This is a genomic window from Bacteroides sp. LFL-34 (assembly GCF_027257075.1).
Taxonomy (GTDB): Bacteria; Bacteroidota; Bacteroidia; order Bacteroidales; family Bacteroidaceae; genus Bacteroides; species Bacteroides ovatus.
Window position 1 is genome coordinate 1 of the sequence record NZ_JAPQKZ010000016.1, and the last position, 57,671, is coordinate 57,671.

The following is a 57,671-nucleotide window of genomic DNA, read 5'->3' on the forward strand; positions in this document are numbered from 1 at the left end:
TGTAGTGTCCCGCCTTAGAAACTCTCGTTTCCTGCCGTGGAAACTGTAATTTCTAATGCCGGAAACGACAGTTCCCCGCCTGGAAACGGGAAGTTAATGTATACAATAAACTTTTGCACTCATGGAGAATTAGTTTATGTAAGGTTTATACTGTGTTGCAGATACTTTATCTGCAACCTATCTGTCGCAGGTATCTGCCACGTTCTAACTACTTATTAACTACTGTATTACATGCGTTTGGTTGCAGGTGGCAGATGTTTTCATGTTTTTTCAACTTTATAGAGGAGGATTACGCATTAAAATTAGGGTCACAACCGTAAGTCATAAAACAAATTCACCTCTGTGTCCTCCGTGTCCTCTGTGGTGAAAACCGTGCAAGAATGAGCTAAATGATAATTTTCCAGTTAAACAAAATTATAACGCCCGTTCTTTGAGATATTGAAAACGAAATATTACGAAAATAATGATTATCTTTGAACCACTAAAAGGAAAATAACAATGAATGACCTGCTTCGTAAACTCCCTATCGGGATACAGACCTTTGAGAAACTTCGTAAGGGCGATTATCTATATGTAGATAAAACAGAGCTTGTATGGAAAATAGCTTATACATCTACTCCATACTTCCTGAGTCGTCCACGCCGTTTTGGTAAAAGTCTTCTTCTCTCTACCTTTGAAGCCTACTTTGAAGGAAAGAAAGAACTCTTCGAAGGGCTTGCCATTGAAAAACTGGAAACGAAATGGGAAAAGCATCCTGTGCTGCATCTGGATTTAAATGCCGAGAAGTACGATTCCCCAGAAAGACTTTATGATATCCTCAGCCGTCAACTCACCTTATGGGAAATCCAATATGGCAAAGGAATAGACGAGAACACTCTTTCCGGTCGTTTCTCCGGCGTCATCCGTCGTGCCTACGAACAAACCGGTAGCAGCGTCGTAGTTCTGGTAGACGAATACGACAAACCTCTATTGCAAGCTTTAGGTAATGATGTCTTACTGGATGAATACCGTAAAACTCTGAAAGCCTTTTACGGAGTATTGAAAAGTGCCGACCGCTACCTACGTTTCGTCTTCCTCACAGGAGTAACGAAATTCTCACAAGTAAGTGTATTCAGTGACCTCAACCAATTGCAGGACATCACTTTATGGCCCGATTACGGAACCCTTTGCGGCATCACTCTTCAAGAATTATTGGATACCTTCCAGCCGGAAATCAAGATACTGGCAGCCAATAATTCCATTTCTTATGATGACGCGGTACAACGAATGACACGTCTCTACGATGGCTATCATTTTTGCATTAATTCAGTAGGTATCTTCAACCCGTTCAGTGTACTGAATGTCCTGAAATCAAAAGTGTTCGACAATTACTGGTTCCAGACCGGCACACCGACTTTCCTCGTCGAGATGCTGCAAGAAACCGAATACGACCTGCGTACTTTGCTTGACGGGATCGAAGCACCGTCTTCCATGTTCTCCGAATATCGTGTAGATTCCAATAACCCGATTCCGTTGATTTACCAAAGTGGATATCTGACGATAAAAGCTTATGATGAACGTTTCCGCAACTACCTGTTGGAATTTCCCAACGATGAGGTGCGTTACGGTTTCATGGATTTCCTGGTACCGTTCTATACTGGAGTGAAGAATAATGATCAAGGGTTTTACATCGGCAAGTTCGTCAATGAATTGGAGAGTGGAGACTACGATGCCTTTCTTACCCGTCTGCAAGCCTTCTTTGCCGATTTCAACTACGAATTGAACGAGCAGACAGAGCGTCACTACCAAGTAGTTTTCTATATTGTTTTCAAACTTATGGGACAGTTCACCGATGCCGAAGTACGCAGCGCCCGCGGTCGTGCAGATGCCGTAGTGAAAACACCTAAATATATCTATGTCTTCGAATTCAAGCTGCATGACACAGCAGAAGCGGCATTGAAGCAGATCGACGATAAAGGCTATCTGATACCGTATCAGGCAGACGGACGTGAAGTGATAAAGATCGGGGTAGAGTTCAGTGCGGAAAAACGCAATATCAGTCGCTGGCTGGTGTGAACAGATAAAGTTAAATATTATCAGGAGTTACCCATATCCACGCCCGATAACAACTTCTCCTATGAACATGAACCAAAGGTAAATAACCGGAGTACACTCTACCTTCCCTGATTTCCAACGGATAAGTTGCGGACATTCGTTCATGTTCCTGCAAGGCTTCACCTTCCGAAGGATGATAATCAATCACAAAACGCCCTGTTGAATCAGAACGTACATAACGGTCATATAAAAAACGCGCAACAACTCCCATATTCATGCGCAGATTAATTTCCACACAGGGATGAATCCGAAAAAACGGCTTTTCATTTTCCGGAAACCGACAAATCATCATATCAACTCCAAGATAACCTTTATAAACGGTTCCTACCAACGCAGAAAGTCTGTATTTCAAACAGTTTTCCAAATCCGTCAGAACCTTTGAAGGGACATATTGCGAAAGTTGTTTCCAGATTGCCTCATTAGAAAGCAAACGATTCCCTTCATACATTCCACTCTTTCCGGTATGGAAGAGGGAATATCCCATAAATGTCACTTCACCTGTACCATCGGAATAAAACTCCATGGCAAAGTCCTCTACCTTATTATATATAGGTTCCGCAATGATTCCACCCTGCGAAGCAGCCACACGCGTACACCAACCGGATATAAAAGGAGTAAATATGCCTTTACACCAGTTCAAGCCTTTACCGCTTCCCGAAAGCGGAGCTTTCAACAGGCAGCATTCCCGTTCTTCCACAAAGGTTTTCCATTCTTCTTGTGTCTTCAAATAATAAGATTCTCCGCAGAAATATTCATTCAGTTGTAATTCCGGAAGCAATGAGACGGCTTTAGAACGATGGGAGTATTCCCGCAAACCGTCTAATTGCTCCATAGAAGGAAGCAGGGCTTCATCCATGCCCAGCCCTGAAAGCCGTTTCCGCAAAGCTACATCCCATCCCCAAGGACGAATATCCAAATTCGGTTCAATAGCAAGTTCCGGCTCTGTCATCAAATCAACCGAAAGTCCTAATAATTCCTGTATCTTCTTCACATAGCCGAGATTATAAGCGGAAGGAGCTAATACAGCACTCCCCTCCTCTGCATACCACATCGGAAGCAAAGCCAACTCGGAAGCCATACGTCTGGCAGAAGCCGGAGCCATATAATTTGTTTCACCGCTAGCCAACGCCAAGTCATGTTCCGGATTGAATATATAAAGAGCCTTTTTTGTCATTTCAAATGAATTCAAAACTTTATTCTGCAAATATATACAGGAAATAGTCAGGAATGACTACAATAAACAGAAAGTTGGAATTAAACACACAATTTTGCCATCTCTACTTTGCAAATCCTAAAAAAAGCAGTATATTTGCCACCCGAAAAACAAAGAACTGAAATGGAATCATTCTACCGCACACACGCCTACCTCGTTGAGCACACCAATGCCCCCGTTCGCCGCGATCTTATGGACGAGATCGACTGGAGCGACCGCCTGATTGGTATCAAAGGGACACGTGGCGTAGGAAAAACCACTTTCCTTCTCCAATACGCCAAAGAGAAATTCGGGAACGACCGTTCCTGTCTGTTCATCAACATGAACAACTTCTATTTCTCGGGCCACAGCATTGTAGACTTCGCCAACGAATTTCAGAAACGTGGCGGAAAAGTATTGTTGATCGACCAGGTGTTCAAACATCCTGAATGGAGCAAAGAGTTACGCATGTGTTACGACCGTTTTCCTAACCTGAAAATTGTCTTCACCGGCTCGTCCGTGATGCGACTGAAAGAAGAAAATCTTGAATTACGTGATATCGCCAAGAGCTATAACCTGCGTGGATTCTCTTTCCGTGAATTCTTAAACTTGCAAACAGGCATGAAATTCAGGGCATATAGCCTCGAAGAAATTCTTAGCACTCACGAACAGATTGCCAAAGGAGTACTCTCCAAAGTTCGTCCGTTGGACTATTTTCAGGATTACCTGCACCACGGATTCTATCCGTTCTTCCTTGAAAAACGTAACTTTTCGGAGAATCTGCTGAAAACGATGAACATGATGGTGGAAGTAGATATACTTCTCATCAAACAAATTGAACTGAAATATCTTTCAAAGATAAAAAAATTGCTATATTTGCTCGCTGTCGATGGGCCGAAGGCTCCAAATGTGAGCCAACTGGCAAGCGACATACAGACATCTCGCGCCACGGTGATGAACTATATCAAGTATCTGGCAGATGCGCGACTCATTAATCTGGTTTATCCGAAAGGGGAAGAATTCCCTAAAAAACCTTCGAAGATAATGATGCACAACTCCAACCTGATGTATTCCATCTATCCGGTGAAAGTGGAAGAGCAAGATGTGCTCGACACATTCTTTGCAAATTCTTTATGGAAAGACCATAAGGTACATAAAGGAGATAAAAACGTCTCTTTTATGGTAGACGAAGTAATGCCGTTCAAAATTTGCCAGGAAGGCGCAAAGATCAAGAACAATCCGAATGTAACGTACGCGTTGCATAAGGCTGAAATAGGTCGGGGCAACCAGATACCTCTCTGGATGTTCGGCTTTTTATATTAAAAGATTTATTTACTTAAATATTTAATTTAGTTATGACTAAACAGAAGAAATTCATCACTTGTGATGGTAACCAGGCTGCAGCGCATATCTCGTATATGTTCTCTGAAGTAGCAGCTATCTACCCCATCACTCCTTCTTCGACTATGGCTGAGTACGTAGACGAATGGGCTGCCGCAGGACGTAAGAACATCTTCGGCGAAACAGTATTAGTACAGGAAATGCAATCTGAAGGTGGTGCTGCCGGTGCAGTTCACGGTTCTCTTCAGGCTGGTGCGTTGACTACTACTTACACTGCTTCCCAGGGGCTTCTCCTGATGATCCCTAACATGTACAAAATTGCCGGTGAGTTCTTGCCTTGCGTATTCCATGTATCTGCTCGTACATTGGCTTCTCACGCATTGTGTATCTTCGGTGACCACCAAGACGTAATGTCAGCTCGTCAGACTGGCTTTGCTATGTTGGCTGAAGGCTCTGTACAGGAAGTTATGGATTTGGCTGGTGTTGCTCACTTGGCTACCATCAAATCTCGCGTTCCGTTCATGAACTTCTTCGATGGTTTCCGTACATCTCACGAAATCCAAAAGATTGAAATGTTGGAAAATGATGATCTTGCTCCGCTGATCGACCAGAAAGCTTTGGCTGAATTCCGTGCCCGCGCACTGAACCCGATGAAACCGGTAGCTCGTGGTATGGCTGAAAATCCTGACCATTTCTTCCAACATCGTGAATCATGCAACAACTACTATGAAGCAGTTCCTGCTATCGTAGAAGAATACATGAATGAAATTTCTAAGATCACAGGTCGTAAATACGGTTTGTTCGATTACTATGGTGCAGAAGATGCAGAACGCGTAATTATCGCTATGGGTTCTGTAACAGAAGCTGCCCGCGAAGCTATCGACTACCTGGTAGCAAACGGCGAAAAAGTGGGTATGGTTGCCGTACACCTGTATCGTCCGTTCTCTGCTAAACACTTCTTGGCTGCTGTACCTAAGACTGCTAAAACTATCGCAGTTCTTGACCGTACTAAAGAACCGGGTGCTAACGGCGAACCTCTTTACCTTGACGTTAAAGACTGCTTCTACGGTGCAGAAAATGCTCCGGTTATCGTTGGCGGTCGCTACGGTTTGGGTTCAAAAGATACTACTCCTGCTCAAATCCTTTCAGTATTCGAAAACTTGGCTATGCCAATGCCGAAGAACCACTTCACTATCGGTATCGTAGACGACGTTACTTTCACTTCTCTTCCTCAAAAAGAAGAAATCGCTTTAGGCGGCGAAGGTATGTTCGAAGCTAAATTCTACGGTTTGGGTGCTGACGGTACAGTAGGTGCTAACAAGAACTCTGTAAAGATTATCGGTGATAACACTGACAAACACTGCCAGGCTTACTTCTCTTATGACTCTAAGAAGTCAGGTGGCTTCACTTGTTCTCACTTGCGTTTCGGTGATAATCCGATCCGTTCTACTTATTTGGTAAACACTCCGAACTTCGTTGCTTGTCACGTTCAGGCTTACCTGCACATGTACGATGTAACTCGTGGTTTGCGTAAGAACGGTTCTTTCTTGCTGAACACAATCTGGGAAGGTGAAGAACTGGCTAAGAACCTGCCTAACAAGGTTAAGAAATATTTTGCACAGAACAACATTTCTGTATACTATATCAACGCAACACAGATTGCACTGGAAATTGGTTTGGGTAACCGTACCAACACAATCCTTCAATCTGCATTCTTCCGTATCACAGGCGTTATTCCTGTAGAACAAGCTGTTGAGCAGATGAAGAAATTCATCGTTAAGTCTTACGGCAAGAAGGGTGAAGACGTTGTTAACAAGAACTATGCTGCCGTTGACCGTGGTGGTGAATACAAGACTTTGGCTGTTGATCCTGCTTGGGCTAACCTTCCGGATGACGCAAAAGCTGAAAACAACGATCCTGCATTCATCAACGAAGTAGTTCGTCCGATCAATGCACAAGACGGTGACTTGTTGCCGGTATCTGCATTCAAGGGTATCGAAGACGGTACTTGGTATCAAGGTACTGCTAAATACGAAAAACGTGGTGTAGCTGCATTCGTTCCTGAATGGAATCCGGAAAACTGTATCCAGTGTAACAAGTGTGCATACGTTTGTCCTCACGCTTCTATCCGTCCGTTCGTACTCGACGCTGAAGAGCAGAAGGGTGCTAAGTTCGAACAACTGAAAGCTGTAGGTAAAGCATTCGACGGTATGACATTCCGTATCCAGGTGGACGTTCTCGACTGTCTGGGTTGCGGTAACTGTGCTGACATCTGTCCGGGTAATCCGAAGAAGGGTGGCAAAGCATTGACAATGAAACACCTCGAAAGCCAATTGGCTCAAGCTGAAAACTGGACTTACTGTGCTGAAAACGTGAAGACTAAACAACATCTTGTTGATATCAAGGCTAACGTGAAGAACTCACAGTTCGCTACTCCGTTGTTTGAGTTCTCCGGCGCTTGCTCTGGTTGTGGTGAAACTCCATACGTGAAATTGATTTCTCAATTGTTCGGTGACCGTGAAATGGTTGCTAACGCTACCGGATGTTCTTCTATCTACTCTGGTTCTGTTCCTTCTACTCCGTATACTACAAACGAAAACGGACACGGTCCTGCTTGGGCTAACTCACTGTTCGAAGACTTCTGTGAATTCGGTTTGGGTATGGAACTGGCTAACGAAAAGATGCGTGCTCGTCTCGTGAAAGTGATGAACGAGGCTATTGCTGCTGATTGCACTCCTGCTGAAGTAAAAGAACTGTTCGCTGAATGGATCAACAATATGCTGGATGCGGACAAGACTAAGGAATTGGCTGCTAAGATCATTCCGGTTGTTGAAGCTAACAAGGATAAATGTAACCACTGCAAACAAATCGCTGAACTGCAACAATATCTTGTAAAACGCAGCCAGTGGATCATTGGTGGTGACGGTGCTTCTTACGATATCGGTTACGGTGGTCTTGACCATGTAATCGCTTCCGGTAAGGACGTTAACATCCTCGTTCTGGATACTGAAGTTTACTCTAACACAGGTGGTCAGTCTTCTAAAGCTACTCCGGTAGGTGCTATCGCTAAGTTCGCTGCTGCTGGTAAGCGCGTACGTAAGAAAGACCTCGGTCTGATGGCTACTACTTACGGTTATGTATATGTTGCACAGATCGCTATGGGTGCTGACCAAGCTCAAACTCTGAAAGCTATCCGTGAAGCTGAAGCATATCCGGGACCATCTTTGATTATCGCTTACGCTCCATGTATCAACCACGGTCTGAAAGCAGGTATGGGTAAGAGCCAGGAAGAAGAAGAAAAAGCTGTTAAGTGCGGTTACTGGCACTTGTGGCGTTACAACCCGGCTTTGGAAGAAGAAGGCAAGAACCCATTCCAATTGGATAGCAAAGAACCGAACTGGGAAGATTTCCAAGGTTTCTTGAAGGGTGAAGTTCGTTACGCTTCTGTAATGAAACAATATCCTGCTGAAGCTGAAGAACTGTTTAAAGCTGCTGAAGAAAACGCTAAATGGCGTTACAACAGCTACAAACGTTTGGCTAGAGAAAACTGGGGTGCTGAATAATAGTAATACCCTATAAATATAAAACGGTAATCTTGTAGAAGATTACCGTTTTTTTTATTGTATGAACTCTGTCTAACATAAACAATACTCCCTTTTTCCCACTAGAGTTCATGTCTATTTTATATTTAAAATTAAGAATAACAATGCTCCAATCTATTTATTCTCAGACTTCGGAATCCAACTATCCACCAACTGCCGATGTTCATCCCTCCATTTGCGGGCTATTTCTTCTTCATCCATCCGGGCATCCTTCATAGCTGTCATAAAAGAGCTAAGTTCTTCTGTCGTTAGTTTAATGTTGCCAAAGAATTCGGCAGCAAACGGATCTTTCTCACTGAATCCTTTCCATGCAATAGCATGTATTTCTTCCAAGTCTCCATATACTTTCTTCGGATCATCCAAGAATTTCAAGTCAAACTGGTCGAACATCCAATGCGGTGTCCACCCCGTAATGACAATCCATTCTCCTTTGTCCATCGCTTTTTTCAAAGAAGCCAGCATGGTGGAACTACTTGAAGTCATGAGGGTATACCCATCAAGTCCGTAAGCAGCAATGGCCTTATCGGTCGTCTTCATTATCCCTGCTCCCGCATCAATTCCTACTATTTCAGAAGAGAAACGGTCTTTATTAGCTTCCAGCTCACTAATAGACTGGATCGTAACATATTGAGGAACAACCAGTCCTACACGGGCTTCTCCATATACCTCCCCCAAAAATTCGATGCTGTCTCCATACTGATCCATATAATCTTTCATCGTTATTGGTAACCATGCATCCAGAAAGACATCAGATTTCTTTCCTGACATAGATACAAAAATAGGGGCAAGATCAGCATTTTGCAATTCAACCTCATATCCATGCTCTTCCAATACCACCTTGGCCAAATGACTCATGGCAATACCTTCCAGCCAATTGGCATAGGCTATTTTTACTTTCTTTTTCTCTAAGCCTGAATTAGTACAGGAAGCTAGCAAAAGCATAGCTGACAATACTATTCCTACTATTTTATATATTCTCATACGTATTTTATCCTTTCCGTTTAGTTCTTATTTTTTCGTCCTGCCATTCCTTGTGTGATACGGTCTAAGATAATAGCTAAAATAACAACTGCTATACCACCTTCAAACCCAAGTCCGATTTTCATTTGGGTAATACCTTTCAATACAATTTCTCCCAGACCACCGGCAGCAATCATGGCAGCAATGACAACCATAGAAAGCGACATCATTATTGTCTGGTTGACACCAGTCAGGATAGTGGGCAACGCCAAAGGAAGCTGCACTTTATACAATAACTGCCAACGGGTAGCTCCGAACGAACGGGAAGCTTCCACTACATTTTTAGGAACTTGCCGTATTCCCAATCCGGTAAGGCGGACCACAGGAGGCATAGCAAAGATAATGGTGGCAAACACTCCTGGCACTGCTCCCAATCCGAAAAATAAAACGGCAGGAATCAGATAAACAAAAGCAGGCATCGTCTGCATCAAGTCGAGAACAGGACGAAGTATTTTCTCTGCACGCGGACTGTTTGCCGTCCACACTCCTAAAGGTACACCAACAATCAGGGCCAGACAGGTAGATGAAAAAACAAGAGCCAGGGTTTGCATAGTAGCCTCCCAAAATCCCATTCCATAAATCAGTAATAATCCCAATGCGGTGAAAATTGCCGTACCACGTCCTGCCTTCATCCATGCGAGTGCAGCAAGCACTAGAATGGTTATATAAAAAGGTATTCCAAAAAGTACGTGTTGGAATCCTATAATAAAACTACCGATGCCTGCATTTATGGCATCAAAGAAAGTGGAAAAATGTACCATCATCCAATTGATGACCGTCTCTATATATTGTCCTATATTTATCATAAATCTATTGCGTTTTGAATTATTTCGTTTATTTCTTCTTTATCTTTCCCCGTCACTTCGATGATTAAGGAGGAAAGCGGGATTGTTCCTAAAAACTCATGCGTCTCATCAATCACCCATACCGGCGAATTGCTCTTTGTCATTAAAGGAAGTATATCCTCCAACACTGTATCCTCCAATACAGAATGTACTTCGGTACGCACAATCGTTTCAATGGATTTTTCCTGTCTGCTACGTAACTTAAGCAGGTCGTTCAGACGTACTTCTCCGACCAGTTTATCATCGGCGTCTATGACAGGTAATACGGTGATATTCTTCGCACGCATCTTACGAATCAATACTTCAGGTCCCTCTTTCTTCAGACGGGCCACCAGTGGTTTGTCAATCATTAAAGAAGAAGCGGTAATAATTTTACTCCTGTCCACGTTTTCAACAAAACGGGCTACATAATCGTTAGCCGGTTCGGTCAGTATTTCTTCTGAAGTACCTACCTGCACCACCTCTCCGTCTTTCATAATAGCAATACGGTCGCCCAGTTTAATCGCTTCACTCAAGTCATGGGTAATAAAGACAATTGTTTTTTTCATCTTCGACTGCAAAGCCAGCAGTTCATCCTGCATTTGCACACGAATCAGAGGATCGAGCGCAGAGAAAGCCTCATCCATTAGAAGTACTTCGGGATTATTAGCCAGAGCGCGGGCCAGTCCGACACGCTGTTGCATTCCACCGGAAAGCTCGCCCACCATCTGATTTTCATATCCTTTCAATCCGACAAGCTTCATGCTTTCCATCGCTTTCTTCTCACGTTCCTCTTTCTTCACTCCCTGAAGTTCGAGGCCGAACGCGATATTGCTCAATACGGAACGGTGAGGTAACAGACCGAAATTCTGGAAAACCATCGCCAGCTCTTTCCGACGAACCTGCAATAATTCTTTTTCGGAAATTTTAGATATATCTACTCCGTTTACAAGCACTTGCCCGGTAGTAGGACGTATCAGACGATTGATACAACGCAGTAATGTCGATTTTCCACTTCCCGAGAGTCCCATTATCACGAAAAACTCTCCTTCATTAATTGAAAGATTGGCATCTTTCACTCCTACCGTACAACCGGTATCTTTCAGAATTTCCTCTTTACTCTTATCTTTTTTCAACATCTTGAGGGCTTTCTGCTTCTCGTTACCAAAGATAAGGTACAAATCCTTTATTTCTATTTTACTCATATAATATATTGGTTTAGATTATAATATTTGTTTTGTTTTCAACTGCCGCATTCCTTATTCTCACTTACGATAAACAAGTTGAATGTTCGCATGGTTCAGTCATGTCACATGATAACATGACGGTCCGACGTTTTTTAAATGGTTAAAAAAAAACAGACAGAGTAGTTTAAAAGGAATAGAATTTGATAAGATTATCCTCTTAATGAACAGTAGAAAACAGTATTTTCATAAATAAATAACAGTCTGTTCTTGCATATTGTTGGCACAAAGGTAAGGAAAATAGATTAAATATGCAAATTTCATTCAGGTACGGAGTAATTCCAAAGATGCTTTTTCAAGTCTACGCATCCATTTTGTTTGAAAGAGATCCCTTCTTCCAACAAGAGTTGTTTCTGCTCTGTCCAACCCGGAACAAGCCGTCCCGACGCATTGACAACCCGATGACAAGGCGCAGATAAATCATCCGGAATCTGTTTCAAAGCACGCCCCACCATACGGAAACATTGAGACATTCCCAATAATGCGGCAATTCCCCCATAGGTAGAAACTTTACCTACCGGAATTTCTCGGACAACCTGATACACCTCTTGACAAAAGGATGCGGAAAGGCTCGCCTTATCTACTTTATAATCTTTCATCACTCAAACATTACTTTATTTCAGTTCCAAAACTAGATAAAAAGAAAAGAATTTGCAAATAATAAAAGCATTTCAAATAAAATATGCAACTTTATTTGCTTTATTTACAAATAATCCCGACCTTTGTACCCATTAAAAGCAACCCTATTATTAACAAAACAAGCACTGCTGTTATGAAAAAGAAAACTATCCTGTTCGCTTCTTGTTTATTGGGAGCACTGGCTTTCAGCTCCTGTGAGAAGAACCTTTATGATGAAAGTAAACAACCCGAGAAAGAAAAGAAGATGACTGACTTGGAAGTACCTGCCGATTTCGACTGGAAAGGTTCTCAAAATGCCAAAGTGAAAATTGCCAGTCAATCAACTGCTACTATTTCTGTATTTCTAGAAGAAAATTGCAATGAAGAGGCTTTGATGCTTCGAATGGATGTCGATGCCAACACATCAAAATTGGAACTCCCAATTGAAATTCCTGCATATATAAAAAATGTGTATGTAAAATATGGTAATGGCTCTGAAATACAAACTGTTCCTGTTGAAAGTAATGGTACTATTTCCATAGTAGTACCTGCTAACGCTACGGCATTATCCAGAGTTACCACAAGAGCTAATAAAGAAGTTGAAACGAACAACATCTTCAATTATCCGGGATATGGCAACGGAACTATTATGTTCGAAGATATGTATCCAGCTTTAGGCGATTATGATTTTAATGATTTTGTTGCATGGTATAATTTCCAAATTGACGGTTTTTATTGGAGTCACAATCAATGTTATGCAGAATACTTAATGATAGGATTCCAAATCAGAGCTATAGGAGGTATATATGACTACAATCCTTATATCCGCTTGGCAGAAGTACAATATAATGAACTTGATTTAGAAGAAACTCAAATGTATCTTGAGCGTAACAATCCTGAAGAGGCTGAAAATATCAAAATCCTAAAAGGCCCAAAAGGGGAATTGATTATTTCACTAAAGAAACCGGCCATTCCTAACGGATACAAGTATTATAATACGGAGGTAAATGAAAAAACAAAGCCTAAAAAAATGATGGCCATTTACTTGGTGTTCAACTCACCTGTTAACGTTAAAAGCCTACAAGACAGTAAAATGGACTTTTATATTGCAAAAACTAATAAAGGACAAGAAATCCACTTAAAAGGTTATAGCCCGGTTTATTATAACAGCAACGAAAGTTATGTAAATGAAGACAACTTTATATGGGGATTAAAAGTACCTGCATCTTTACATCATGCCAGAGAAGAAGTAAACTTCTTGGAAGCATATCCAGACTTTGAACAATGGGTAACATCGGGAGGTCAAGAGAACCAAAGATGGTGGAATAAGCCAAAAACGAATAAGTTGATTATGAATTAATAAATATACAGTAAATCATATACTGAATTAAATAAGAGGTAAGGTATGTCAATAGATTTCCTTACCTCTTATTTTTATCATATGAATTCCATAGAAGTATAAACAGATAAATGCTCACCACCAAATTTTGCAGATTCTATCCTATCCTTTCCTCTTCAACAAATCTGTCGGACTCTCTCCAAACTGTTCTCTATAACATTTAGTAAAATAAGAAGGAGAACTAAAACCAACTTCATAACCGATCTCTGCCACTGTCATATCCGACGAGGCAAGCAGAGAAGCAGCTTTCTTCAAACGAGCTATACGAAGCAGTTCATTCGGAGAATAATTAGTCAGAGATTTAATCTTGCGGTAAAGTTGCACACGACTTAATCCCATATCCTTACCCAAATCTTCTACATTCAAATTTGAATCTCCCATCTTTGCCTCAATCAGAGCTTTGAATTTTTCCACAAAGTCTTTATCCATATCACAGACATCCTCTTTCGCCAACGTTTGTCCGTCACCAAAAAACTGTTTCAGGCGGCGGTGTGAATCTATCAGATTACGAACGCGTGCCAATAGTAATTGCGAACTGAAAGGCTTGGAGATATAAGAATCTGCACCACCATCATACCCTTGAATTCGTTGTTCATCCAAAGAACAAGCTGTCAATAGGATAACAGGAATATGACAGGTTTGTAATTCGCTTTTCAAGCGACGACAACATTCAATTCCATCCATTCCGGGCATCATTACATCGGAGATAATCAAGTCCGGGACATATTTCATAGCTTTACGAATACCTTCCGAGCCGTATGCAGCTTCTATAACAGTATAATCAGTGTGAAGCAATCCATGCACATATAAGCGAATATCAGCGTTATCATCAATAATCAGAACGCAAGGTTTGGAAGAGTCGTAACTTTTTTCCAATTCCTCTTCTTCGTAAGTTAAAGCATCATTCAAGCTCGAAGAACCGGAATAACCAGAAGTTGCAGGAGTTACGGGAGCCCCAGCAACGGCAGAGGTTGCAGCATCGGTGGAGGTTACAGAAGTAGCAGGGACAGAGAATGCCGGAGAGTTTTCAGAAACAACAGTCTCGCAAGTCTGTACAGGCAAATCAACGGTAAAGATAGTTCCTTGCTTTTCATCACTTTCCACTGTGATGGTACCTTTATGCAATTCCACAAAAGCCTTTACCAATGCCAGTCCAATACCCGAACCGGCATGGTGCATATCTATCTTATAGAAACGGTCGAAAATATTCCGGATATGCTCCGCAGAAATCATTGAGCCGGTATTGGCAACAGTAAAGCGAATCCAACAATGATCGTCTTTAGTCAGGGAAGATAAGCGTACAGTTACTTTTCCATTCTCCGGAGTAAATTTGAAAGCGTTGGAAAGGAGGTTGAAATAGATGCGTTCCAACTTTTCTACATCTGCCAATGTGCGGTAATCCGTATCCGGCATATAATCGAATGAGAAATGAATATGTTTCTTCCGGGCTGCTGCCATGAAAGACTCGTTCCATCCCTCAAAAGAAGAAAGAATGTCTAACGAAATAGGAGTATATTCCATTTTTCCATTCTCGTATTTACGAAAATCCAGAATCTGATTGACAAGACGCAAGAGGATATTCACGTTTCGCTGAACTAACAATAACATTCGGCGCTGATCTTCACTCAAAGACGAATCAGCCAGTAAATGCTCTACCGGGTCGGCAACTAATGTCAGTGGAGTACGAAAATCGTGAGATATATTTGTGAAGAAAACCAGCTTGGCATGAGTCGCTTCTTCCAGTTGATGAGAAAGCTGGATAAGCTGATCCCGCTGTTCTTCGAGTTTGTCACGCTGTTCTTCAAGAATATCCCGTTGCTCTTCGAGTTTATCGCGCTGTTGCTCTACTTGTTTCTTCTGTTCGGACAACTCTTTATTCAGGCGATTCTTGGAACGGAGGGATTTATAGACTACCAACAACAATCCCGCTACTAATAAAAGAATAACCAAGCCGCCATACATCACGACCTGCTGCGTAGCTACACGCGACAGATACCCACCGATACGTCCGTTCAATGTTTCAATCTTCTGATCCAGTTCCGAGATATGGGTAGTCTGAAGTTGCATAACGTGCGCGTTCGTGCGGTCTACAACGGCAGTATTCATGACCGTTTCGCGAGGATAAGACTTCTTCTCAAGAATATTCATGGCCAGTTGCATCACTTTGTCCCCATTAGTCGGATAAATAAAAGTTGCATCGAGCACATTGTCAAGCACCAATTCAAGCCCGTTTCCTTTGCCGGGCAGGGCATCAATGCCAACAAAAATCATTTCCTTTTCACGTCCGGCTTTCTTCGCAGCTTGATAGGCTCCCGGAGCGATACGGTCGTTATGTGCATATACCGCATCAATCTTCGGATGACGGCGAAGCATACTATCCATTTCCACTTCTGCCGGTTCACGTTCCCAGGCAGCATCCGCTTTATCAATCAGTTTGATATCCGGATAATTGCTGATAGCAGCCATAAATCCCTGATGGCGTTCCATGGCAGGGGTGGAACCACTCAGTCCGGTAAGCTCCACTACATTCCCTTTCCCTTTCAGACTTGATGCGATATAATTTCCTACCGCACGACCTATTTCATAATTATCGGCACCGATATAGGCAGTATATTTATCAGAAAGTATCTTCCGGTCTACAAGAATGACAGGTATTCCTTTCTGATAGGCCTCCTCCACAATTGGAGTCATGGGAGCCGCTTCATTGGCGGAAATTATCAGTAAATCAACTCCTTTATCTATAAAATAATGAACATCTTCCGCCTGCTTACGGTTATCATCCGCCGCCGAGCGGATTTCAACCGACACTCCATCATAAAACATCGCTTCGCGAAGAATCTCATCATTCATCTTGTGCCTCCAAGAGTCATCGCTACATTGGGCCACCCCAATACGGAAACGAGGCGCATCCTGCCGACAGGCCGCCAAGCCCAAAAGACAAAACAAGACTGTTATCCACTTCGTATATTTCATCGCTTCAATCATTCCCTTTCTTTCGTATATCTTTTGTATTTCTTTCTGTAATCCAAATTTCTCTCCCCGCATTATTTGCATTCACCACCGGGAAATACATCAGTTCCACTTTCACAGGGTTCAGCGTATATTTTCCAGTAAAGCGTGGAAGCAAAGGAACCGTAAACTGATAAGTACCTACCGGTAATTTTTCGCTAAAGATAACAGTTTTCTCTTTAAAATACTCACGATATACTTCAGAACGGGAGAAATTAACAGGTTTTGAGGCATAACTACAACCTGCCGGAACAGGAACTTCGAGCATCACATATTGCGCACCCTCCTGTTTCACCTGCAAGGTAACTGTCAATGTAACAGGTACACCCGCCACCAAAGAGTCTTTTTCCAAAGTCACCTCCACCTTGAAAGCATCACTCTGACGAGCATTCATCACACGCTTCATTGAATAGACACTATACAATAAAGGCTCTTTTCCCGTTTTTGAAATAAGCAGACTGTCGCCTGCTGTCAGCCGGGCATGATAAGGAAATTCCATAATTCGTTGATGATCCTTACCGCTCACAGACACCGACGTTCCTGACATCCCTCCGGAACCTGCCAGCAAATCGGTCAGAACAGTTGCCACAGCCGAAGAAGCCTGATACGTATTCCATCCGCGCTCCTTAGTCCGCAAAATATACAATTGCATATTTTCTTTCAACTTACACAGGGAAGGGTCATTTTTAATAATCCGGTAGGCTATCAATGTATTTATCATCTGATTTCCCTCCCAATAATAAGTACGCCGTCCGTCGTCACAGTAAACACCTTCCAGCATATCCTTTTTCAGATAAGGACGTACGCTATCACCCACATTCACCGAATCCACCTGTTGCTTGATTTCCCAGAGAAGCAGCTTCTCTTTCAAGTATGAAAGAGGACGATAATACTTGTTTCTATTTGCCAACGAGTCTTCTTTCTGTTCCAATTGCCGGACGAAAGGTTCCAATAATCTGATTGCCGAAGAATAATCCGCCTCTACTTTCCACTCATGCAGAGCATGAAGTATTTCTATATCTTCCAGTTTCATTCCTCGATAAGGACGCGTATGAGCATACTCCACTTTCAAACCATTCAGATTCAACTCCACAGGATAACCTGCATCTTGCGCCATCTTCAAAGCCCGCAGAATATGCGCAGACATCCAGAAAGAAGTATTTTCAGAGTTCCCCCACCACGACCATAACTGATGTTTGTTCTGATGATTCGTCAGTCGATGGATGATAGGTCGAATTGCTTTATCTACTTTCACCTTTTCACCCTTACTCTGCATATACTGTTGGTAAGCCAACAAACCGATTAACTTGGATGCCAGCTGCTCATTGCACAAATATTTGTATCCTGTCAAGTAATTCACTGATTCTTTATAGATGTCCAACTGATTGTCAGTGATACTCACCATCACTTCTTCATCCTCGCCGGATTGCACTTTGACCGTCTTTGCATCGGACAGAATACCCAATGTGCCCTCCGCCAATTCAGTTCCCTGTGGCAGTATCGGAATCGTATATTCCTCTTCATCCTGATAGCCATCGTCGCGAGTGAAAAGATAGCTGATGGTCACGCTATCGGCATGAACTGCCTGCATCGGCACTGTTTCATGAAATCCCTCCATGAAACTCACTTCCTGCCGTTTCAACGTATCCGTTCCGACGCAGAACTGTGTCTTTCCGGCTATGTGCTGCCCATCCAGATAATTGCGGATAGTCCCGACCACCGTACTCTGATCCCCCTCCACCAAGAAGCGGGGAGTTTTCAACTCCGCCATCAACGGTTTGTAAGAGCGGATGGAACGTCGGAAAGTACCCGTCTGCAAACGACGGTTCATGCCATAAACGACAGTTTCCCATTTCGTCACATTATCGGGGAAAGTTGTTTCAAACTGTACCGTTCCGGTTTTATCCGTAAACAAACGAGGCTGCCAGAAAGCCACATCCGAAAAATTCCTACGTAAGCCATTCAATTGCATCAGTTCATTATACAACTGTTCGTTATCCGCTTCTTCTTTTGCTTTCTGATCTTGCTCTTCCAGTTTCTCCAAAGGTGCGGTTGCAGCAGCAGAAGAAGAAGAACCTACCATTAATCCGGCAACAGACCCCGTCAACGAAGTTCTTGAACGCATGCCGTATCCTACAACGACCACTTCCTCCAGCGCCTGACTATCTTCTTCCAAAGTAACCAACAGATTGGCTCCGGGAGTTGCTCTCATCTCCTGCTGTTTAAAGCCGACATAACTAAACAAAAGCTGATCCCCTCCCCTGTCACAATCCATTTCGAAATATCCGTCCATGTCGGTGATCGTTCCCTCCGTCGTTCCTTTCACCACCACGCTGCACCCGATTAAAGGCTCTCCGGTAGCATCCGTCACATAACCGGAGACTTTACCGCCGTAATTGCGTACATACTGCCTGATCCTCATTTCCCTGTGACCAGGAAAGTTTGTACCGATCCTGCCAATTCCTCTTCCCAGCAAGAGCCACCCTGCTGACAACGAATCGCGTTCGTGTAGAGGCAGAGATTCCATATCTACATCCAGATAGGTATATGATTGTATCGTCAGAGCATCATGTTTCAGATACTTTCCATTGTTATAAAGCAAAATCGCATCATACGTTCCGGCAGGAAACTTGGAATATATTCTATTCATTTGCACCAAAGTATCCGGATAAACCAGTTCTCCGGTAGTGCAGTCTTTAAAGAGCAAGTTAGCCACTCCGGTAGAATCTTTTTCTTCCGGAAGCCGGAAATTCAACGTCTTATCCGGCAGGGAGAAATAAATCCGGGTGGGATGCCAACTCTTTCCCTTGCGAAGTTCGGCCACCAGACTACGGAATCTTTCCGGTGATAAATGGTAATCATTCAAAGTCGGAATCTTTGCCACAGACGAAAAATTCAGATAAGCCGGGCACAGTTCCTCATCCTTATATTTATAAACCACATTGCCCTCGAATTCATAAGAGAAACCTCCCTCATGCCGATACAACACACCATTCATATATTTCCAAGGTCCCGGCTCCACAGGACCTGCCAATATCTTTTTCTTGTAGCGCGACAGCTCCATGAGTGAAACCGGAAACAGCTTTCCATTATGTTTGAGCGAAGTATATACCGCCCCATCCATCACTGGAAGACGGCAAAGATACCGTTCATAACGCTTCTTCTCTTCCGAAGTAAACTTATACTCATCATATTTCCCTTTCCTCTGCCGCAACCAGACTACTTCCACTCCTTGCGGCAACTGATTCATATCGAAACTTAAAATCGTTTTCTTGCCCCGGTCGAAAGCCAGAGAATCAATGATGAAAGCCCTGTCGTGCATTCGCAACATTATCTTCTGCTTTCCCGACGGATGCAATACAGGAAAAGAATACTGCTTAGGCTGTTCCGTCCACGAAAAATAGCAGGGAACATCGTTCTGCTCAATCACATAGATATTCACCGCCCGCCCGTTCAGCATCACATAAGGAGCAAACTGGGTGGTTCCATCCGGTGTATCAACCGTCTGACGGAACAGATTTCCCGAAGGATAAGCAAACTGATAATAAGGCAACTTATCCAAATGAAGCAACTGGTTCCAATGCTGATAATCCAATGTGCCGGTATGTAGATACCCTTTTTGCTTCATTGAGTAGGAAGCACGTTGCTCGCGCGGACGGGGTGCACTCCCGTAATAGGGTAAATCGGGTACGTGATAATCCAGCTGCGTGTTGACCGCAAAAGCTGTCAGATCGACGTTGGATACCGGACGCCCTTGTATATTGGTCACGTTCAATTTTGTTTTCACTTTCTGACCGGGATACACTCGTTCCGGCAAATCAGATTCAATCACCAGCCGTTCGGAAGGTGAAGTGTACGAGCGTTTCAACATACATTCCTTATCCCCCATGAAATAAAATACTTCTACGTAATAGACGGAAGAGGGATCAATCTCTCCGGATTTGTGTTCCATCTCTTTTCCCGAACCTTTCTGCAACAGGCGGTTGCCTTGATACACATACCAGGAAAGTTCCAGCTGCAAAGGATTGGAAAGGGAGACACAAAACGAATCTTTTTCTATGCCGCCATTCAGTTCCAGTTTGGAGTCAAGTGCGGCGGAAGCAATCGTCGTTTCATATCCTGTTTCCGGTATTTTGAAACGATAGTCCGTCACCGCCTGATTGAACGGTTCGCGATAGGGCAAACGCACTTTCTTCACTTCTTTCTTTTCACCATAGGTCAGTTCGGCCGCCACAGGACGCTCCACTCCCAGGTCGAAGAATGAAAAGCAAATAGTATCCGCCTGCGTAGTGCACTGCATATCATAGCACGAATAGTAGAAAGTCGCTTTGCTCTGCTGCTCCAAACGGTTATTGTCTGCCGTAAGCAAAACTACATTCACCGTATAGAAGCAATCGGAAGCTCCGAATATCCGAGCAGGAATATCTACCGAAGCTTTCCCGGAAGCATCCAGTTCCGCCTGCACGGACATCAGTGTATCGGGCAAAGAAAGTATCTGCGCATACGACTTCAGTACCTGCTGTCTGCCGACAGTCACTTCTACATTCACCTCCCGCAAAGGAAGTCCGTTGGCATCCGTTGCACTGATATCCATGCGGTTACTCTGCGATGCATATTGCACATTCGAAGCCAGCTTCACCAACAACTTGTTTCCGTTCAGTTCGTAGTCTTCATATTTGAAATTGGTGGAGGCTACGATGCGTCCCCGCTTATCACGAAGCTGTACGGTATATCTCTGATCGAGCTTCAGGTTCAATGAATCCGCCAACAGGAATTCTCCGGCGAAGCCTCCCGGATGGTAAGGGACGACGGACATTATCTTCTTATAGTCACGCCAGGAAGAACCGACACGCATCCACAATGAAAGTTCCTGTTTCAGAGGACGTTTATGTTCGGAGAGAGCATAAGACTTGAAACGGACAGTTTCGCCCGGTCTGTATTTATTCTTGTCAGTAATCAGGTAACTATAAAACTCCGGTGCATCTTGCCGGTCATAATCATTTTTATACCAGGGTGGTACAAGGTGTTTCCTCAAATCGAATACCGCACGAAACTTATCCACTTCAACCGTCAAAATGTGCTGTTCTTTCTGGGACCAGTTATCGTCAGTATATGTCTGACTGTCTTCATCGTAATAAACAACCTTGCTGCCTACCCGCACTTTGGCATCTTTCCTGATTGTTTCCCCGGCATCAACCACCTGCAAGGTAAGTACACCATACTCCTTGAAAAGGAAAACATGAAAAGGAATCACCGGAGCATAACGGTAATGAACTTCGTTCCGCTCTACATCAGCCAGCAGAAAATGCCCTTTGACCGGAGGGTTGTTCCAAGTTTCCGTGAAACGGGCAAAAGGAGTCTGCTGTATTTTTTTCCACTGTTTCTGTCGGAGTTTGCCTTTGAGAAGTTTCAAGGCCTCTTTGTTGGTCAGTTCGAAAACGATCGTTTCGGAAGAGGCATCGTCCCAGAGCATCGGTTGTCCGAATGCTCCATTGGCAAAAAGCAGGACTCCCAATAACAACAGGCTCTTTAGCTGGCATAGCATTGTGTTCATGGCATTCGATAAATAGATAGATTGAGAACAAAAATAGAAAATAAAACTGTGAGTATGCTATAAATCACCCGATTATTCGCAATCTTATCCTCTGAAAAAAAGTAAAAATAGTCCCCATACTTACCCAGGAAACCATTAACAAACGTATAAAGCGTGATACAAACACTTAATTGATGTTATAAAACATCTCTTTTTATTTGGATTATTTGCAAAGTTGACAGAAGTCCGTATCTTTGCAATGTGTTTTTCATAGTATTAGATTTAAGGTTAACAAAGATTGGAGCAAGGCGTTGCTCCTTTTTTTATGCCTGTATCTTTCGTACGTACAAAAAACAAGAGGTACACCCCCACGAAATGAAATATACCTCTATGCTTACTATCAATAAAAGAATTACATCAGTCTATCTTTCAAAACCTGCGGAAGTTCGGGCATCGCACCGCTCTGTGTGCAGACATAAGCAGAAACCTCGACAGCCAGTTTATGCGCTTCGGGCACCGGTTTTCCATTGAGAATGGAAGCACAGAAAGCAGCCGTAAAAGAATCGCCTGCACCCACTGTGTCGGCAACCGGTACTTTGGGCGTCTCCTGGAAAGAGACAACGCCCGGAGTGAACACATAGCTGCCATTGATTCCACAAGTGAGAATCAGCATCTTCAGGTTGTATTTTGCCAACAGAATCCAGCATTTATCCTGCAAATCGATACCGGGATAACCAAACATACGGCTGATAGTCACCAGTTCTTCGTCGTTTATCTTCAGGACGTTGCAGCGGCGGAACGATTCACGCAATACCTCTTTTGAGTAGAAATCCTGGCGGAGATTGATATCAAATATCTTGAGCTGTCCGTCTATATCAGGCATCGTATCCAGAAAGCGATTGATAGTGGCACGGCTCACGTCATTACGTTGAGCCAGCGAACCGAAGCAAACAGCACGTGTGCTCAAGGCCAAACGTTTCAGTTCATCCGTAAAGGGAATGTTATCCCACGCCACGCCCTCTTTGATTTCGTAACAAGGCACGCCCTCGTCATCGAGCGTCACCTGCACCGTACCGGTAGGATAGTCTACCTGTTCAATCTGCATCTTCAACTTCTTCTCGTTGAATACTTTCAGAATTTCTTCTCCCAGTTCATCCCTGCCTACGGCACTCACTACACGACTGTCAAAACCAAACTGTGATACATGATAGGCAAAGTTTGCCGGAGCACCACCGATTTTCTTTCCTTCGGGCAACACATCCCAAAGTGCTTCGCCCATTCCTACAATTATATTATTCATGATATACAGGTTTTATTGTTTCCAAAGTTATAAAATTATTTTCTGATACGGAACGTATAATACAAAAGATAAAGCACGCCCACCGTCATTACGGCGATAGCACCATTCTGTCCCATGGAAGTATCCGAAGCCACTCCCATTGCCAACGGAAACACCGTCCCGCCGAAAAGTCCCATAATCATCAAGCCGGAAACTTCGTTTTTCTTACCCGGCAGATAAAGCAATGCCTGCGAGAAGATGACGGAAAATACATTGGAGTTGCCGAAACCAATCAAAGCGATGCAAGCATAGATAATTGCCTTTTCATGGAAGATAAACAAACCGATCATGGCAATCAACATCATCACCACACTAATGCCGAAGAAAGATTTCGGAGACATCTTACGCAAGATGAAAGAACCCAGAAAGCAACCTGCCGTACGGAAAATAAAATAAAGACTGGTTGCAAAAGCAGCATCATCCAATCCCATGCCGATGCGCTCCATCAAAATCTTCGGGGCGGTAGTATTCGTACCTACGTCAATGCCGACATGACACATGATGCCAATGAAACAAAGCAGAATAAACGGTTTGCCAAGCAGGGCGATACATTGTCCGAAAGTAGACGGTTTGCCCTCTTCTTTTTCCTCTTCAATTTGTGTGACATTGAGTAGAAGAATAGCGATGACGGCCACAATCATATAAATAGGGAACAGGATGCGCCAGCCTAGATCGAAAGTCGGAATGGCCTGTGTCGCTCCCCACATGGCGATGTAAGGTGCCAGAAAAGAAGCTATGGCTTTCACAAACTGACCGAAAGTCAGGCTACTCGCCAGGCGGTCGCCACGCACGATATTGGAAAGTAACGGATTCAGAGAAGTCTGCATCAACGCATTTCCAATGCCCAGGAGGGAGAAGGAAATCAGCATCAGCATATAGCTGTCGCCGAAAACGGGTAGCAACAGAGAAGCGAAAGTCACAATCAAACTAAGCAATACGGTTTTCTGCTGACCAATGCGGCTCATCAGCATGCCGGTGGGTACGGAAAAAATCAGGAACCAGAAGAATACCAGTGATGGAAAGATATTCGCCTGTGAGTCCGACAGACCAAGATCTGCCTTTACGTAATTGGAGGCAATGCCTACCAGGTCAACGAATCCCATGGCGAAGAAGCAAAGCATCACCGGGATTAGTTTGGAGAGGGAAGAGTTTTTACTGTTTTCCATTATTTTATCTTTTATATGATGAATTCTGTTTCCATAGGGCGGAGCACATAACCCTATGGCAATGTATGCATCAGTCCTTTATATAGTTGATGTATCTCCCGTTCCTTGTTACTTTAAAGCTACGGTCTTGTTGGGTTACCACGGCCGTGGTAGCTTCTTCCCACGGCTGTGAAGAGTTCTCACCACGGCCGTGGGAGGATCTCGTCACGGCCGTGACGAACTAACAGAACTGTGGCTTTGAAGAAAGTGTCTCCGCACTTTAGTAGAACTCCTCCACTAGGACAGACGTACTCTTCCATAAGGAAAGACGTATTAGTCTATAGGGAAAGAAGTATTCTACTCTAAAGAAACGAGAAAAGAGCGCATAGAGTAAGAAGAATGAGCTTATTTCTTCAACTTGTAGATCACAAACGAATCTACTTTATACGCTCCTCCTTTACTGTAAAAGTCGATATGAGTGTAAGGTTCCGACGGGAATACCTGATTAGTCATCACAAAACGTCCGCCATCACCAAAGGCTTCCACACTGGATTTATCGACAAAGAGACGGAGTTTCAATTCGTCTTTTCCACTTTCAATGGTCGTCCAGGTCAACATTGGGAAGTTCTCATTGAAACCAACCTCCCCGCTCTTGCGGCGGTCCATCGAGAATTTCTTTTCTTTCATGTCATATTGCATATCCACTTCTTCGCCTTTGTCATTGTAGAGACGGAAGCCGATTACATCCGCATGTTGATTTTCGATAGTCAGTTCTATTTCGTATGCACCCTCATTGCCGGCAATCATGTCTTTGATGGTACGTGTTCCGTTCACTTTGAACGAGCGTTTCTTGGAGATGTCACGCAGTTTCAGCAGTTCGGGAGAGGGAGCCGAGTGAAGATAAGTTTCGCCATCTACGGTGAATAGGCTCAAATCGCGAGGAACAGAGTTCGGACTACGGTATTGAGAGGTAGGAACATCGTTTGCATATTGCCAATTGCTCATCCATGCGATAGCGATGCGACGGTTGTCGGGAGCATCGCTCCAAGTCACGGTAGCATAATGGTCTTTCCCCCAGTCCATCCATTTGGTTTTAGAGGGTGATTCGTTTACAAATTCTTTTCCGTTGAACGTTCCGACAAAGTATTGGGTGGCACTTCCTCCGAAAGGACCTCCGGGATTCAAATTACAAAGCAATACCCATTTCTTTTCGTTCGTGCCGTCTACTGGAAGTTCAAATAAATCAGGACATTCCCAAACACCGCCATGTGCACCTTGTCCTTCACCGAAACTACTTTCAAAGGCCCAGTCTTTCAGATTGGAAGAAGAGAAAATTTGCATTTCCTGTCCTACTGCCAACAACATAATCCAACGTTGAGTCTCTTTATGCCAGAATACTTTCGGATCGCGAAAATCACGGGCATCAGACGTCAATACCGGATTATTTTCATATTTTGTAAAAGAACGTCCATTATCTGTGCTATACGCAATACTTTGTACTTGTCGATCACTATTCTGCGTATAAATTGCAACAATAGCACCCGCACCGAATCCGGCAGTATTATCAGTATCTACTACGGCCGAACCGCTGAAAATTGTACCAAGCGCATCAGGGGTAATAGCATCGGGACGATGTTCCCAATTTATCAGGTCTTTACTGATTGCATGTCCCCAATGCATATTGCCCCATTTGGAGCCATAAGGGTTGTGCTGGTAGAAAAGGTGATATTCACCATCTTTATATACCATCCCATTGGGATCGTTCATCCATCCATAAAGAGGTGAGAAGTGATAAGTAGGACGGAACTTTTCACGATTGCCCGTATCGAACGTGTCGGACAATTTCATTTCTTTGCAGCAAACAGCGGAAAGTTTACCCCGTATCGGATCATTCGAACCTAATTTAAATTTCAATAATATGTTTTTACCTGCATAGTCCGAAAGATCCAGTGGAACAAAATAGTCCACTCTGTTCACTGCCAGGCGAACATCCGCAACGTTCACCTCTTTATTATTAACGATCATGCTGACACGTACATCAGGCATCACCTCCTCTACGGGTAAAAGCAAATAACGTTGATTTGTATTTATATGTACCAGGCAATGTCCTTCACCCAAATCTTTTATTAATAAAGAAGAAGTATCGGCTGAAGCATCCGAAAATGAGAAAATCATCATAACCAGAATTGTCAAAAAGGTCTGTACTTGTTTAAACGAGAATAATACATTCATGTCAGATGGTATTAGAGTTAATTATTAATATTCATTGTCTTCTATTTGTTACCATGCAAAGATAGGCGTAACGGATAGTTACACCTATCACTTTTGTTTCAGAAGATAGAAAAAATGTTACCTATCTATTTCTTAGCGCTTAGATAATGCAATATATTTTTCGTCATGAGCACAATATTATCTTGATAAACGTTAAGATTACTATTCTGATTCCATTCATAAGCAGCGAGCCCAAGGGCTATACATGTACCTTGATATTCCGCTGTCGAAGCAAATTCCACCATTCCGGCACAACAATAATCCGTCACGTGTCCCCACGTTGCTAAAACGGTAGCATTGTTTTCTTCTTCAAATGCCTTTACTATATTCCCTGCATTGGGATAAAGACCGGGGAAACCATAAGAATTCAAGTCCCACATACAATTATGGTCTTCACGTCGTCCGGGACCGATCAGCGGGAACGTTTCATGAGAGAATTGGTCGGAAGTAACCATACCGGCAAACACTGGATGACTCCGATGATCATACTCCATTCCGATGTTGGCATTAATCGTCCAAACGTCCGCGCCATCTCCTCCTTCACCATCTGCAAATATCCCTGGAGCCCGTTCGGTACGCCCCAATGGCACAACCAACTGAGTCGCATGATTACTCAAGAACAGATTCCCTCCATTCTTATAATACGTAGTCAAGGCAGCGATCGCATCAGTAGACAAAGGTAACTTATCCCATCCGGCTCCAATGCCTACACGGTCTATATGCACCCAAATAACATCGTAAACAGAAAGATCTTCACTAGTCAACATGGCAGGAGTGACAACTTTACCATTCACAAACTGTTTCTTGAACCATGCATAAGAGGCTTTTTCATCATCATCTTCTATCTCTTCGGGACTATTATACGTTATCACATAAGCTGCATTTGTCAAATCAAGCCCGGACGGTTTCACCTTAATATTTTCTTCCGTTACTCCGCAATCTATCACTTCGGATAATTCGCTGATATAAAATACTTGATTACTGTTTTTATCTTCTATCGTACAATCTGCAAAACGATTATTTTCTCCTTCCGCAGCATTCACTGTAGTGGGATTTTCTATACCTTCACTCCAAGATACATTTATGGTGTTTGACGTGAAATGATTGTATTCACCTTTCACATGAATTACCCCATAGTCGGCTTCTTTGCCATTGAGTTGATTATCGCTCTGATTTACCGTGAACAAGTTATCACTTAACAAGTTGTTTTGCCCGCTTAATTCAAAGAAAGTCATTTTGTTTCCGGTAAATTCATTATCCGAAATATTCACTCGGCTACAGCCAGTAAAGTTGGCACACCAATCGTCATTCGCCGTTAGTTTGTTGTGAGAGAAAATCAGATTACTTTCTCCCGAAATACGTGCAGCCACACCGCCTTGCGATGAACCGAAAGCAGAATTGGTCACCATATTTTGTATGCCACCATTCATTTCAATGCCATTCACAACATCGGTTGCATCTATCCGGGCTAATGTAATGGCATCACATCCTTGGAGTTTAACGCCCTGATACATATTTTCCATCTTAATATTGAAGAAATGCAGGCGGTCATTGTCATGCTCTACATAGATTCCGGTTCCTTGGTGGTCGGCTTTCCCCACAAGGGTAAGTCCGCTTACCTCCACCCCGCTAATACGATTTTTATGTCCGCCTATATCGGCAACAGGAGCGACATGTAATGCATATTCAGCATTTCCAAGTATCAAACGACTGCCTTTAGCGTCAGCAACAGGAACAACCGTTTCATCATTCACACCTTTCAGTGTTACGAAATTGCGTGTAAGCTGAATGGGGCTATCCAGGCGAAAAGTCCCTTCGGGAATAAGTATCGTTCCTCCCTCGGGTGGGAGATCGGCTATAATAGCATTTATAAGATCTGCACAATCGGTAGATCCGTCAGTCGGAAGCCCGAATTGCGTTATATCTATTATCTTCTGACCTTTACATTCATCGCAAAGCGCATAAGTATCGTCATTACTGCAAGATGTGCCCAACATCAGGAACAATCCGCTTATCAAGAATTTATTTATTTTCATGGTGTTACTATATTAATAATGGTATAGGATGAGGAAATTATTCTATTATGCTCACCTTATCAGATGATACACAATTAGAGACTTCAGTTTCTGCGTTCACCAAGAATACCCGATAGCTCTCCAAATTATCTATAAAGCAGTTCTTGAACACGTTGCCTGTTCCTTGAGTGGCATTTACAGCTACAGCATCAGCATAAGCCCATTCACATGATAAACTGTTGGACACAAACGTATTGTTGTTACCTTTTACATTGATTATACCAAAATCATCGCCATGGTCGAGCATTTGATTCTGAACTGCTCCTGTAAGCCAAAAGATGTTCTTATTTACCCGATTGTTATCGCCACTCAACACAAGAATACCATTATAGTAGCTTTTGAAATTATTACCTTCAATAACACTATTATTGCAATCATCAAGCACTAAATTTTCACGTCCATCAGGGTAGACCTGATTATTAAGGAATGACAGTTTGTTCACTCCCTGCGCTTTACAGGTTATGCCAGTGGGCTGTGCACCTAATTGGCAATTCTTTATAATCATATTCTCACCACCAATCAGTTCGATACTATTAGGAAGTTCACATACCCAACAGTTGACTATCTGCATATTCTTTGCCTGTTCTATCTTGATGCCGGTATGCAGATTTATGCCAATAATATTAGAAAGTATTCCATTATCGCTCGTGCCTGTAAAATGTATGCCGATGTTCTTGGCTTCCGTCCCCCCCGACACCATCAGATTCATAATCTTTAACCCCTTCACGTCTGTTTCTACTTTTATAGCTGCTTCGGCATTGCGGGCCACTAGTTTGCTTCCACCACCAGGTCCCAGCAGATCGTTGATTCCATTCACGTCAATATTGCTGCGCATACCGGGATTTAATCCTTTAATCGTCACATTGTGCTTATTAATCACAATGGGAGCATCAAGTACAAAATCACCTTCGGGAATAACCACCACTCCCCCTTCGGAAGGTAAGGAGGCAATTGCACTATTAATGGCTTTCGAACAATCTGTCTTTCCATCACCAATAGCTCCGAATGTGGTAACATCACCTTCGATTTCAGTATGAGTGCCATAACATAACAGGTTATCATCACCGTCGCAAGCTGTGAACAAGCACAGACAGAAAGTGCTAATTAAATATCTCTTTAGTTTCATCATATCTATATTTAAGGAATTCATATTAGTTAAACTTACCATATCCAGGGTTCTGCACATAATTACCTTCAGAGAAATTATATTGCGCATTGGGGATAGGCAAATATTCATCTCTGCCACGGACGAAGCGAGCACCACGATAATAAACGCGTTTGTTTTGCTCCACACCAATGTAACTGTTCATAGTTTCCGCAGCAACACCCCAACGTACCAGATCGAAGAAACGATCTCCTTCCATAGCAAACTCCATGCGACGTTCCCAACGTAGTGCTTTGCGGGCTAATTCTTGATTCCAGCCTTCAGAAGGGTATTCACCGATCAGATAATTAGCCGCATTCTGTTCTGAATCCTCAAAGTCTTTTACATAAGGGCTATTCTTGGCACGCAGACGAATACGGTTAATGATTTTGCGGGCTTCTTCCAGTCCGGCAGCTTCACCTATTTCTATCAGCGCTTCAGCCTTCCACAACAACACGTCGGCATAACGGATAATCTGCCAATTGAGATGGGAAGCCCCCCAAGGCCAACCTTGGAACATCTCGTCACTCTCCGGAGAAATATAGAAGCGTTTGGTACAGTTGAAACCATATTCGCCACTGTTACGCACCCAATTTGCTTTACAAGGCTCGGCAGTATATGTTTTCCAAGTAATACCCGGACGACCGGTTACGAAATCCAAACGAGGATCTACAGTTGCGTCAACATTAGTGAGTTCACTTCCTTCGTATATTCCATAGTCATCGGTGTTGAAGGTATCAAACAAAGGCAATCCATAGGTATCTGTCTTATAGGCATTGATTAAGTTTTGGCTGGGCAAGAAAAATCCGTCACCACCATAAGGACCTTTAGGGGCGTTGAGCAAATTACTCCAGTTTATATTCCCGGCACCATCGGTTTCATCATCCATCGAATATTGTACGGCAAACACAGACTCTACTCCATTCTCATATTCCAATTGATCGAGTTTCTGAAAATCATTCAAAAGATCATACGTCTTTCCTTGTGCACCCACTTTGTCGCAAAGAGTCACCACTTCAGCCAGCAACTGCTTATCAATAGCAACCACTTGGTTATTGTCATCTTGTTGATAGGCCTGATAGAGTATGGCTTTAGCGGCATAGGCATAGGCTATGTTCTTTGTGATACGACCTACTTGAGATTGAGTATCAGGCAAATCGTCGGCAGCATCGAGAAATTCCTGTGCTATTTTACCCAAAAGTTCTTCACGGGTATACTGGTTGTTGGGGATGTACTTATAGTCATCATTTTCCACATTTTCATCAAAATAAGGCACTTGCTTGAAAAGGCGAACCAGTTCGAAGAAGAAGTGTGCACGAATCACCTTCATTTCAGCCTTACGACTTTTAAGTATTGACAAAGAGTTCTCGTCAAGCGTGTTCATTACCCTCAATGCGCTGTTACAGCGTTGTAAACAGCAATAGAGTTGAAACCATTTTTCGTCGGCATTACTCCATGTAGCATCTATTTTAAAGGTTTCAAGCAGCGTGCAAAAGTCACCGTCATTTACACCGCCACCGCCTTTATAAGCATTGTCCGAACGTACTTCGCCATACGTCCAATTCGTCATTGGTACCCAATGCATCTCACGATTGGGACCTTTCAATCCGGCGTAAGCCGAAGTTACCAGGAGTTCCACACCGTCAGCCGATGCCAACAAATCGTCATTGAGTGTACCCTGTGGTTTAATATCAAGAAAACGGCTCTCATTGCAACTTGCCAATAGTGCCATAACACCTGCTGCAAAGATATATTTCAATTTCATAATGTTCTGTATTTAGGATAAAAATTAAAAACCAAGTGATAGACCGAATGTATAAGTGCGAGGCTGAGGATATGGATAGCCCAGTCCTTCAGGGTCGGCACCCGTATAATTAGTCAGGGTGAAAACGTTCTGTGCTTGCAGATACACACGCAAATTGGAAAGACGTGCTTTTTTAATCCACTTATCCGGGAAAGTGTAGCCCAGCGTTAAAGTCTTCAGCTTCACGTAAGAACCATCTTCGATAAAGAAAGTAGAACTGCGTGTTTCTACATTATTGTCCACCACAGTCAGTGCAGGGATGTCACAATTATAAACTCCGGTTTGCTCATAATCATTCCAAGCATGCATTGCATCCATCAGACGTACAGAGTGATTACCTGTCCAGCCTTGGAATAGGTCGGTATAAAACTTAGAGTTATTCCATGCATCGCGAATCATACCATTGAAGAATGCGGAAAGATCAAACCCTTTGTAAGATGCACCGATATTTAAACCACCGATAAATTTAGGTTGATCGCTACCTTGCCAATCCATATCGGCAGTATTGATGACGTTGTCACCGTTAAGGTCTTTGTAGCGAATACGTCCCACACCGGGAGCTCCAATCTGTACATCATATTTGCTTAGATATTCATATACCTCTTGCTTTGTTTTGAATACACCATCGGCTTTATATGACATCCATGAGCCATAAGGTTGTCCCACAATGGTTTTGTCCACACCGTTACCACCTCCCCAGGTATATTTGATAACATCCGGAAGTTCGGTAATTTCATTCTTATAATAAGAGATGTTGAACGAAATGTCATACTTGAAATCCTTTATTTCATCCCGCCAAGTAAAGGTTGCTTCCACCCCGCTGTTATCCATACTGGCAGCATTATACCATTTATATCCACCTTCGCCAATCACACCTATATAAGGTTTTTGAATTAGCATACCAGTGGTCTTCTTTTGAAAATAGTCCAGAGTCAAGCCCAAACGGTTATCAAAGAAAGCGGCATCAATACCAAAGTTCAACTGCTTGGTCTCTTCCCACTTCAAGTCGTTGTTACCCGAACGATCTTTCTGTACACCGGGTACGACTGTTGCACCATCACCATTGAAGTTGTATGAACCATTGGACATGTTAGTGTAATAAAGGTTGTAAGTAGCATTGTTGTCAATCTGGTCATTACCATTAATTCCCCATGATGCACGTAATTTAAGGTCTGAAAGCCAGTTTTGCGTACGTTCCATAAATTTTTCGCGTGACATTCTCCAACCAGCTGATACAGAAGGAAAGATGGCTGAATTGTTCCCTTTACCAAAACGTGAAGAAGCATCACGACGCACCGTTCCTGATATGAGGTACTTATCATCGAACGCATAGTTTACCTTACCAAAGTAAGAAACCATAGCATAAGTAGAAGCATTGTTACCCACGCTTTTTCCTTCGGTCACGGTGTCCAGATAGCGATAGTCAAGGTCTTCTATCACCAATCCGCGACCATACCCCTGCAAATGCTCACCATTTTCTTTCTTAGCTTCGGTTCCTATCACAGCACTGATATTATTCTTCCCGAAATCTATGCTATAATTAGCCGTGTTCGACCATACCCATTGTACACTATTATCCTGTCGTACGGTCAGTTCATTTACATCTACCTTCCGATCGGCTTCGCTCCATTTTGGGACAAAGGTTGAGTTGAAACCGGTAGTATAATTCAAGCCAAATTGGCTCTTCAATACCAGATTTTTAATAGGCTCTACTTCCAAATAAACATTACCAAAGATACGCCAGCTTTTGTGACGATTATTGGCTTCGTTGTCCGTCAAGCGAATGGGATTCGGTTTATCTCCCAATATATCCACATAACCACCGGCATACCCTCCGTTTTCATCGTACACAGGAATGGCCGGATGCTGCGCAATAACCAATTCTTCTATACCGGCAGGATTAAGATGTTCCAACCAATGGTTCACCGAGATGCTTTCTCCCACACGTACTTTACCATCCACAAAGCGGAAATTAGAAGCTAAACGCGAATTAAAGCGTTCGTAGTCTGTATTACGGCAAAGGCCATCTTGATTCATATAGTTTAAGGTAAGAGCCACATTACCATCCTTAAATCCTTTAGAGAGGGAAAGATTATAATTCTGCATCAAAGCTGTACCAAATATCTCCTTTGCCCAATCAGTATTGCCCGACTTTATCTTCACTCCATTCTGGTCGAAATAATATTCTTGCAGTTGGGCTTTCTCTCCATTTCCATAGACAACACTGTTTGGATAGGTTCCAAAAGTATTTTTATAGGCTTGCCAATAAACATCACCCCATTGGTAAGCGTCAAGCATATCAATACCACCGGCAAAAGTCTGGGCAGTGAGCGACATATCAAAACTTACCTTTACATCACCTTCCTTAGCACGTTTTGTGGTAATGATAATGACCCCGTTGGCAGCCTGAGCACCATAAATCGCAGCAGATGCTGCATCTTTCAACACCTGAATGGATTCGACATCATTGGAAGAGATGATAGAAGCTACATTGTCATGTGTCTGAACACCATCTATCACATAAAGAGGGGAAGAATTGTTAATGGTAGTAATACCACGTAATTTAGTATCCGTGTTTCCACCGCCGGGTTTACCATCAGTTGTCACGTTCATACCGGCTACACGCCCCTGCAAACCTGACATCACATTACCGGTAGGTATATCCGCTACCTCTTTCATCTTCACTACGGCTACCGAACCTGTCAGACTGGCTTTCTTTTCAGCCATATAACCTGTCACAACCACCTCATCAATCATCTTAGCATCTTCTTCCATCACTATCTTCAAGGAAGGTTTAGCGGCAATAATCACTTCCTTATATCCTATATAAGAAATAGCCAATGATGCATTTGCCGGTACACTAAGAGTAAAGTTTCCGTCTAAATCGGTAATAGTTCCAGTTGATTTAGAATCATTTTGCACTACGGAAGCACCAATAATCGGTTGCCCATCAGTCTTTGAAGTAACGTTTCCCTTCACCGTTATGTTTTGTCCCCAAAGGACTGACATGAAAGTAAACAGGAAACAAACGCTGCAAAGAAGTTTTTTGTTCTTCATAATACTAAGCATTAGTTTGATGTTATTAAATTAAAAGTACGAATTTTATCTTTATCGATAATGCAAATTACGGTTGATTTACGTCAATCGACTGAAAAAAATGTTTCAAAGGCTGTAACATTTGTTGCATAGAACGCTATTTTATAGGGTTTTATACATTATTTTTCTCATCACAAGAATTATGGAGAAGATATTCTCTTGTCAGTGGGAAAATATTACCTTTGCGTAGTGATATAAGCTTTTAAAAAGTAGTTATAATTAAAACGATTAATAAAAAAAGTCAGTTACCGATTGTAACCAACTGAAAATTGAACGATATGAAAACAATCTCCAACGAACAACTTACCATTCAAGTATCTCCGCATGGAGCGGAACTTTGCAGCATCTTCGCCAATGGAAAAGAATATCTGTGGCAAGCGGATCCTGCTTTTTGGAAACGTCACTCTCCTGTCCTATTCCCTATTGTCGGAAGCATATGGGAAAATGAATATCGCAATGAAGGGATTCCTTATACACTTACCCAACATGGATTTGCACGCGACATGGAATTTACGCTTGTTTCCGAAAAAGAAAATGAAGTACATTACCGCCTTATCAGCAATGAAGAGACTTTGCAAAAATATCCGTTTCCATTCTGTCTGGAAATAGGTTATCGCATTCAAGGAAAGCAAATTGAGGTGATATGGAAAGTAAAGAATACCGGCGACAAAGAAATGTATTTTCAGATTGGGGCACATCCTGCTTTCTACTGGCCGGAGTTTGATGAGAACAGTTTAGAAAGAGGGTTCTTCGGATTCGACAGGAAAGATGGCTTGAAGTATATTCTTATTTCTGAAAAGGGATGCGCTGATCCTTCTGTTGAGTATTCCTTAGAGTTGGCAGACGGATTGTTACCATTGGATACTCATACTTTTGATAAAGATGCTTTGATCTTGGAAAACGGCCAGGTTCGCAAAGTCACCTTATTTAATAAGGAGAAACGGGCTTATTTAAGTTTACACTTCAATGCTCCGGTAGTCGGCCTTTGGTCGCCACCTGCAAAGAATGCTCCTTTTGTTTGCATCGAGCCTTGGTATGGACGTTGCGACCGCGCACATTATACAGGGGAATATAAAGATAAAGACTGGATACAGCACCTGCAACCGGATGAGATATTCCAAGGGGGATATACAATTGAAATCGAAGAATAATCGACAATAGCCAACAAGACCCGGCAAATAAAAAGTAGCTGCCGGATTTCACATCTGACAGCTACCAACACCTAATTCTAATCTACAAAACCTAACTTATAAATCTAACCTATGAACCTTTAAGCAACTAATACCCATTGCTCTTACTGAATCTATGAAAATATCTATTGTGTAAACCTCTACCTTATATTATAAACCTAATCGATACGCATTGAATGAATCAACATTGAACGTTCCTCCTTTACTATAAAAACACATACGGTTGTATGGTTCCGATGGAAAAACCAGATTCGTCATTGCTATTTTTCCTCCATTCAGGAATATTTCTACAGAACACTTATCAATAAAGATATCCAAAGCGTATTTATTTTCTTTTTTTATCGGCGCCCAGGTAGCTAATGCGAAATCATCGATATAATTGATCGAAGTCGTCTTTCTACGGTCATGAGCTTCTATTTCATGAGGGACGCTATTCTTTCCGAAATCTACGATACCACTTTTCGTCCGGTCCATTACCAGTCTTTTTTCAGGAAGATTGAAATAGATATCTACCTTTTCACCTTTATCATTAAAAAGACTGAAGCCCATAATCTCCGCTTTGCCGGTAGTAATCTCCAATGCTAATTCATAAGCTCCGTTATTATCAGTCAGTAAAGAATCAATATGATAATCATTGGATACGGTGAAAGAAGGAATCTCCTTGTTTTCTTTCCGCAAAGTTTTCGTCTCTGCCACCGGAGCCGCCGAAAGATAAAGCTCACCGTCTTGTGTATAAAGTCCCAACTCACGCGGTAAAGCATTGGCACTACGGAATTGCTTTGTCGGAACAATATTGCAATATTGCCAGTTACTCATCCAAGGTATGACAACCGTCCGATCACTTGTGTTCGAAAAACAGACCGTAGCATAATGATCCTTTCCCCAATCCAGCCATTTCGTGACATTTGGCTGATTGTCACAAATAAATTTCGTTCCGTCAAAGTTTCCTGTAAAGTACTGGGTTGCACTCCCTCCGAAATAGCATCCCGGATTCACGTTTACTATCAACGCCCATTTCTTACGATTTATGTCTCCATCTATCGGAAGTTCCACCATATCCGGACATTCAAACTGACAAGGTTGCACTCCGTACCCTTCTCCGAAACTGCTCATATAATTCCAGTCTTTCAGATTCTTAGAGTCATAAAAACGCATTTCCTTATCGGCAGAAACAATCATAACCCACTTATCTTCCGGTTCATACCGGAAAACTTTCGGATCGCGGAAATCTTTCAAACCGTCAGAAGGACAAAGGATGGGATTCTTCTCGTATTTAGTAAATGTCCGTCCGTTATCTTTGCTAAAAGCAAGACATTGGATCTGCCCGTTTTTGTCACTAGCAGAAGTATAAAAAGCCAGAATACTCCCCGCTCCATAGCCAGCCACATTCTCCTTATCAACAACAGAACTGCCGGAAAAGATATGTCCCAATGTATCACGGGCAATAGCCGGAGGCAAGTGTTCCCAATGCACAAGATCTCTGCTGACGGAATGTCCCCAATGCATATTTCCCCATTTGGAACCGTAAGGGTTGTATTGAAAGTACAAATGATATTCTCCATCTTTATAGACCAACCCGTTGGCATCATTCATCCAACCATACAGAGGAGTATGGTGATAAACTGGACGAAACTTATCTGTATTGGCTGTATCAAATGTATCAGATAGTTTGATTTCTTTCCAGCAAAGTGCATCCTTTGATTTATTACGCACACGTACGGTAGCAGTCTTTGCTCCGGCAGGTAAGGCAAGCGGAACAAAATAGTCCACTTTTGTCTGTGCCAGACGAATATCCATATCGGTATCTGTAGCCTCTCCTGTATCCAGAAGAACCTGACTTTCCATTGCTTCCTCTTCTATAGGAAGCAATATATAATTAGCCGGATAGGTGATGTGAATGACAGTCAGGCTATCACCTTTCTGTTCCAAAGTCAACTTGCTTTTAGTTGTATGGCAATAAGTCAGTCCGTAAGAAACTGCTAATGCAAGTGCCGCACCTTTACATAGTTTTATCCAAGGGGTTGTTTTCATGGCAACAAAGTATTCCTGATTTACACAAGCTTTTAATCAAAATAGATGAAGGCAAAGATAGGGGGTATATTCACCTTCGTCTATAAACTTTGTTTCAAAGGGTATCAATTTTGATACATCACTTCATATTCTTTCGTTCATTGCATGAATAAAGACGGATTGCCTTTTTGTTTTCCTGAATTTATTTTTCTACTTTTGAAGCAAATCTTTATTCTTCTACTTATGCCAGCAAATAGAAATGCTCTAATCCGTTATAAAACGATTGACAACTGTCTGCGTAATCCGTATCGACGCTGGACATTGGAAGACTTGGTAGACGCCTGTTCAGATGCTCTTTATGAATATGAAGGCATTGATAAAGGGATAAGCAAACGGACGGCACAAATGGACATACAGATGATGCGTAGCGAGAAGTTAGGCTATAATGCTCCGATTGTGGTGTACGAGAATAAATACTATAAATATGAAGATCCGGAATACAGTATCACACAAACCCCACTGAACGAACAAGACCTGAAAATGATGTCGGAAGCAGTGGAAGTGCTGCGACAATTTAAAGGTTTCTCCTATTTCACGGAAATGAGCGAGATTATCAATCGCCTGGAAGACCATGTTGCTTCTGCCCGGATGAAAACCACTCCTGTCATTGACTTTGAAAAGAATGAATCGTTGAAAGGACTGGATTATCTGGACACCATCTATCATGCGATTGTCAACGAGCACCCGATACAACTCAAATATCGTTCGTTCAAAGCACGTTCGGCAAACAGCTTTATTTTCTATCCTTATCTATTAAAAGAATATCGCAACCGATGGTTCGTTTATGGGGTCAGAGGAAACGGACGAATATTGCAGAATTTAGCTTTGGACAGAATACAATCATTGGAAGTTCTGCCACAAGAACACTATATCAAAAATACATTCTTCGATCCGAATACGTTCTTCGACGACCTGGTAGGTGTCACCAAAAACTCCGGAAGCGTAGCGGAGAAAGTTGGCTTCAAAGTAGCGGCAGCCGAAGCACCTTACATCATAACCAAGCCTATACATCGCAGTCAACAACTGGTGGAAAGGCTACCTGACGGAAGCGTCATACTGGAAATTGAAGTCGTAATCAACCACGAGTTAGAACGGGTATTCTTCGGATATGTCGACGGAATAGAAATTCTTTATCCTAAAACATTGGTAGAATTAATGAGTCGGAAATTGGAAAAGGCTGCCAAGCAATATACTAAGTCAAAGTGAAAATAAAGCTTTCGCACATTCGTACCCTTCCTGATAAAACTCTGTCAGCTTTTGCACATCTTTTTCTATACGGTCTACAGCTACAGGTTTCAAAGGACGGATAACGACAATCTTCCCTTCATCTTCCATACGTTCCACCATTTCCAGCTGTTCATTATAAACAGCGCACCGGCAACTTAACGCTTCACGCAACTTCGGATATTTCCGGTATACAAACGAAGGGATACGAATGTCTTTCGAATCTTTCCGATATCCCCGGTTACGGGTAAGTACCACGACATTTCTCTTACAGCCATCCGCAATAGCTCTTTGCAGAGGGATGGAATCTACAATTCCTCCATCGAGCATAGGAACCTCGTCTACATAAGTGATAGGACACACAAAAGGGAGACTGCTGGATGCACGAACAATATCGATCACCCTGCTACTGTCTTTTTTCTCTTCGAAATAATTGGCTTCTCCCGTAATGCAATTAGTAGTCACCATCACGAAACGTTCCGGTGAAGCAAAATATGTTTCATAATCATAAGGAAGAATGTGTTCGGGAAATTCTTTGAACAATAGATCGAAATCCAAAATATTACGCTTTTTGAGCAAATGTTTCAGACCGATATAGTTGTACTTCTCCAACAGGTCAATATTGCTGTATTTGGCACGTCCCCGTTGCCGCGATGCATACGACAATCCGTTGCACGCACCGGCAGACACTCCTATCGTATAGGGAAACCGGATATCATGATCCATAAAGTAATCAAGTACACCGCAGGTAAATACTCCACGCATTCCCCCGCCTTCCAACACTAATCCCGTAGATTCGTCAATTTTCAAGTCCTTCATTTTTATCTCCCGCATTCTTATTCCGGCGGATCACCAGCAGAGATGACAATTCTCGTATCACAGCCTCATCCTCGGATAATTTCGTATAAGAAAGATGACTCATTATCAATAGTCCGTCTTTCTCTTTAGTCACTAAATCTTCAACTCCTTCAAACCATACTATAATCATTTGTCCCGGATAACGTGCCTGCAAATCATCAATACATCCGCGAAACTCCTCATCGTCCGTATCAAAGAGGAAAAGACGTATCGAATGCCCGTTCTGCAACATCTTCTCCAGATACGAAAAAAGAAATGCATCAATCATTCCACCAAGTACGAAACTAACCATTGCGCCTTCCCGATACTGACGATTGACAAATACAGCTACCGGACACTTCACCTGCTCCATAATATCATCAATCTTATCCCGGAAAAGCGTTAACCACAAAATAGCCCCCGGAGTCCCCGGCATATCCGTACGGTAATGGCTCCCGGCTCCCAAAAGCAGCATATCAGGATGTTCTTTACGGACAAAATGAATGATTTCCTGTACAAGTTTGTCCGTCACCCGATAATGGTTATCCACCTGAATATTCAATTTCACTGCCTGTTGATTGAGCAAAGCAAAACTCTCGCTGGCATAATGCTCGGCATTCAACGGATTCAAATCCGTGCCTACCGTATAGTGTGCCGCAATCAAATGATTTTTCCTCAACTGCTTCCCAAATAACAAACTATAAATGGAAAGCAATACACGCCCGGATTCCGGACGTCCGAAACAAAATATCAATTTATGCTTCAAAGATAACTTTTCTTCGCGACGTACGAAAATATGTTCCACCAAATGAAGCAAAGGAGTAGTCATAAAGGTCGTAACTAACGCCATAATGACCAAAATTACGAATATAGACGGGGGAAGAACTCCCATTTCATAACCGATATTCAAAGCGACAAGCTCCATCAATCCCCGTGTATTCATCAATGTCCCTATCGTCAAACTATCCTTCCACGATTCACCCACCAGACGGGCAGCGATGGCACACCCACCCAGTTTGCCGGCAACAGCAACCGTCACCAACAGCAGACATACCATCCACAACTCCGGACTGTTTATCAAACCGATTTCCGTACGTAACCCGGTGAAAGCAAAGAATAAAGGTAAAAAGAAGACTAAAGATATATCTTCCACTTTTTCCATCATCACCTTCCGGAAACCCAAATTGGACGGCATCACCACCCCTGCCATAAAAGCTCCGAACAGGGCATGAATACCGATAATCTCCGTCAGACAGGAGGAAATAATAAGAATGAGCAGAATAAATGCTACAAATGTTTTATTAATAACTTCCCGATTGGCATATACCTCTCCTACCTTCTTCAAAAACGGACGAACGACCAAAAACATGACTGCAATATACACAACTGCCAGTCCAACTGAATATAGTGCACTGGCAAAACTTCCCGCTTTGGAGATAGCGATAACTACTGCCAACAGACACCAGGCCGTCACATCGTCATTGGCCGCGGAAGCAATAGTCAGCGTGCCTAAAGGAGTCTTAGTCATATTCCGTTCCTGAATGATACGCGCCAATACCGGAAAGGCGGTGATACTCATAGAAATACCTATAAACAGAGCAAATGGAAGGAATGGAGTCTGGTCGGCGGCATATTCTTCATACACCCAGTAAGAAGACAAAATACCCAGAAAGAAAGGAACCAAAATTCCGGCATGACTAATCACCAGCGTTTCATTGATCTTATTTTTCAGCACACTGAAATCCAGCTCCATACCGATGACAAACATGAAAAGTATCAGTCCCACCTGACTCAATAATTCAAGATTGGTAAGCGAGTGAGCCGGAAAAAGAAAATGAAAAGCATCCGGAAAGAAAAAGCCGAGCACGGAAGGTCCCAACACGATACCGGCAACAATCTCACCAATCACTCCCGGTTGCCCGATCAGGCTAAATAAATAGCCAAAAAGACGCACCATCACCAATACAGCTATAATCTGAATCAATAAGGTAGAGAGCGGATGATGAATATTGTCCTGTATAAACTGAAGAAATAGGCTGAAAGGGTCTCCCTGTGCCACGTTATGCGCATTTATCGCATAGTGCGAAAACCGGTCACCCTCTTCAATAGCGACATAAATCAACCCTCCAAACAGGAGCAACATCAATACATAAATGACATAATTCTTCCGGGCCCTATTCCGCATAAACTCTATTTTTACGATTTGTGCATATTTATTATAAAAACAAACGAAAAAGGCAGATAGTTTGGCAAAAAGAATAAATTCTCAAACAAAATCTTGTTTTTTTGCTTTAATCTATGTAACTTTAGGCTAACTTAATTGTTTAAGGAGGAAAAAAATTAAAAAGTCCTGCCCGCAGGCAAGCACCATGAGAATACAGTTTGAGATTAAAGAAAATTTGCCGGAAATTATCGAAGAGATCTTACACTCTGATAAGTGGCAAACTTCCGTGAAGGAAGAACTTAGCGGTCGGACGACCGTTGTGATCCGTGACCAAGCGTATGGTTCAGAAGCTACCATTGAAATTTATGCTACATCTATTGAAATCAAAACTGCCTGGTCTAAGTACTCCTATCGTATATTTGTAGCCAACGATATCGTATGGTGCGAATATAACGGTGCCTATCGTGGTCTGTTGGAACAAGTGCTCCTACCTACTATCACTCCTAAAGAAAACCTGCTCAATTCTGACGTAACTGAAAGTTCGCTTTATGGAAATGAGCATAAGAAATTGAGGGAGTATGCAGAAGATAATTTGAAACTGAAACAATTCCGCCGGGAAAACTTCAATGAGCAGAAGAATGGAACCGCACCATTCGATCATCCCAAGCGGGTGTATGATGAGTTTATCAAAGAAGATTATGTAGTTGCACCCAAAGAAGAAGAGAAGAAATAATCTGTACTTAATGCTTTAGTTTGTGCCATCGTATTGGCACAACAGTGCCACCATGTTGACACTATCGTGCCAATGAGGTGGCATGACTGTGCCAACATGGTGGCATTAATACACTACTCCCAAGTTATCCAGGTCAGCCTTTGATATGGCAAATTCATTTCCGGCTTTAATTCGTTCCAGCACTAAATTTCCGATACATTGGGCATCTTGCACCGATTGAAAAGGCCTTTTCCCGGATACAACCGGGATAAAAGGCTGAACGATTATCAAACGCTCTCTCTCATAAATCTTATAACCGTATCCACTACCTTCAATCTGGGTTACTTCCAGCCGATATATGTTTATCGAATGCATATACCCATATATGATTCCCACTAAAAGCAGCAAGACAAAGCAACTAATACCTATTATTTTTTTATTTCTCTTCATATTCATAAGGCTTCAACTCCCAAGTATCATCGTAATAATAAGTAGAAGCTCCTCCCGTAGCTATAATTCCCCGTTTTCCAGTAGAAAAGCATACGGCTTTCGAGCGTGTACTTCCTTCGAAATCTGTCAAATCTTCCCCATCCCAGAGGTCTGTCAGAGGGTCGTAAATCCAATAATTGGAACGATAACTACCACCAGCAGTCTGCCCCGCAGCAATGTATCCTTTACCGTCGATCACGAAAGCACAAGCATAAGAACGGACGATAGAAGTGTAATCGTCGTCATAATCATCATCACTCTTATCGTAAAGTTCACGCAATTCTTTCCAAGTACCCGTTGCCGGATTAAAACACCAGAAATCCGTCACATCCGAACCGTTATTTTCACCGCCGCAGATATAAGCTATATCATCTATGACGAAGGCCATACCGCCCATTCTCTTCTGTCCGCCAAATCCACTCATGGCTGTCCATTCTCCTTTATCTCCCACCGACGGGTCGAACTTCCAGAAATCCTTTTGATAATTATCGTTGTAACCTGTACCCAGATACCCATACTGACCAATGCCGAAAGAAAGCGCATAATACCGTTTACCATAGATATTAGTCCCATCAGTTCCATCCGGAATAGAAGCCATCTCCTTCCAGGAATTCGTGGCAGGATCATACTGCCAGCAATCATTCAGATAATCCTTTTTTGTCGCATCGTAACCAGTAGCAATATATCCTTTGGTACCTACTGCAAAACCTGTAGCTGCATTCCGGGCTGGAGCTGCATCGGGCATTGATGTACACTGTGTCCACGAATTAGCCTCAATGTCATACGCCCAACAATCTTTCAAACGGTCTTTGGTACTCCCCCGGTATCCGGTGCAGAGGTACCCTACGTTACCAATCGTAAAACCAGCTGCGTCCGTACGCGCCACACCATCAAAATCAGAACGGCGATACCACACACCTGCCGTATATTCAGTATCATCCGTACATGCCGCCAATGAAAGCAGCACCACCATCATGCAAAGTAATTTATTCATTTTCGTATTCATAAATATGTCGTTGATTACAACCGCAAATGTAGGCGGCAACGGGCACGCATAAAAAAACTATCGACAAATACAGACATTCTATCTACCAACAAAATTCAGGTCGACAAATACAGAGATTTAGTCGATAGTTTTTTGGAGGACTATTTAAAACCTCTTCTTTTGCCGCTACAAAACCAATTTCATTTTTACTACATGAAGTCAATCATACTACTTTTTTCATTCTTTATATCTCTTTCTTTTTTCGCTTGTGTAGACGATTCATCGTCCATAGGAGCGAAATGGGTACAAAGTTCATTTCTCAACGAACAGATGGACACTTGTACGGTATTACTTAGTACAGTATTAAGCGACTCCATAGCCACTTCGGGAGATACGGTTTGCCAGATAGGATACCGTGACGACAACTTATGGGGGAAAATTACCGCCTCTTTTTACGCAGAGTATGAAGTACCTTCCTATTCTTTTGATGAAAACATCCAATATGAGTTCGACTCGATCACCATACGCCTGTATTCTTCGGGCAATTACCTGGGAGATACACTAAAAACCCAACGCATTCATCTGCATGAACTGACAAAGAATATAGAACTGGACGATAGAGGGTACCTATACAACACTACTACTGCCTATTACAACGAAACTCCACTGGCATCTTTCGACTTTCGTCCTACTCCGGGCTCACCGAGCGAAGAACTGGAAATACGATTGCCGGATGCATGGGGAGAAGAATGGTTCAACTTGATGCTGAATGATGGCCGATGGGTACAATCTCAGGATTTCTTCCATGATTATTTCAAGGGAATTGCTTTTATACCCGATGCAAATGACGCTTGTATCAGCGGATTTCAAGTCAACGACTCCAGTATGTGCATCACGGTCTACTATCACCAGATTACGGAAACACTGAACGAAAAAACACTGGTTTTCAATACAAGCAGCACACTGACTTACAACAAAATAGAACAAGACCGCTCAAACATCCCGATAGCCAACCTGCAAAGTGGGGACGGCAATGAATACTCTTCCGGAAAAAGCGAGCATCAGGTCTACCTGCAGGGAATGACAGGTATGTATGTCACCATCGACTTCCCACATTTAAATAATCTCTGCGAAAAAGGAGAGCTTGTGACTATCGAGAGCGCAACGTTACAGTTATATCCGGTAAAAGGAACTTATGACGGCATGTACCCGTTGCCCAAAAGCCTGGCTCTCTACACCGCCAACAATGAAAATGTGACGCAAAGTGTAATCACCGACCTCACCGGGAGTTCCGTACAAAGCGGAAATCTAGTAGTCGACGAGATGTCTTATGAGGAGACTTATTACTCTTTTGACATCACCTCTTTCCTGCAAACAAACCTGGGAACTACCGGATATGATCGTCAGAAACTACAATTATTTCTTCCGGACAACTTGTTCTATACCACACTTCAAGGCGTTATTTTCGGCGACGGAGAACATACCGCCAATAAAAAGAATACCAAACTTATCATACTTTACAAAACTTATCAACAATGAAAAAGATTTTGTTTTGCCTTCTGGCATTCTATACTCCTGTCTCTATAGTTATTGCACAAAATACAACGAACTCCCCTACTTCCATGTTCGGACTGGGAGAACTTTCTACCGGGGAAGGCGGGCAATATGCCGGACTGGGCGGCACAGGCATTGCATTGCGAGGAAATAATTTCCTTAACAATGCCAATCCGGCTTCACTCACAGAGTTGACCGAACAACGCTTCCAGATCGATGCCGGTATCATGGGAGCATACCAGATTTATTCACAACGAGGAGCAAGTAACCGTTCCGTCACCGGAAATCTGAATAACCTAAGTATCGGCTGCCGGATTATGCCACGCTGGTATGGAGCAATTTTCATGGCTCCCGTCAGCAGTGTGGGATATGCCATCACGCTGGATGAAGAAGTGGCAGGCACCAATGGAGGTACTATCTCTTCTCTCTTTCAGGGTGAAGGAGGACTTTCCAAGATGGGTATCAGCACGGCTTACCTTTTCGGAAAAAGATTTTCTGTCGGCACCAATCTTTCTTATGTGACGGGGACCATCACACAAACGGAGACACAAGGTACTGCCACAGAAGAAACCAGCTCCTACAAACATACTTTTTATGCGGATTTCGGTGTACAGTATAAATGGGCTATAGACCGCGAACGTTCTTTCGTTGCCGGTGCCGTATATGGTTACTCGCAGGATTTTAAGCAGGATAATAACTTATACGTTAGTAGCAGTTCGGGAGGAGATGATATTGAAAAAAGCCTGAAACGCTATCGCCAATGTCTTCCTCAATTCTTTGGGCTCGGAGCTTCCTACAACACTCTACGTTGGATGGCAACCATCGACTACAAATATGTGGACTGGAGCCGGATGCAATCTTCCCAATCCAATGTCAGTTTTGAGAATCAACACCGGTTATCAGTCGGTGGAAGATATACATTGGGCAATGTCTATCGTAATCCGGTCAGCATCCTATTGGGAACAGGTATTAATAATTCCTATATCGTCATTCAAAAGAAAAAGGCAACCGAATATTACGTCAGTACCGGACTTAACTTCGGATTGCGCAATAACAACGTCCTTTCTATCGGATTGAAATATAAAGGCCAGATGAAAATTCCTAACGGCATGCAAAAAGAAAACAGCCTTTCCCTGTTCCTGAATATTACTTTCTCCGAGCGAACTTACCGCGCCAAGATACAATAAAATGTCATTAAACGGAAGTCATTAAGATAGCTGTCCATTTGAAAAAAGAGAAAACTTTGTGAAACTCTGTGTTACTCTGTGGTGAAACTTTCCTATATTTGTAGCCAAAACAATTTAATATTAATTTCATAGGAATGAAAAAGACAATCCTTATTGCTGCTTTAGGCCTGTTCAGCCTAAGTGTTATGGCACAAGATGCAAAACCTGAAGAAGGTTTTGTTTTCACGACAGTGAAAGAAAATCCGATAACTTCTATCAAGAACCAAAATCGTTCGAGTACTTGCTGGAGTTTCTCAACTCTCGGATTTGTTGAATCAGAACTACTTCGTTTAGGTAAAGGTGAATACGACCTGTCTGAAATGTTTGTTGTACACAAAACGATGCAGGATCGCGGAGTAAACTATGTACGTTATCACGGTGACAGTTCTTTCTCTCCGGGTGGAAGTTTTTATGATGTAATGTATTGCATCAAGAATTATGGTATCGTTCCGCAAGAAGTGATGCCGGGTATTATGTATGGTGATACGCTGCCGGTACATAATGAGCTGGATGCTGTTGCTTCCGGTTATATCAATGCGATTGCAAAAGGTAAATTAAGCAAACTGACTCCGGTATGGAAAAACGGACTAAGTGCCATTTATGACACTTACCTAGGAGCATGTCCGGAGAAGTTCACCTACAAAGGCAAAGAATATACTCCGAAGACTTTTGCCGAATCACTGGGATTGAACTATAACGACTATGTATCACTGACTTCTTATACACACCATCCGTTCTATTCTCAATTCGCCATCGAAATTCAGGATAACTGGCGTAATGGTCTGTCTTACAACCTGCCTATCGAAGAACTGATGGCTGTTATGGACAATGCTGTAAAGAAAGGCTATACCTTTGCATGGGGTAGCGATGTCAGCGAACAAGGATTCTCACGTGACGGTATCGCCGTAATGCCAGATGCAGCCAAAGAATCTGAACTGTCCGGTTCAGACATGGCCCGTTGGACAGGATTGACTGCCGCCGACAAACGCAGAGAACTATTCACCAAACCTTTCCCTGAAAAGGATATTACCCAGGAAATGCGTCAAGTTGCTTTTGACAACTGGGAAACAACAGACGACCACGGAATGGTAATCTACGGCATCGCTAAAGACCAGAACGGAAAAGAATACTTCATGGTGAAAAACTCTTGGGGTAAATCAGGCAAATATGATGGTATCTGGTATGCTTCCAAAGCATTCGTTGCCTACAAGACAATGAATATCCTGGTGTATAAAGATGCACTTCCTAAAGAAATTGCCAAAAAACTGGGAATTAAATAATTATTTAAGAAAGGCTTAATTTCCCAATGTATTCCGTAAATTTCTCCTTATAATTATCACCGACAGGAATATAAGTATTCTTATCAAAGATAATGCGAAGACGGGAAACTTCGGTAATCTTGCGAAGATTGACAATATAAGAACGGTGGACCCGCATGAAATGCGTGGGAAGCCGTTCTTCCATTTTCTGGAGGCTGGCAAGCGTTATTACAGGCTTGTCCTCTCCTTCCACAAAGATACGCACATACTCACTCATCCCCTCAATATAGCGGATATTCTTCACATCGATGCGAACCACTCTGTAATCGCTCTTCACGAATAATGAATCTCCTTTTATCTGCGAAGCATTTCCTATTTCACCCTGTTGTTCCAACAAACGATATTCAAATTGCCTGCGGGCTTTATCCGCCGCTTTCAATAAATCCTGGAACTCAAACGGTTTCAGCAGATAATCTACGGCATCCAGTTTGAAACCCTCTACCGCATATTCAGAATAAGCAGTAGTGAAAATCACCAACGGACGGTTCACCAAAGAACGTATGAAATCCAATCCGTTCAAATCGGGCATATTAATATCCACAAAGATCAAATCAACCTCCTCTTCGGACAATATCTTCATTGCCTCGAACGCATCCTGGCATGACTTTACCAAAGACAAAAAAGGTATCTGGGATATATAATCCGACAACTGCGTCAATGCTAACGGCTCATCATCTATTGCTATACATTTCATTCTAATAAAGGTATAATAAGTAAGACATCAAATTTATGTTCCTCTTCGGTAATGGAAAGCGTATAATCATTGCCAAATAAAAGCCTCAACCGCTTACGGATATTCTCGAGTCCGATGCCATGATGCTGTTCGTCAGCCGAACCATTATTGCTGTTGGAACAACGGAATGAAAGCCGGTTGCCCTCATCCAACTGTATCAAGACATGAATAAAAGACTCGCTCCGATAACTGACTCCATGCTTAAAAGCATTTTCCACAAAAGAGACAAAAAGCAAAGGAGGAATCTGCACTTCGGGCACTTCGGCCGGAAAATCCATCTGAATAGATACTTTGTTGGTATAGCGCAAACTCATCAGGGCAATGTAATTTTTAAGAAACTGAACCTCACGTGAAAGCAAAATCGTTTTATTACTCGCTTCATAAAGCACATAACGCATCAGTTTAGAGAGTTCCACAATCGTACTTTTCGCTTTCCCCGTATCAATATCCACCAACGCATGAATATTATTGAGCGTATTCATGAAGAAATGAGGATTAATCTGATATTTCAAATACTGCAGTTCCGACTGCAAACGTTGATGTTCCAGTTCCTTCAGCATTTCTTCATCACGGAAAGATTTAAAGAAAAGTTTGATGGCGATATTGAACCCTACCATCAAAAAGGCAATGATGAAATGAATAAGATAGCGGAGCACAAAAGGAGGATAAGGAAAAGGAGTCGGTTTTGGAAATCTTCCGGGACCATTTGGATCTCCCATTCCCCTAGGACGTTGTTCGGGATTGGATTCATGCCAATGCACATCCCCTTCCTCCCTCGCCTTTTCTCTCGTCTTAATAATCTGGTCCCTCCGGTTCTCCTTCATACGGAGAGGCAACTCTCCTCGCTTGAAATCTTTGGGGAAATGATTGGCAGAAGGAAACGGAGAAAGCCAACAAATCATTCCTATTACAAAAATCAACGAAACAGTATATTGCCAGTACCTTTTCTTAAAAAGAAAATAGGGAACCAGCCCATAATTATTCAACAGGAAAAGCACGAAAAAAGGAAGGATACTCAACCATGATTCGCGGATCACCATACGGGTTTCCTCCCGTTCAAGTCCTCCACTCATGGCAAAGTATCCGCCTATCAGCGGAAGAAGAAATATTACGATCCAGATAGCTCCGTAAATACTCTGCTCCAGCACGTGTTGTTTACGCAGTCTTTTCATGCCTCATTGCTTCTGATTATCGAAACAAAGATAAAACCGAACCTGTTTTATCACAAATAGAATCGACCAAAGAACGGATTTCGACGGTAAACTGCTGTTTACCATCCCCATCCACCAGGTCCATGTCCACCGCCTCCACCACCGGGCTGGCCACCGCCGGAAGTGCTGCCGATTTGTGTCACCATCGAACTGGCAGTAAATGTTGCCGTCTGTGTGCCACCGGAATAAGTGGCTCCCGAATATAACCCGAAGAACTCGGAACCACCGGAAACCGTTCCTCCTTTTGAGATAGTATAACTACCGCCCGAGGTCAGATTCGGACTACTGAATAATACCGTCATTTGAGAATAAGCACGGGGAATCTGATAGGTCAGTACGCTGGTTCCGTCGGCCGACTGGATATTCAGTATTTCTCCGTTACTTCCCGAACCGCCATAGATCACAGTGCGTTGCGTACATACACTTGATGTAGGTGTACTTGTTCCTCCTCCAATACCCAGAACAATCCCCCCGGTAATCTTAAAGGTATTCTGATCGCAATCGAATCCGTCTTCGGGAGAAGTAGTACCCGACGATACGATCACTCCCCCCGTAATGGTCAACGTACCATTAGAGTCAATGCCGTCATTTCCGGAACTATAACAATAAATATTGCCACCATTAAGAACAATGCTGTTACTTGCATTCATACAGTCATCGTAACAAAGCGCGGCAACTGTACCCTCATTGACAGTCAACACACTTTTACTCTCGATACCCTCACTACCTTCCCCACCGGTAGCCTTCACAAGCACCGTTCCTCCATTGATTGTCAACGCACCGTTCGCTTTGATTCCTTTTGCCGACGAGTCGAGCTTGCCATACACACACTGCGTACCGGTAGTTATCACTTTCACCGTGCCGTCATTGATGGTAATCGAACCGTCACAGTTGATACCTTTACCGGCTCCACCTGTACTCTGTATGGCGATCTCCCCTCCTGTAATCAGGATATTTCCGTCACATTTAATTCCTGCACACGAACTCAAATCATTGTCTTCATAAAGTGCGGTTTGAGAAGTGAATGCAGTCAGCTTTCCTCCGGAGATGGTCAGGTTACCATCACAGGATATTCCTTTGGAGGCTGCTCCCGCCACTTGTGCCTGAATAGCACCGCCACTGATTACCACATCCAGACAAGATTTCAACCCATGCGCTTTATTGTCCGTTGTAGAGAGTTTGGCAAATCCTCCGGTCATCGTAATTCCTCCCTCTTCACACTGAATAGCATCGCCGTCAGAAGATATATTCAGTATTCCGCCGCCGATAATCACAGATTCATTAGTATGGATTCCGTCTTTTTTGGCCGAAGCTACCGTAATATTACACCCGCTACGGAAACGCACATAATCATCGCTTGTGATGGCATGTTTATAATTTCCGGTAACTGTGAGTGAACCGCCTCCACTGAAAATGAGTTGCCCCTCACTGAACAGACAGGCTTTCATATCCTCTCCATCAGTAGTTGCCGTATAAGAAGACCCATCTGTCAACACATTCGTTGTTTCATCCGCGCATACCACAAACACACGTTTGGAAGACTGGATATTAATGGCAGCACCTACCGGATTGAGTATAGACACCCCTGCCAGTGATAATTTGAATTTCTTTTCGCTATATACCTTGAACGAGCCATTCGTAGTAGTCCCGCTCAACACATATTCTACTCCGCTGACTGTAGAATTAACCACGACATGCGCCCCATTGGAAGACACTTCCACTCCTGAAACACCATTGCTTACCGCAGCAGTCGTTCCATTATAGATAATCGTCACCACAGAGGCGAATTGGGAGTTCTCTATAAAATCATCATCGGAAGTAACCGTTTCCGACATGCTTCCATACGCCGTTTTATCACTTTCATCAAAAGCGATTGTAAATCCCAATAAATCTTCCGATCCCTCGGGAATCGTCGGGTTGGGCTGACTGCTTCCTCCACCTCCCGAACCTCCGACCAATATTCCTTCCTGATCGCCGAAATCGAATGATTCCGTCGTACAGTTCACCAACAACAGCAATAAAAGCGGTATCCAAAACAACACAATCCTTTTCATAATTTCTTGTTTTATCTATTAAAACTTAAATGAATATCCTGCAGACGCTTTCAGCCAACGAAACATCTTATAGGAAACACCTGCCGAACCCGACCAGCATTCCACCGTCTGCAATCCGTCCCTTGTACGAAATTCACCTTCCAGAGAAGCATCGAAACCGGAGAATATCTTTTTCTTCACTTCCAGAAAAGTCAGACCGGAAGAGACATATGTCCTTACACGGATCTTCTCACGGATCACTCTTCCGTTTTGATGAGCCAGATACATGGCGTAATCGGGAGTGTCGAGATAGGTAGTGTGATAAGCTATATTTCGCTCCCCCTGCACCTCTTGCACACGATAACAATTACTCGCCCGTTGTAATACGTCCATCAGGGCAGAGAGCGAAACGATATACTTCGTGTCCGTACGGTTCATCAAACGGATGGTACTCATCTCTTCCAAAGAAATGGAGGAGAAAGCGGAAAGTGCGGTGGTTACATTACATGCCTCGTTCATATTCATAAGGGATTAGAGTAGCAAGTGTTACAATACTGTAACAAATGTATGACAGAGAAGCAGAAAAAGGAAAAAAAATCAATGAACGGGGGATTCTTATCGGTGAATCGACTGTATTACAGCAATAAACTGTTCTGTTCTATTCTTAAGATTCTATTATTCAACAGTGGCTATGAATCGAATCAAATAGAAAATAAAATGCATAATCTAGTGCAAGAATATGCATATCACGCCCCTTATTATGCATAAATAAAGGGTAAACAGACCGTTTTTCATTGTATGAAAACGTCCGTTCTTTAAATGCAAGGTATCCTTGGTCGGTGAGGAACGCCTCCTTGCTCACCGACCAAGCTACCGTTCATCGGTGAGGAAGGAGGCGTTGATTGAAATAAGAGTCGTTTCCAAGCTATGTCACTTCTAACTTCGTTAATTTTCAATATAACAAATAGCTATAACATCAGAAAAAAAATATTGATTTATTTCGAATCTGGTAGCAAACAAATACAAACAGCAAGGATTTACTATCAAATCACTGTCTTTTGGGAGAATCCAAAAAGACATTTAAGCTCCTATTTATTTGCTATCCTCATATAGGTTCTAATTAAAGCAAAGAAAATGTATAAAACATCCTATTTTTATGTATAACCCTATTTTAAGCAAACATAGATTTATTTCTTGTAATATTCCAGCGGATTCCTCTTCACTTTTTTACGGAAGTATTTATTGAAAGTTGTAAAGATGAATATTACATTCTAAACTTTCCGCAAGAGTCAGAAATAGAGAAGAAAAAAAATGAACGGTTTCTCACCTGTGAAAAATAGGAGGAAAACCATTTGCTTTTTTAGAGACCTCTTCATTCTCTTTTTACAGCCATTCTTAAAAGAAGAACAATCGATATTAAAAATAGAACACATTTATTTTTTCATTTTAGGTACTTTTACCGCATACGATTAAAAATAGAACATTAAAATAAAAAAACAGACCTTGACAATAAAGAATTGTTAGTCGAACTTTGCAAAGTTTTATTAAATACGCAATAAAAACAAAAAGCAAAATGAGAAACTTACGAAAACTATCTTATGTCGCTTGCGCAGTATTTTTCTTTACATCATGCGAAGAAACTTACAATGACAAGCTATTTTGGCCAGGAGAAATTAGTCAGGAATATGGCTCGTATATTAAACCATATACGCTAGACCTAACCTACAGCGGAGAGAAATTAATTGGAAAAACTGTCAGCTTCAAGACAGAAGATAGCGAAACGGGAACACTGACGCTGAATAATATAATCCCGGGAGAAAAGGAAACTCCTATCAGTCGCATCCAACTTTATGAGAATGAAAAGAAAGGATATTATACTTTCAGCGGGACCAATATCACAATGGGAGGAGCTACGGTGAAATATGAAGGAATAATAACTCCGAAAAACATGCAACTATCACTGAACGTAACAATGGCTTATGCCAACTCCATTGCAAACACATATACATTTCCTGCATACTCCCACACAACAGATGGAGAAAGTATCATCCGTAATAGCGGAGCCAGCTACGTGAATATTACTACAAAAGCAGGAGGAGAATCTCTCCAGCCGGTGATTTTACAAATACAGCAAATGGCAACTAATATATTAGATGTGATTTTTCCTTATGTATTGAAGGATATTACATTTGAGAAAAATGGAATTGTCACTGCCAGCTATACTACGAGCCCTGTAGACATGAATGAAATTATGGAAGTTGCCAATTCGGGCAAAACTGACGCTGAATTCAAAAGTCTGATCAACAAACGCACTTATGAGTCATCTCCCAAAGGATTGGCCTACTGGAATCAAACAGGCAACAAAGCATTTGTCGTACAACTAAATATCCCTGCCATTGTGTCTCTCATAGCACAAAACAACGGAAAGCAAATTGACTATCAGCTTATCGCAGGAATCAGTGAAGCACTTCTAAAATCTGACCCGGCACGTTTAAAATTAACGTTAAGTGCCATCAATATGATTTTAAACAATGAAATAATCACCTATATTCTTCAATTGGATGATGATACTTTTGCAACTCTGCTCACATGGATGAAAGACGGAATACCAATGGGCATCAACTCAACAAAAGAACATACTTATATCTATTTCAACAAAGAAACTCTCATGCCGTTCATCAGCATCATCGGTAGTTTGCTGGAAACAAATTTAATTGAAGTTGCAGCCCTTTTCGATAAAATGGAAATCGGTATTGACCTCACAGCTAAGAAATAATTCATTTTAATTATCTAATATAAAAAAACAATGAAAAAAATATCTATCCTATTAATAAGCTGCCTTGCCGTAGCGTCTGCATTTTTAACTTCTTGTGATAATGATCACTACGGACCAGAGCCTATAGATGTAACAGCCAATTATTCAAATAAACTATCAAACCCCAATCCGAATCTAATTCTTACCTATAATGGTGAAACAATGATCGGAAAATCAGTAGACTTTAGCACTGTAACAGGAGAAACCGCTATTATTAACTTATATGATATTTTACCAGGAGAAAAAGAAGTAAAAATTATGTCTATCCCCCTTTCTGGAGATGGGCAAGGATATTCTTTTTCAGGAAATAGTATGGGAAATGAGACTTTAAGCTCTTTTAGATACGAAGGACGCGTAATAAAAGGACAGTTAACATTAAATATATCCAATATCAAAATGGGCAATGCAGAATTATGGGCAAATACTTATAAACTACCCACAGTTATTAATGGCATCAAAACGATTGTAGTTGGAGACATGTGGGGAGAAGAATATACATGGCAAGATGTTGACGGACAAGTACTAAATGCATCATGCTATTTTTATGCAGACATAGAAGCTTCAGAAAGTGGAGCCACAACTCAAACATGGGGTAGTGCCATTCAAAACATATTAAGTTATATTTTGCCACAAGTTCTACAAGAAATTACTTTAGGAGCGGACGGGAATGTAACGGCTTCTTATTCAAATGAACCATTGACAGGAGTAGACATGGATATCATTTTTGGATTTCTAGAAAATCCATTAACACAGGATATGATTACTCCTAACATTGTTAACCGTAATTATATTCCATCTCCAAAAGGATTTGCTAATTGGTTCCAAAAAGACGGTAAGTTAATATTAAAATTAAACTTAGCTAATATTATTGCCTCAATATCCAGCGGCAATCAATATATGGATGTCAATATAACCAATGCTATCATTGAAGCTATATCCCAAATGGATGCTATGAAAGTGAAAGAATTGCTAACCACGCTCAATCAAAGTCTAAAAAATGAAACACTTGGATTCCTGCTCAATGTCAATGACACTTCTTTCAAAGCTATTTTCAATTGGTTAACTACCGGAATCCCGATGCAAGTTATTTCAAAAGATGGACATACTTTTATTTACTTAGACAAAGAAGGTTTTACTCCCATAGCCAAATTACTACCAGATCTTAGTCCGCTAATAGTCAGTCTGCTTCCAGAAGATATGCAATCACTGGGAGGAATCATCTCTATATTTTTGAACGGTATATCAGACGCTTTTCTATCACCTGAAAAAATAGAATTTGGTTTGGAAATTGTTCCAAATAAATAAAACAAAAAACAATGAAGAAATTATATATCCTAACAATCCTGTTATGCCTTACCGGTTTCGGAAGCATCTTTGCCCAAACCCTGAAAGGACATATATATGATGCCAAGACCAATGAGCCATTGGTCGGAGCCACCGTCACCTACAAACTTCATGGTAATCAGGGAGTAGTATCTAACATTAACGGAGAATATGAAATCAAACTTCCCGAAGGTGGAGTTGACCTTGTATTCAGCTATGTTGGCTATGATGATGTCTTGATGCCCATCGTTATCAACAAGCGTGAAGTAGTCACCAAAGACGTTTACATGAAAGAAAGCACCAAGCTGCTGGAAGAAGTCGTAGTCAGTGCCGGACGCTTTGAACAGAAGTTGAGTGATGTCACTGTCTCCATGGACGTTGTTAAATCCGGAGATATTGCCCGTCAGGCACCCACGGATATTTCTTCCACTCTCCGCACACTTCCCGGTGTAGACATTGTAGACAAACAACCTTCTATGCGCGGAGGTAGCGGATGGACTTACGGAGTAGGTGCACGCAGCCAAATTCTTGTGGACGGAATGAGCACACTGAATCCGAAAACAGGAGAAATCAACTGGAACACTGTTCCTTTAGAGAACGTAGAACAGGTGGAAGTGATTAAAGGAGCATCTTCCGTACTATATGGCTCATCAGCTTTGAATGGTATTATCAATATCCGTACCGCACGTCCGGGACTGACACCGAAAACACGATTCAGCGCCTATATCGGTGTATATGGTGATGCGGAAAACGACGAATACCAATGGAGCGACAAGAGTTTCTGGAAAGATGATAAATATTCTGTTAAACCGATCCTGCGCGGAAGTCTTCTTAGCGGTATACGGAATCCTATTTACGAAGGATTCGACCTCTCCCATTCCCGCCGTATCGGTAATTTCGATGTCAGCGGAGGAATCAATCTTTTCACTGATGAAGGATACCGCCAACAGGGATACAACAAACGTTTCCGTATGGGAGGGAGCCTCACTTATCATCAGCCCGATATGGGAATGAAACTGTTGAACTATGGTTTCAA

At 42.4% G+C, this 57,671-nt stretch carries 35 protein-coding genes and 1 pseudogene (1 of these 36 running past the window's edge); 13 read left to right on the plus strand and 23 right to left on the minus strand.

What is annotated here, in order from left to right:
- Nucleotides 1-498: 498 nt before the first annotated feature.
- Nucleotides 499-2,055, plus strand: a complete 1,557-nt coding sequence (locus N5O98_RS11555; RefSeq protein WP_004311725.1) for an ATP-binding protein — start codon at nt 499-501, stop codon at nt 2,053-2,055.
- A 10-nt stretch (nt 2,056-2,065) separates the two neighbouring features.
- Here the strand turns inward: N5O98_RS11555 and N5O98_RS11560 are convergent, their stop codons facing one another.
- Nucleotides 2,066-3,268 carry a hypothetical protein gene (locus N5O98_RS11560; protein ID WP_004311726.1) on the minus strand — a complete coding sequence of 401 codons (1,203 nt, stop codon included), beginning with the start codon at nt 3,266-3,268 and terminating at the stop codon, nt 2,066-2,068.
- Nucleotides 3,269-3,430: 162 nt separating this feature from the next.
- Here N5O98_RS11560 and N5O98_RS11565 point away from each other — a divergent pair, with 162 nt between their 5' ends.
- Nucleotides 3,431-4,609: an ATP-binding protein gene (locus N5O98_RS11565; protein WP_004311727.1), complete on the plus strand. Its 1,179-nt coding sequence runs from the start codon at nt 3,431-3,433 to the stop codon at nt 4,607-4,609.
- Between the two features lie 32 nt (nt 4,610-4,641).
- Complete coding sequence (gene nifJ / locus N5O98_RS11570; protein ID WP_004311728.1) at nt 4,642-8,190, plus strand: pyruvate:ferredoxin (flavodoxin) oxidoreductase; 3,549 nt, start codon at nt 4,642-4,644, stop codon at nt 8,188-8,190.
- Nucleotides 8,191-8,343: 153 nt separating this feature from the next.
- Here nifJ and N5O98_RS11575 read toward each other — a convergent pair whose 3' ends face one another.
- The 4 genes from N5O98_RS11575 to N5O98_RS11590 all read right to left on the minus strand — a co-directional run bounded on the left by N5O98_RS11575 (nt 8,344) and on the right by N5O98_RS11590 (nt 11,916).
- The gene (locus N5O98_RS11575) at nt 8,344-9,210 is read right to left on the minus strand and encodes a glycine betaine ABC transporter substrate-binding protein (RefSeq protein WP_004311729.1); all 867 of its coding nucleotides are present in this window, start codon (nt 9,208-9,210) and stop codon (nt 8,344-8,346) included.
- A 20-nt stretch (nt 9,211-9,230) separates the two neighbouring features.
- Nucleotides 9,231-10,055, minus strand: a complete 825-nt coding sequence (locus tag N5O98_RS11580) for an ABC transporter permease (RefSeq protein ID WP_004311730.1) — start codon at nt 10,053-10,055, stop codon at nt 9,231-9,233.
- The gene (locus N5O98_RS11585; protein WP_004311731.1) at nt 10,052-11,278 is read right to left on the minus strand and encodes a quaternary amine ABC transporter ATP-binding protein; all 1,227 of its coding nucleotides are present in this window, start codon (nt 11,276-11,278) and stop codon (nt 10,052-10,054) included. Before N5O98_RS11585 ends, N5O98_RS11580 begins: the two co-directional genes overlap by 4 nt.
- A gap of 299 nt (nt 11,279-11,577) precedes the next feature.
- Nucleotides 11,578-11,916, minus strand: coding sequence for an MGMT family protein (locus N5O98_RS11590; RefSeq protein ID WP_008774805.1), 339 nt, complete (start codon nt 11,914-11,916; stop codon nt 11,578-11,580).
- Between the two features lie 83 nt (nt 11,917-11,999).
- Between N5O98_RS11590 and N5O98_RS11595 the strand changes: the two genes are divergently transcribed.
- The gene (locus N5O98_RS11595) at nt 12,000-13,295 is read left to right on the plus strand and encodes an LruC domain-containing protein (RefSeq protein ID WP_004311733.1); all 1,296 of its coding nucleotides are present in this window, start codon (nt 12,000-12,002) and stop codon (nt 13,293-13,295) included.
- Between the two features lie 141 nt (nt 13,296-13,436).
- On the opposite strand, the gene N5O98_RS11600 is transcribed toward N5O98_RS11595, so the two are convergent.
- From N5O98_RS11600 to N5O98_RS11640, 9 genes are all read right to left on the minus strand, one after another.
- On the minus strand, nt 13,437-16,307 hold the full coding sequence (locus tag N5O98_RS11600; RefSeq protein ID WP_316928569.1) for a substrate-binding domain-containing protein: 2,871 nt from the start codon (nt 16,305-16,307) through the stop codon (nt 13,437-13,439).
- 4 nt (nt 16,308-16,311) lie between these two features.
- The gene (locus N5O98_RS11605) at nt 16,312-21,897 is read right to left on the minus strand and encodes a carboxypeptidase-like regulatory domain-containing protein (RefSeq protein ID WP_061448589.1); all 5,586 of its coding nucleotides are present in this window, start codon (nt 21,895-21,897) and stop codon (nt 16,312-16,314) included.
- Nucleotides 21,898-22,288: 391 nt separating this feature from the next.
- Nucleotides 22,289-23,176, minus strand: coding sequence for a carbohydrate kinase family protein (locus N5O98_RS11610; RefSeq protein WP_004311736.1), 888 nt, complete (start codon nt 23,174-23,176; stop codon nt 22,289-22,291).
- Nucleotides 23,177-23,211: 35 nt separating this feature from the next.
- On the minus strand, nt 23,212-24,381 hold the full coding sequence (locus N5O98_RS11615) for an MFS transporter (protein WP_004311737.1): 1,170 nt from the start codon (nt 24,379-24,381) through the stop codon (nt 23,212-23,214).
- A gap of 384 nt (nt 24,382-24,765) precedes the next feature.
- Nucleotides 24,766-26,592 (minus strand): DUF4980 domain-containing protein, encoded by a 1,827-nt coding sequence (locus N5O98_RS11620; protein ID WP_269495695.1) that lies wholly within the window; start codon nt 26,590-26,592, stop codon nt 24,766-24,768.
- Nucleotides 26,593-26,717: 125 nt separating this feature from the next.
- Nucleotides 26,718-28,667 (minus strand): DUF4960 domain-containing protein, encoded by a 1,950-nt coding sequence (locus tag N5O98_RS11625; protein WP_004311739.1) that lies wholly within the window; start codon nt 28,665-28,667, stop codon nt 26,718-26,720.
- Between the two features lie 37 nt (nt 28,668-28,704).
- Nucleotides 28,705-29,835, minus strand: a complete 1,131-nt coding sequence (locus N5O98_RS11630) for a glycosyl hydrolase family 28-related protein (RefSeq protein WP_032849301.1) — start codon at nt 29,833-29,835, stop codon at nt 28,705-28,707.
- A 22-nt stretch (nt 29,836-29,857) separates the two neighbouring features.
- Nucleotides 29,858-31,615 carry a RagB/SusD family nutrient uptake outer membrane protein gene (locus N5O98_RS11635; RefSeq protein WP_004311741.1) on the minus strand — a complete coding sequence of 586 codons (1,758 nt, stop codon included), beginning with the start codon at nt 31,613-31,615 and terminating at the stop codon, nt 29,858-29,860.
- Between the two features lie 24 nt (nt 31,616-31,639).
- The gene (locus N5O98_RS11640) at nt 31,640-34,723 is read right to left on the minus strand and encodes a SusC/RagA family TonB-linked outer membrane protein (RefSeq protein WP_004311742.1); all 3,084 of its coding nucleotides are present in this window, start codon (nt 34,721-34,723) and stop codon (nt 31,640-31,642) included.
- A 305-nt stretch (nt 34,724-35,028) separates the two neighbouring features.
- Here N5O98_RS11640 and N5O98_RS11645 point away from each other — a divergent pair, with 305 nt between their 5' ends.
- On the plus strand, nt 35,029-35,901 hold the full coding sequence (locus N5O98_RS11645) for an aldose 1-epimerase family protein (RefSeq protein ID WP_004311743.1): 873 nt from the start codon (nt 35,029-35,031) through the stop codon (nt 35,899-35,901).
- Between the two features lie 189 nt (nt 35,902-36,090).
- On the opposite strand, the gene N5O98_RS11650 is transcribed toward N5O98_RS11645, so the two are convergent.
- Nucleotides 36,091-37,971 (minus strand): DUF4980 domain-containing protein, encoded by a 1,881-nt coding sequence (locus N5O98_RS11650; RefSeq protein ID WP_022199805.1) that lies wholly within the window; start codon nt 37,969-37,971, stop codon nt 36,091-36,093.
- Between the two features lie 222 nt (nt 37,972-38,193).
- On the opposite strand from N5O98_RS11650, the gene N5O98_RS11655 reads away from it, so the two are divergent.
- Nucleotides 38,194-39,216, plus strand: a complete 1,023-nt coding sequence (locus tag N5O98_RS11655; RefSeq protein ID WP_022199806.1) for a helix-turn-helix transcriptional regulator — start codon at nt 38,194-38,196, stop codon at nt 39,214-39,216.
- Here N5O98_RS11655 and N5O98_RS11660 read toward each other — a convergent pair.
- Nucleotides 39,208-40,053, minus strand: a complete 846-nt coding sequence (locus tag N5O98_RS11660) for a patatin-like phospholipase family protein (protein WP_008774817.1) — start codon at nt 40,051-40,053, stop codon at nt 39,208-39,210. The two genes, N5O98_RS11655 and N5O98_RS11660, sit on opposite strands and share 9 nt — an antisense overlap.
- Nucleotides 40,034-42,256, minus strand: a complete 2,223-nt coding sequence (locus N5O98_RS11665) for a cation:proton antiporter (protein WP_004311747.1) — start codon at nt 42,254-42,256, stop codon at nt 40,034-40,036. Before N5O98_RS11665 ends, N5O98_RS11660 begins: the two co-directional genes overlap by 20 nt.
- Before the next feature lie 184 nt (nt 42,257-42,440).
- Between N5O98_RS11665 and N5O98_RS11670 the strand changes: the two genes are divergently transcribed.
- Nucleotides 42,441-42,968: a hypothetical protein gene (locus N5O98_RS11670; protein ID WP_004307123.1), complete on the plus strand. Its 528-nt coding sequence runs from the start codon at nt 42,441-42,443 to the stop codon at nt 42,966-42,968.
- Nucleotides 42,969-43,073: 105 nt separating this feature from the next.
- On the opposite strand, the gene N5O98_RS11675 is transcribed toward N5O98_RS11670, so the two are convergent.
- Nucleotides 43,074-43,403 carry a DUF4907 domain-containing protein gene (locus N5O98_RS11675; protein ID WP_004321609.1) on the minus strand — a complete coding sequence of 110 codons (330 nt, stop codon included), beginning with the start codon at nt 43,401-43,403 and terminating at the stop codon, nt 43,074-43,076.
- Nucleotides 43,384-44,442: a Kelch repeat-containing protein gene (locus tag N5O98_RS11680; protein ID WP_004301004.1), complete on the minus strand. Its 1,059-nt coding sequence runs from the start codon at nt 44,440-44,442 to the stop codon at nt 43,384-43,386. The genes N5O98_RS11675 and N5O98_RS11680 overlap by 20 nt, the downstream gene beginning before the upstream one ends.
- A gap of 192 nt (nt 44,443-44,634) precedes the next feature.
- On the opposite strand from N5O98_RS11680, the gene N5O98_RS11685 reads away from it, so the two are divergent.
- The 3 genes from N5O98_RS11685 (at nt 44,635) to N5O98_RS11695 (ending at nt 48,481) form a co-directional block, all read left to right on the plus strand.
- A complete protein-coding gene (locus N5O98_RS11685) occupies nt 44,635-45,960 on the plus strand; it encodes a DUF4270 family protein (protein ID WP_004327062.1) in 1,326 nt (441 codons plus the stop codon).
- Nucleotides 45,957-47,162 (plus strand): hypothetical protein, encoded by a 1,206-nt coding sequence (locus tag N5O98_RS11690; RefSeq protein ID WP_004307127.1) that lies wholly within the window; start codon nt 45,957-45,959, stop codon nt 47,160-47,162. The genes N5O98_RS11685 and N5O98_RS11690 overlap by 4 nt, the downstream gene beginning before the upstream one ends.
- 134 nt (nt 47,163-47,296) lie before the next feature.
- Nucleotides 47,297-48,481 carry an aminopeptidase C gene (locus tag N5O98_RS11695; RefSeq protein WP_004311751.1) on the plus strand — a complete coding sequence of 395 codons (1,185 nt, stop codon included), beginning with the start codon at nt 47,297-47,299 and terminating at the stop codon, nt 48,479-48,481.
- A gap of 4 nt (nt 48,482-48,485) precedes the next feature.
- On the opposite strand, the gene N5O98_RS11700 is transcribed toward N5O98_RS11695, so the two are convergent.
- The 4 genes and pseudogenes from N5O98_RS11700 to N5O98_RS11715 all read right to left on the minus strand — a co-directional run.
- Complete coding sequence (locus N5O98_RS11700) at nt 48,486-49,214, minus strand: LytR/AlgR family response regulator transcription factor (protein WP_004311752.1); 729 nt, start codon at nt 49,212-49,214, stop codon at nt 48,486-48,488.
- Nucleotides 49,211-50,425 (minus strand): sensor histidine kinase, encoded by a 1,215-nt coding sequence (locus N5O98_RS11705; RefSeq protein ID WP_004311753.1) that lies wholly within the window; start codon nt 50,423-50,425, stop codon nt 49,211-49,213. The genes N5O98_RS11700 and N5O98_RS11705 overlap by 4 nt, the downstream gene beginning before the upstream one ends.
- Nucleotides 50,426-50,523: 98 nt before the next feature.
- Complete coding sequence (locus N5O98_RS11710; RefSeq protein WP_004311754.1) at nt 50,524-52,518, minus strand: carbohydrate-binding domain-containing protein; 1,995 nt, start codon at nt 52,516-52,518, stop codon at nt 50,524-50,526.
- Nucleotides 52,519-52,686: 168 nt separating this feature from the next.
- Nucleotides 52,687-53,016, minus strand: a pseudogene (locus N5O98_RS11715) (VTC domain-containing protein); the annotation flags it as partial.
- Nucleotides 53,017-54,070: 1,054 nt separating this feature from the next.
- On the opposite strand from N5O98_RS11715, the gene N5O98_RS11720 reads away from it, so the two are divergent.
- The 3 genes in view from N5O98_RS11720 to N5O98_RS11730 are tightly spaced (at most 30 nt apart) and all read left to right on the plus strand, a layout consistent with a single transcriptional unit that may run on beyond the window.
- Nucleotides 54,071-55,273, plus strand: a complete 1,203-nt coding sequence (locus N5O98_RS11720) for a DUF4925 domain-containing protein (protein ID WP_004311756.1) — start codon at nt 54,071-54,073, stop codon at nt 55,271-55,273.
- Nucleotides 55,274-55,303: 30 nt separating this feature from the next.
- A complete protein-coding gene (locus tag N5O98_RS11725; protein WP_004311757.1) occupies nt 55,304-56,617 on the plus strand; it encodes a DUF4925 domain-containing protein in 1,314 nt (437 codons plus the stop codon).
- Nucleotides 56,618-56,628: 11 nt separating this feature from the next.
- On the plus strand, nt 56,629-57,671 hold the 5' portion of the coding sequence (locus tag N5O98_RS11730; RefSeq protein ID WP_118161362.1) for a TonB-dependent receptor. It continues 1,804 nt past the right edge of the window; the window shows 1,043 of its 2,847 coding nt (coding positions 1-1,043); its start codon is at nt 56,629-56,631; the stop codon falls past the right edge of the window.

What these genes read in the sequence shown, in the direction of transcription:
- N5O98_RS11555 (WP_004311725.1), top strand. Translation starts at nt 499, where the DNA reads ATGAATGACCTGCTTCGTAAACTCCCTATCGGGATACAGACCTTTGAG.
- N5O98_RS11560 (WP_004311726.1), bottom strand. Translation starts at nt 3,268, where the DNA reads ATGACAAAAAAGGCTCTTTATATATTCAATCCGGAACATGACTTGGCG.
- N5O98_RS11565 (WP_004311727.1), top strand. Translation starts at nt 3,431, where the DNA reads ATGGAATCATTCTACCGCACACACGCCTACCTCGTTGAGCACACCAAT.
- nifJ (WP_004311728.1), top strand. Translation starts at nt 4,642, where the DNA reads ATGACTAAACAGAAGAAATTCATCACTTGTGATGGTAACCAGGCTGCA.
- N5O98_RS11575 (WP_004311729.1), bottom strand. Translation starts at nt 9,210, where the DNA reads ATGAGAATATATAAAATAGTAGGAATAGTATTGTCAGCTATGCTTTTG.
- N5O98_RS11580 (WP_004311730.1), bottom strand. Translation starts at nt 10,055, where the DNA reads ATGATAAATATAGGACAATATATAGAGACGGTCATCAATTGGATGATG.
- N5O98_RS11585 (WP_004311731.1), bottom strand. Translation starts at nt 11,278, where the DNA reads ATGAGTAAAATAGAAATAAAGGATTTGTACCTTATCTTTGGTAACGAG.
- N5O98_RS11590 (WP_008774805.1), bottom strand. Translation starts at nt 11,916, where the DNA reads ATGAAAGATTATAAAGTAGATAAGGCGAGCCTTTCCGCATCCTTTTGT.
- N5O98_RS11595 (WP_004311733.1), top strand. Translation starts at nt 12,000, where the DNA reads ATGCAACTTTATTTGCTTTATTTACAAATAATCCCGACCTTTGTACCC.
- N5O98_RS11600 (WP_316928569.1), bottom strand. Translation starts at nt 16,307, where the DNA reads ATGAAATATACGAAGTGGATAACAGTCTTGTTTTGTCTTTTGGGCTTG.
- N5O98_RS11605 (WP_061448589.1), bottom strand. Translation starts at nt 21,897, where the DNA reads ATGAACACAATGCTATGCCAGCTAAAGAGCCTGTTGTTATTGGGAGTC.
- N5O98_RS11610 (WP_004311736.1), bottom strand. Translation starts at nt 23,176, where the DNA reads ATGAATAATATAATTGTAGGAATGGGCGAAGCACTTTGGGATGTGTTG.
- N5O98_RS11615 (WP_004311737.1), bottom strand. Translation starts at nt 24,381, where the DNA reads ATGGAAAACAGTAAAAACTCTTCCCTCTCCAAACTAATCCCGGTGATG.
- N5O98_RS11620 (WP_269495695.1), bottom strand. Translation starts at nt 26,592, where the DNA reads ATGAATGTATTATTCTCGTTTAAACAAGTACAGACCTTTTTGACAATT.
- N5O98_RS11625 (WP_004311739.1), bottom strand. Translation starts at nt 28,667, where the DNA reads ATGAAAATAAATAAATTCTTGATAAGCGGATTGTTCCTGATGTTGGGC.
- N5O98_RS11630 (WP_032849301.1), bottom strand. Translation starts at nt 29,835, where the DNA reads ATGATGAAACTAAAGAGATATTTAATTAGCACTTTCTGTCTGTGCTTG.
- N5O98_RS11635 (WP_004311741.1), bottom strand. Translation starts at nt 31,615, where the DNA reads ATGAAATTGAAATATATCTTTGCAGCAGGTGTTATGGCACTATTGGCA.
- N5O98_RS11640 (WP_004311742.1), bottom strand. Translation starts at nt 34,723, where the DNA reads ATGCTTAGTATTATGAAGAACAAAAAACTTCTTTGCAGCGTTTGTTTC.
- N5O98_RS11645 (WP_004311743.1), top strand. Translation starts at nt 35,029, where the DNA reads ATGAAAACAATCTCCAACGAACAACTTACCATTCAAGTATCTCCGCAT.
- N5O98_RS11650 (WP_022199805.1), bottom strand. Translation starts at nt 37,971, where the DNA reads ATGAAAACAACCCCTTGGATAAAACTATGTAAAGGTGCGGCACTTGCA.
- N5O98_RS11655 (WP_022199806.1), top strand. Translation starts at nt 38,194, where the DNA reads ATGCCAGCAAATAGAAATGCTCTAATCCGTTATAAAACGATTGACAAC.
- N5O98_RS11660 (WP_008774817.1), bottom strand. Translation starts at nt 40,053, where the DNA reads ATGAAGGACTTGAAAATTGACGAATCTACGGGATTAGTGTTGGAAGGC.
- N5O98_RS11665 (WP_004311747.1), bottom strand. Translation starts at nt 42,256, where the DNA reads ATGCGGAATAGGGCCCGGAAGAATTATGTCATTTATGTATTGATGTTG.
- N5O98_RS11670 (WP_004307123.1), top strand. Translation starts at nt 42,441, where the DNA reads ATGAGAATACAGTTTGAGATTAAAGAAAATTTGCCGGAAATTATCGAA.
- N5O98_RS11675 (WP_004321609.1), bottom strand. Translation starts at nt 43,403, where the DNA reads ATGAATATGAAGAGAAATAAAAAAATAATAGGTATTAGTTGCTTTGTC.
- N5O98_RS11680 (WP_004301004.1), bottom strand. Translation starts at nt 44,442, where the DNA reads ATGAATACGAAAATGAATAAATTACTTTGCATGATGGTGGTGCTGCTT.
- N5O98_RS11685 (WP_004327062.1), top strand. Translation starts at nt 44,635, where the DNA reads ATGAAGTCAATCATACTACTTTTTTCATTCTTTATATCTCTTTCTTTT.
- N5O98_RS11690 (WP_004307127.1), top strand. Translation starts at nt 45,957, where the DNA reads ATGAAAAAGATTTTGTTTTGCCTTCTGGCATTCTATACTCCTGTCTCT.
- N5O98_RS11695 (WP_004311751.1), top strand. Translation starts at nt 47,297, where the DNA reads ATGAAAAAGACAATCCTTATTGCTGCTTTAGGCCTGTTCAGCCTAAGT.
- N5O98_RS11700 (WP_004311752.1), bottom strand. Translation starts at nt 49,214, where the DNA reads ATGAAATGTATAGCAATAGATGATGAGCCGTTAGCATTGACGCAGTTG.
- N5O98_RS11705 (WP_004311753.1), bottom strand. Translation starts at nt 50,425, where the DNA reads ATGAAAAGACTGCGTAAACAACACGTGCTGGAGCAGAGTATTTACGGA.
- N5O98_RS11710 (WP_004311754.1), bottom strand. Translation starts at nt 52,518, where the DNA reads ATGAAAAGGATTGTGTTGTTTTGGATACCGCTTTTATTGCTGTTGTTG.
- N5O98_RS11720 (WP_004311756.1), top strand. Translation starts at nt 54,071, where the DNA reads ATGAGAAACTTACGAAAACTATCTTATGTCGCTTGCGCAGTATTTTTC.
- N5O98_RS11725 (WP_004311757.1), top strand. Translation starts at nt 55,304, where the DNA reads ATGAAAAAAATATCTATCCTATTAATAAGCTGCCTTGCCGTAGCGTCT.